Source organism: Bradyrhizobium sp. USDA 4532 (assembly GCF_024171315.1).
GTDB lineage: Bacteria > Pseudomonadota > Alphaproteobacteria > Rhizobiales > Xanthobacteraceae > Bradyrhizobium > Bradyrhizobium australafricanum.
In genome coordinates, this window is the sequence record NZ_JALJZN010000001.1 from 2,993,935 (window position 1) to 3,051,605 (window position 57,671).

At 65.0% G+C, this 57,671-nt stretch carries 48 protein-coding genes (1 of these 48 running past the window's edge); 12 read left to right on the forward strand and 36 right to left on the reverse strand.

Annotation, left to right across the window (positions count from 1 at the left end; all coding sequences use genetic code 11):
• A protein-coding gene (locus tag J2R76_RS14350; RefSeq protein ID WP_076833054.1) for an MMPL family transporter crosses the window boundary here: on the reverse strand, positions 1-300 show its beginning. 2,313 nt of this gene lie to the left of the window's left edge; 300 of the gene's 2,613 nt are visible here — the first part of the coding sequence; its start codon is at positions 298-300; its stop codon lies off the left edge, out of view.
• 449 nt (positions 301-749) lie between these two features.
• On the opposite strand from J2R76_RS14350, the gene ispH reads away from it, so the two are divergent.
• Both ispH and hpnH read left to right on the forward strand, forming a co-directional pair.
• The gene (ispH, locus tag J2R76_RS14355) at positions 750-1,676 is read left to right on the forward strand and encodes a 4-hydroxy-3-methylbut-2-enyl diphosphate reductase (RefSeq protein ID WP_076833051.1); all 927 of its coding nucleotides are present in this window, start codon (positions 750-752) and stop codon (positions 1,674-1,676) included.
• Between the two features lie 44 nt (positions 1,677-1,720).
• Positions 1,721-2,881, forward strand: coding sequence for an adenosyl-hopene transferase HpnH (gene hpnH, locus J2R76_RS14360; RefSeq protein WP_028331712.1), 1,161 nt, complete (start codon positions 1,721-1,723; stop codon positions 2,879-2,881).
• A gap of 68 nt (positions 2,882-2,949) precedes the next feature.
• On the opposite strand, the gene J2R76_RS14365 is transcribed toward hpnH, so the two are convergent.
• The 10 genes from J2R76_RS14365 to J2R76_RS14410 form a co-directional block, all read right to left on the reverse strand.
• Entirely contained in the window at positions 2,950-3,852 is a 903-nt protein-coding gene (locus J2R76_RS14365) for a Rossmann-like and DUF2520 domain-containing protein (RefSeq protein WP_076833049.1), read from the reverse strand.
• Entirely contained in the window at positions 3,849-4,691 is an 843-nt protein-coding gene (locus J2R76_RS14370; protein WP_141339507.1) for a class II aldolase/adducin family protein, read from the reverse strand. Before J2R76_RS14370 ends, J2R76_RS14365 begins: the two co-directional genes overlap by 4 nt.
• An 11-nt stretch (positions 4,692-4,702) precedes the next feature.
• Positions 4,703-6,391 (reverse strand): acyl-CoA dehydrogenase family protein, encoded by a 1,689-nt coding sequence (locus J2R76_RS14375; RefSeq protein WP_141339505.1) that lies wholly within the window; start codon positions 6,389-6,391, stop codon positions 4,703-4,705.
• The gene (locus tag J2R76_RS14380) at positions 6,388-7,032 is read right to left on the reverse strand and encodes a TetR/AcrR family transcriptional regulator (RefSeq protein ID WP_057015695.1); all 645 of its coding nucleotides are present in this window, start codon (positions 7,030-7,032) and stop codon (positions 6,388-6,390) included. Before J2R76_RS14380 ends, J2R76_RS14375 begins: the two co-directional genes overlap by 4 nt.
• 346 nt (positions 7,033-7,378) lie before the next feature.
• The gene (locus J2R76_RS14385) at positions 7,379-8,137 is read right to left on the reverse strand and encodes a phosphorylase (protein WP_076833044.1); all 759 of its coding nucleotides are present in this window, start codon (positions 8,135-8,137) and stop codon (positions 7,379-7,381) included.
• Complete coding sequence (gene shc, locus J2R76_RS14390) at positions 8,134-10,095, reverse strand: squalene--hopene cyclase (RefSeq protein WP_076833041.1); 1,962 nt, start codon at positions 10,093-10,095, stop codon at positions 8,134-8,136. The genes J2R76_RS14385 and shc overlap by 4 nt, the downstream gene beginning before the upstream one ends.
• 164 nt (positions 10,096-10,259) lie before the next feature.
• Entirely contained in the window at positions 10,260-11,510 is a 1,251-nt protein-coding gene (gene hpnE / locus J2R76_RS14395) for a hydroxysqualene dehydroxylase HpnE (RefSeq protein WP_076833038.1), read from the reverse strand.
• A complete protein-coding gene (hpnD, locus tag J2R76_RS14400; protein WP_076833035.1) occupies positions 11,510-12,346 on the reverse strand; it encodes a presqualene diphosphate synthase HpnD in 837 nt (278 codons plus the stop codon). The genes hpnE and hpnD overlap by 1 nt, the downstream gene beginning before the upstream one ends.
• On the reverse strand, positions 12,343-13,221 hold the full coding sequence (hpnC, locus tag J2R76_RS14405; protein ID WP_076833033.1) for a squalene synthase HpnC: 879 nt from the start codon (positions 13,219-13,221) through the stop codon (positions 12,343-12,345). Before hpnC ends, hpnD begins: the two co-directional genes overlap by 4 nt.
• 194 nt (positions 13,222-13,415) lie before the next feature.
• Positions 13,416-13,652 (reverse strand): hypothetical protein, encoded by a 237-nt coding sequence (locus tag J2R76_RS14410; protein WP_057015701.1) that lies wholly within the window; start codon positions 13,650-13,652, stop codon positions 13,416-13,418.
• A 406-nt stretch (positions 13,653-14,058) separates the two neighbouring features.
• Between J2R76_RS14410 and J2R76_RS14415 the strand changes: the two genes are divergently transcribed.
• On the forward strand, positions 14,059-14,562 hold the full coding sequence (locus J2R76_RS14415) for a hypothetical protein (RefSeq protein ID WP_028331723.1): 504 nt from the start codon (positions 14,059-14,061) through the stop codon (positions 14,560-14,562).
• 95 nt (positions 14,563-14,657) lie between these two features.
• Here J2R76_RS14415 and J2R76_RS14420 read toward each other — a convergent pair whose 3' ends face one another.
• The 4 genes from J2R76_RS14420 to J2R76_RS14435 form a co-directional block, all read right to left on the reverse strand.
• Positions 14,658-17,042 (reverse strand): RND family transporter, encoded by a 2,385-nt coding sequence (locus J2R76_RS14420; protein ID WP_076833031.1) that lies wholly within the window; start codon positions 17,040-17,042, stop codon positions 14,658-14,660.
• Positions 17,043-17,239: 197 nt separating this feature from the next.
• Positions 17,240-18,034: an ethanolamine ammonia-lyase subunit EutC gene (gene eutC, locus J2R76_RS14425; RefSeq protein WP_076833029.1), complete on the reverse strand. Its 795-nt coding sequence runs from the start codon at positions 18,032-18,034 to the stop codon at positions 17,240-17,242.
• Between the two features lie 4 nt (positions 18,035-18,038).
• Complete coding sequence (locus J2R76_RS14430; protein ID WP_076833026.1) at positions 18,039-19,625, reverse strand: B12-binding domain-containing radical SAM protein; 1,587 nt, start codon at positions 19,623-19,625, stop codon at positions 18,039-18,041.
• Between the two features lie 129 nt (positions 19,626-19,754).
• Positions 19,755-21,137, reverse strand: coding sequence for an ethanolamine ammonia-lyase subunit EutB (locus J2R76_RS14435; protein WP_076833024.1), 1,383 nt, complete (start codon positions 21,135-21,137; stop codon positions 19,755-19,757).
• Between the two features lie 338 nt (positions 21,138-21,475).
• On the opposite strand from J2R76_RS14435, the gene J2R76_RS14440 reads away from it, so the two are divergent.
• Positions 21,476-23,182, forward strand: coding sequence for a methyl-accepting chemotaxis protein (locus J2R76_RS14440; RefSeq protein WP_141339491.1), 1,707 nt, complete (start codon positions 21,476-21,478; stop codon positions 23,180-23,182).
• Positions 23,183-23,347: 165 nt separating this feature from the next.
• A complete protein-coding gene (locus J2R76_RS14445) occupies positions 23,348-24,850 on the forward strand; it encodes a sensor domain-containing diguanylate cyclase (RefSeq protein ID WP_076833021.1) in 1,503 nt (500 codons plus the stop codon).
• A gap of 46 nt (positions 24,851-24,896) precedes the next feature.
• Here the strand turns inward: J2R76_RS14445 and J2R76_RS14450 are convergent, their stop codons facing one another.
• The 11 genes from J2R76_RS14450 to J2R76_RS14500 all read right to left on the reverse strand — a co-directional run bounded on the left by J2R76_RS14450 (position 24,897) and on the right by J2R76_RS14500 (position 40,865).
• Positions 24,897-25,775 (reverse strand): transglutaminase family protein, encoded by an 879-nt coding sequence (locus J2R76_RS14450; RefSeq protein WP_076833019.1) that lies wholly within the window; start codon positions 25,773-25,775, stop codon positions 24,897-24,899.
• On the reverse strand, positions 25,772-28,309 hold the full coding sequence (locus tag J2R76_RS14455; RefSeq protein ID WP_253624110.1) for a circularly permuted type 2 ATP-grasp protein: 2,538 nt from the start codon (positions 28,307-28,309) through the stop codon (positions 25,772-25,774). Before J2R76_RS14455 ends, J2R76_RS14450 begins: the two co-directional genes overlap by 4 nt.
• 20 nt (positions 28,310-28,329) lie before the next feature.
• Entirely contained in the window at positions 28,330-31,587 is a 3,258-nt protein-coding gene (locus J2R76_RS14460) for a DUF2126 domain-containing protein (RefSeq protein WP_076833014.1), read from the reverse strand.
• A gap of 226 nt (positions 31,588-31,813) precedes the next feature.
• Complete coding sequence (locus J2R76_RS14465) at positions 31,814-32,317, reverse strand: GDSL-type esterase/lipase family protein (protein ID WP_076833011.1); 504 nt, start codon at positions 32,315-32,317, stop codon at positions 31,814-31,816.
• Positions 32,318-32,610: 293 nt separating this feature from the next.
• On the reverse strand, positions 32,611-34,134 hold the full coding sequence (locus J2R76_RS14470; RefSeq protein ID WP_076833008.1) for a UxaA family hydrolase: 1,524 nt from the start codon (positions 34,132-34,134) through the stop codon (positions 32,611-32,613).
• Positions 34,135-34,332: 198 nt separating this feature from the next.
• Positions 34,333-35,109, reverse strand: a complete 777-nt coding sequence (locus J2R76_RS14475) for an HpcH/HpaI aldolase/citrate lyase family protein (RefSeq protein ID WP_018270573.1) — start codon at positions 35,107-35,109, stop codon at positions 34,333-34,335.
• A gap of 40 nt (positions 35,110-35,149) precedes the next feature.
• On the reverse strand, positions 35,150-36,235 hold the full coding sequence (locus tag J2R76_RS14480) for a malate/lactate/ureidoglycolate dehydrogenase (RefSeq protein ID WP_141339481.1): 1,086 nt from the start codon (positions 36,233-36,235) through the stop codon (positions 35,150-35,152).
• A 36-nt stretch (positions 36,236-36,271) separates the two neighbouring features.
• The gene (locus tag J2R76_RS14485) at positions 36,272-37,000 is read right to left on the reverse strand and encodes an ABC transporter ATP-binding protein (protein ID WP_057015754.1); all 729 of its coding nucleotides are present in this window, start codon (positions 36,998-37,000) and stop codon (positions 36,272-36,274) included.
• Positions 37,000-38,772: an ATP-binding cassette domain-containing protein gene (locus J2R76_RS14490; RefSeq protein ID WP_141339479.1), complete on the reverse strand. Its 1,773-nt coding sequence runs from the start codon at positions 38,770-38,772 to the stop codon at positions 37,000-37,002. The genes J2R76_RS14485 and J2R76_RS14490 overlap by 1 nt, the downstream gene beginning before the upstream one ends.
• On the reverse strand, positions 38,769-39,644 hold the full coding sequence (locus J2R76_RS14495) for a branched-chain amino acid ABC transporter permease (protein ID WP_016841141.1): 876 nt from the start codon (positions 39,642-39,644) through the stop codon (positions 38,769-38,771). Before J2R76_RS14495 ends, J2R76_RS14490 begins: the two co-directional genes overlap by 4 nt.
• A 75-nt stretch (positions 39,645-39,719) precedes the next feature.
• Entirely contained in the window at positions 39,720-40,865 is a 1,146-nt protein-coding gene (locus tag J2R76_RS14500; RefSeq protein ID WP_092083322.1) for an ABC transporter substrate-binding protein, read from the reverse strand.
• Between the two features lie 289 nt (positions 40,866-41,154).
• On the opposite strand from J2R76_RS14500, the gene J2R76_RS14505 reads away from it, so the two are divergent.
• Positions 41,155-42,150: a GntR family transcriptional regulator gene (locus J2R76_RS14505; protein ID WP_092083321.1), complete on the forward strand. Its 996-nt coding sequence runs from the start codon at positions 41,155-41,157 to the stop codon at positions 42,148-42,150.
• A 25-nt stretch (positions 42,151-42,175) separates the two neighbouring features.
• Here J2R76_RS14505 and hpaR read toward each other — a convergent pair whose 3' ends face one another.
• Positions 42,176-42,709, reverse strand: coding sequence for a homoprotocatechuate degradation operon regulator HpaR (gene hpaR, locus J2R76_RS14510; RefSeq protein WP_057015717.1), 534 nt, complete (start codon positions 42,707-42,709; stop codon positions 42,176-42,178).
• Between the two features lie 110 nt (positions 42,710-42,819).
• On the opposite strand from hpaR, the gene hpaH reads away from it, so the two are divergent.
• The 6 genes from hpaH to J2R76_RS14540 all read left to right on the forward strand — a co-directional run bounded on the left by hpaH (position 42,820) and on the right by J2R76_RS14540 (position 49,266).
• The gene (hpaH, locus tag J2R76_RS14515) at positions 42,820-43,626 is read left to right on the forward strand and encodes a 2-oxo-hept-4-ene-1,7-dioate hydratase (protein ID WP_141339477.1); all 807 of its coding nucleotides are present in this window, start codon (positions 42,820-42,822) and stop codon (positions 43,624-43,626) included.
• A gap of 21 nt (positions 43,627-43,647) precedes the next feature.
• Positions 43,648-44,046, forward strand: a complete 399-nt coding sequence (locus tag J2R76_RS14520) for a 5-carboxymethyl-2-hydroxymuconate Delta-isomerase (RefSeq protein ID WP_076832987.1) — start codon at positions 43,648-43,650, stop codon at positions 44,044-44,046.
• Positions 44,039-45,583 carry a 5-carboxymethyl-2-hydroxymuconate semialdehyde dehydrogenase gene (hpaE, locus tag J2R76_RS14525; protein ID WP_057015720.1) on the forward strand — a complete coding sequence of 515 codons (1,545 nt, stop codon included), beginning with the start codon at positions 44,039-44,041 and terminating at the stop codon, positions 45,581-45,583. Before J2R76_RS14520 ends, hpaE begins: the two co-directional genes overlap by 8 nt.
• Positions 45,584-45,691: 108 nt before the next feature.
• Positions 45,692-46,675 carry a 3,4-dihydroxyphenylacetate 2,3-dioxygenase gene (gene hpaD, locus J2R76_RS14530; RefSeq protein ID WP_141339475.1) on the forward strand — a complete coding sequence of 328 codons (984 nt, stop codon included), beginning with the start codon at positions 45,692-45,694 and terminating at the stop codon, positions 46,673-46,675.
• Between the two features lie 64 nt (positions 46,676-46,739).
• Positions 46,740-47,612 (forward strand): fumarylacetoacetate hydrolase family protein, encoded by an 873-nt coding sequence (locus J2R76_RS14535; protein ID WP_141339472.1) that lies wholly within the window; start codon positions 46,740-46,742, stop codon positions 47,610-47,612.
• A gap of 25 nt (positions 47,613-47,637) precedes the next feature.
• Entirely contained in the window at positions 47,638-49,266 is a 1,629-nt protein-coding gene (locus J2R76_RS14540; RefSeq protein WP_141339470.1) for a thiamine pyrophosphate-dependent enzyme, read from the forward strand.
• A gap of 90 nt (positions 49,267-49,356) precedes the next feature.
• Here the strand turns inward: J2R76_RS14540 and J2R76_RS14545 are convergent, their stop codons facing one another.
• The 9 genes from J2R76_RS14545 to J2R76_RS14585 form a co-directional block, all read right to left on the reverse strand.
• Positions 49,357-50,571 (reverse strand): MFS transporter, encoded by a 1,215-nt coding sequence (locus tag J2R76_RS14545; protein WP_141339468.1) that lies wholly within the window; start codon positions 50,569-50,571, stop codon positions 49,357-49,359.
• Positions 50,572-50,597: 26 nt separating this feature from the next.
• Entirely contained in the window at positions 50,598-51,251 is a 654-nt protein-coding gene (alkB, locus tag J2R76_RS14550; RefSeq protein WP_057015725.1) for a DNA oxidative demethylase AlkB, read from the reverse strand.
• Between the two features lie 13 nt (positions 51,252-51,264).
• Positions 51,265-52,008: a 2OG-Fe(II) oxygenase gene (locus tag J2R76_RS14555; RefSeq protein ID WP_141339466.1), complete on the reverse strand. Its 744-nt coding sequence runs from the start codon at positions 52,006-52,008 to the stop codon at positions 51,265-51,267.
• A gap of 255 nt (positions 52,009-52,263) precedes the next feature.
• Positions 52,264-52,950, reverse strand: coding sequence for a DUF2848 domain-containing protein (locus J2R76_RS14560; RefSeq protein ID WP_141339464.1), 687 nt, complete (start codon positions 52,948-52,950; stop codon positions 52,264-52,266).
• Positions 52,943-54,292: an amidase gene (locus J2R76_RS14565; protein ID WP_141339462.1), complete on the reverse strand. Its 1,350-nt coding sequence runs from the start codon at positions 54,290-54,292 to the stop codon at positions 52,943-52,945. Before J2R76_RS14565 ends, J2R76_RS14560 begins: the two co-directional genes overlap by 8 nt.
• Before the next feature lie 92 nt (positions 54,293-54,384).
• The gene (locus J2R76_RS14570; RefSeq protein WP_057015727.1) at positions 54,385-55,104 is read right to left on the reverse strand and encodes an ABC transporter ATP-binding protein; all 720 of its coding nucleotides are present in this window, start codon (positions 55,102-55,104) and stop codon (positions 54,385-54,387) included.
• On the reverse strand, positions 55,094-55,822 hold the full coding sequence (locus tag J2R76_RS14575) for an ABC transporter ATP-binding protein (protein WP_141339460.1): 729 nt from the start codon (positions 55,820-55,822) through the stop codon (positions 55,094-55,096). Before J2R76_RS14575 ends, J2R76_RS14570 begins: the two co-directional genes overlap by 11 nt.
• A complete protein-coding gene (locus tag J2R76_RS14580; protein ID WP_141339458.1) occupies positions 55,812-56,732 on the reverse strand; it encodes a branched-chain amino acid ABC transporter permease in 921 nt (306 codons plus the stop codon). Before J2R76_RS14580 ends, J2R76_RS14575 begins: the two co-directional genes overlap by 11 nt.
• Complete coding sequence (locus J2R76_RS14585; protein ID WP_028338731.1) at positions 56,725-57,648, reverse strand: branched-chain amino acid ABC transporter permease; 924 nt, start codon at positions 57,646-57,648, stop codon at positions 56,725-56,727. The genes J2R76_RS14580 and J2R76_RS14585 overlap by 8 nt, the downstream gene beginning before the upstream one ends.
• Between the last annotated feature and the right edge of the window lie 23 nt (positions 57,649-57,671).

A 57,671-nucleotide genomic window follows, 5' to 3' on the forward strand; every position in this document is an offset into this window, starting at 1 on the left:
CTTCTTGTCGGCCTGCAGCTTCGCGGTGAGCGCCTTCGCGGCCGAGCTGGTCAGCTCCGGCGTCGCTGCCTCGACCACCGCCAGGATCAGCCGCTCGCGATCAAACGCTTCCTCGAACTGGTTGTCGCGCTTGCGCCAATCGAGATCCGGCGAGATCAGCTTGTTGATGTCGGTGTTGATCGAGAAGTTGCGGGCCGTGTAGAAGCCGGCGCCGATCGACAACAGGACAGAGATAATCACAACCGGAAGGGCAAAACGCGTACAGGTTCTAACAACGGAGACGACAATATTTGTCAGCACTTCGTTTCTTTCTATCTCGGGGAAGCATGGCCGAAAACGCCCGCTCTGTAGCGGAGTTCCCGGGACCGATCTAATGTTGTTTTGGTTATCTTCCTCGACGGGACGGCGAGGAGGTTCCAAACCACAGGAACGGCCACGAATGGCCGGTATAAACCGCATCAGTGGGCGATAAAGTGACGAACAAGTGAGGGAGACGGACGGTCGCAGGGGTCGAAATCCACACCATATTACCTCTAACGCCCCTCGTCCGTGACCACGCCCCCATCGAACCGCTACCTTTTTGCCACAAATCGCTGTATTTCCATGCGCTTGGGGCGCAGATCCCGTCCAGGAACTATGATGGCTCAGACATTGCAACTGACGTTGCGACGTCCGACCTGTGGAGTGCGTTGCCGAAAAGGCCGCAGGGCATTGAACGAGATTGGTGCAATTTGCGTAACGGACGTCAGATGGAAGTGTTTCTTGCTCAGCCGCGCGGCTTTTGCGCGGGCGTTGTGCGCGCGATCGAGATCGTCGAACGCGCGCTCGAGAAGTATGGGCCGCCGGTCTATGTCCGCCACGAGATCGTGCATAACAAACACGTCGTCGAGAGCCTGAAGAAGAAGGGCGCGATCTTCGTCGAGGACCTCTCGGAAGTGCCGGCCAAGGCGGTGACCGTCTTCAGTGCCCATGGCGTTGCTAGGAGCGTCGAGGAGGAGGCGGAAGCCCGCGATCTGCCGGTGCTCAATGCCACCTGCCCGCTCGTCACCAAGGTCCACAACCAGGGCAAGCGCTATATCTCGAAGGGCCGCGCCCTGATCCTGATCGGGCACGCCGGCCATCCCGAGGTCGAGGGAACCATGGGCCAGGTTCCGGGGCCGGTCCTGCTAGTCCAGAGTGTCCAGGACGTGGCGGAACTGAGGCTGCCGAGCGATACGCCGGTCGCCTACATCACCCAGACCACCCTGTCCGTGGACGACACCAGGGACATCATCGCGGCCCTTCAGGCAAAATTTACAGATATTCAAGGCCCGGATATCAGGGATATCTGCTATGCGACACAGAACCGCCAATCTGCGGTAAGGGACCTCAGCAAACTGGTTGACGTCATTTTGGTGGTGGGGGCCGCCAACAGTTCCAACTCGAACAGGCTTCGTGAAATCGGCACCGAGGTCGGCGTCGCGAGTTATCTCATTGCCGATGGGAGCGAACTCAATCCGGATTGGCTCAAGGATGCGAAGGCCGTCGGCATTACCGCGGGCGCTTCTGCGCCCGAAGTTTTGGTCGACGATGTGATCGAGGCTCTGCGGCGGATCGGACCGGTGTCGGTCTCGGTCGTTCCGGGCCGAGAAGAGAATATCGAATTCCGGCTGCCAGCCGAACTGACTGCGGGCTGATCTGAACCCACATCCCTTTGATAAGTGCAGAAAGAAATCGTCTAATGGCTATACCGTTCTTCAAGGAAATGCGTATCGGCGGTTATCTGATCAAGCAGAAGCTGCTTGGCCGCAAACGCTATCCGCTCGTGCTGATGCTGGAACCTTTGTTCCGTTGCAACCTCGCCTGCGTCGGCTGCGGCAAGATCGACTATCCCGATGCGATCCTCAATCGCCGCATGACGGCGCAGGAATGCTGGGATGCGGCCGATGAGTGCGGCGCGCCGATGGTGGCGATCCCCGGCGGCGAGCCGCTGATCCACAAGGAAATCGGCGAGATCGTGCGCGGCCTCGTGGCCCGCAAGAAGTTCGTCTCGCTGTGCACCAATGCGCTGCTGCTCGAGAAGAAGCTCGATCTGTTCGAGCCGTCGCCCTATTTGTTCTTCTCGGTGCATCTCGACGGCCTGAAGGATCATCACGACAAGGCGGTGTCGCAGAAGGGCGTGTTCGATCGCGCCGTCTCGGCGATCAAGGCGGCGAAGGCGCGCGGCTTCACGGTCAACGTCAATGCCACAATCTTTGATGGTCATCCGGCCGAGGAGATCGCCAAGTTCCTCGATTTCACCACCGAGCTCGGCGTCGGCGTCTCGATGTCGCCGGGTTACGCCTATGAGCGTGCGCCCGACCAGGAGCACTTCCTCAACCGCACCAAGACCAAGAAGCTGTTCCGCGACGTCTTTGCGCTCGGCAAGGGCAAGAAGTGGAATTTCATGCATTCCGGCCTGTTCCTCGACTTCCTCGCCGGCAACCAGGAATACGAGTGCACGCCCTGGGGCATGCCGGCGCGCAACATCTTCGGCTGGCAGAAGCCCTGCTATCTGCTCGGTGAAGGCTACGCCAAGACCTTCAAGGAGCTGATGGACACCACCGACTGGGACACCTACGGCACCGGCAAGTACGAGAAGTGCGCCGACTGTATGGCCCATTGCGGCTACGAGCCGACCGCGGCGACCGCCGCGATCAACAATCCGCTGAAGGCGATGTGGGTTGCGCTGCGCGGCATCAGGACATCGGGCCCGATGGCGCCCGAGATCGACATGTCGAAGCAGCGTCCGGCGCAGTACATCTTCGCCGAGCAGGTGCAGAAGAAGCTCTCGGAGATCCGCCGCGACGAGGCTGCGGCCGCCGCCGCCAAGCAGCAAGCGAAGGCCTCGACCGCCGCCTGACGCGCGATGTGAGCGAAAGCAGAAACATGAAAGCCCCGGTTCAGCGAACCGGGGCTTTTTTCTTTGGATCAGGATGCCGCATGCTCTTCCGATCTCGTGCGCAGAAGCAATCTCTCGATCTCTGCCGCCCGCGGTGCACTGAGTGTGCCGCGCTCGATCCCGAGCGGGACGTTGCGCAGGGCGAGCTCGCGATACAGCGCGCCGGAGGGAGGAAAGCGCTCATCCAGCGCCCGGAGATGCTTGAGGATCGTTCCGACGTCGCCGCGCGCCACGCAGCCGCCCATGCCGTTGGCGAGGCCACCGTCGAGAACAGCCGCGACCGTCCCCCGCAGCAGCGGCATCATCGCGCGCAACGCGTCGGCCTCGCTGGCGCCAAAGCTCTTCCAGAGCTCGACGCCCTCCTTGAGCAGCGCGATCAGGAACGGACCGACGTAATAGGCCGACGCATGATAGAGCGCCCGCGCACCGGCCGGCAGCGCGAGCGGTTCACACCCGATGCGGGTCGCAAGCAATTCCAGGTCACGCCTGAAGTCGCCCTCTGCCTCGATGCCGACGGTGCATCCGCGCAACCCCTCGAGCGCGACGTCGGGATTGGCAAACATCTGCATCGGATGAAATCCGCCGGTCGCGGCGCCTGCGGATTTCGCATGATCGAGCGCGGCCAGTTCGGTCGCGCCGCTGCAATGAACCACGCGGTGACGCGGCTCCCAGCGCAAGTCGCGGCAGACCGGCAGGATCGCGTCGTCGCTCACGGTCAGGAAAACCATGTCGCAGCGGTCGACGACCTGCTGCGCATCCGTCATCGGCCGCGCCGACGGGATGCGGGATCCGAGCCGCTGCGCGGCATCGGCACCGCGGTTGTAGAACGCCGCGACGTTCAGCCCCGCGCAGGCGAAGGCCGGCGCGAGCGTCTGCGCCACGCGGCCGGCGCCGATGAAGCCGATCCGCAACGCCGCCAGCGCCGTGCTCATTGCGCATAGCTCCCGTCGATGCGGTCGAGCCTGCGCCGTAGCGCCGGCCATTCCAGCAGGCCGTACCCGGCTTGCAGATTTTGCGCCGCTTCATTCAGCACCGGATTGGTGTCGCGCTCATTGTCCAGCGTGATCTCGGTGCCGGCAAAACAGGTCACCGTGTTGCCGATCGCCATCTCGGTCGGCGCATGCAGCGGCCGGCCACAGCCGAGCGCGTCGACCTGGATCCGGCAGGCCTGCTCCAGCCAGTAGATCGCGTTGAACGCCTGCGGAATCGTGTTGCCGCACACCAGGAGGCCATGATTGCGCAACACCAGCACATTGTTGCGACCGAGATCAGCGACGACCCGGTCGCATTCCTCCCGATCGATCGCCGGCCCCTCGAAATCGTGATAACCGATCCGACCGTGAAACCGCATCGCCGTCTGCGACAGCGGAAGCAGCCCTTCGGCAAGCGCGCTGACCGCGGTGCCAGCCCTGGTGTGGGTATGGAGAACGCAGTTCACGTCGGGCCGCGCGCGATGGATCGGGGCGTGCAGATAGAAGCCGGCCACGTTGACGTTGTAGCCGTGGTCGGGCTGCAGCAGGGTCCGGCCCTCGATGTCGATCTTGACGAGGCTCGAGGCGGTGATTTCCTTGTACAGCATGCCATAGGGATTGATCAGATACTGATCGTGATGCCCCGGGACCTGTGCACTGATGTGATTGTAGATCAGGTCGGTCATTCCGTAGAGCGCGACCAGGCGGTAGCACGCCGCAAGGTCGACGCGGGTTGCCCACTCCTCGTCTCCGACGACGGCCCTGACATCGCTGACGGCACAAACTTCGGTCTGACGCATGACTTGGACCCTCAGTGATGGATGACGGAGGCACGTTCGACGATGGCGCCAAGACCTTCCGTCGATGGAAGCCCGCCCAATACCTGCATCCCGTCCGCGCCAAGCCTGGATTTCACGAACAGTTCGGCGGTAGCGGCGTCGCCATGCTTCAGCATCTCGGCGGCCTGCAGCGCATGCGCCATGCGGGTGACGAGTGCTCTCGCATGCCCGTCGTCCGGGTATCGAGCACGCAAGCGATCGGCGAGATCGTCCGTGCTTCGGTCATAGACCGGATTGAGGCCCCTGCTCGCACGCAACTCGTCGACGAATGCGTCCCGGCAATTCGCATCGCGTTGCATGGCGCGCAAAACGTCCATGCACATCATGTTCGAGGTGCCTTCCCAGATCGAATTCAACGGCGCCTCGCGATAGAGCCGGGCCATCGGATTCTCCATGATGAAGCCGTTGCCGCCATGCACCTGCAGGCATTCATAGGTGAAGGCCGGCGCGCGCTGGCAGTTCCAGAACTTCATCACGGGTGTCGCGACCCGCGCCAGCAATCGCTCGTGTTCGCTTGTCTGCAGACCGTCGGTCGCGCGCGCGATGCGAAACGCGCCGAGCATCGCCGCCTCGCTCTCGAGCGCGAGGTCGGCGAGCACGTTGCGCTGCATCGGAAGCTCGGACATCGGCTTGCCGAACGCCGTTCGCGTTTGCGCGTGGTTGAGGGCGAGGCTCAGCGCCTGGCGCATCAGCCCGGCGGAGCCGACCGCGAAATCCAGCCGCGTCAGATGGGCATGCGAAAGGATTTCCGCGATGCCGCGGCCCTCTTCGCCAACCAGGATCGACCACGTATCGTGGTACTCGATCTCGCTCGACGCGTTCGACCGGTTACCGCACTTGTCCTTCAGACGCTGAATGTGGATGCGGTTGGCACTGCCATCGGGCAGCAGGCGCGGCACGAACAGGCAGCTGACGCCGGACTGGGTGCGCGCCAGCGTGTAGAATCCGTCGGCCACCGGCACCGAGAAGAACCATTTGTGGCCGGTGAGCGCATAGATCTCGCCATGCGCGCCGCGCTCGACAAAGCGCGCGGTGGTCTGGGTCTCACGCAGATCGGAGCCGCCCTGCTTTTCGGTCATGGCGTAACCGATGACCGCGGAGCGCTTGGCCTCGATCGGAAGCCGCCGCGGATCGTAGTCCGCCGCCAGCGTTCGCTCCCGCCACAAATTGAATTGCGGCTTGCCGGAGAACCCGGCGATCGCGGCGTACGCCATCCCGGTGGGGCAACCGACGCCGTTCTCGATCTGGTTCCAGAGATAGCTCAGCGCCGCACGCGCCAGATGGCCGTGTGGTTCGCGCGTCGACCAGGCGAGGCTATGCACCTCGCTCCGGAACGCCAGCGCCATCAATTGATGCCAGGCCGGATGAAATTCGACCCAATCATTGCGGTTGCCATACCGGTCATGGGTCAGGAGCTTCGGTTCGTGCTCGTTGGCCAGCCGTGCCGCCTCCTGCACGGATTCGCTGCCGGCATGAGCTCCGAGCGCGGAAAGCTTGTCTTTCGCCCACGGCGCGATCGTCGCGATCAGGCCACTCAGCGCGCGGTCGTCATCGAACGCATTGAAGCCGAGCGCCGGCCGCGCCTGATTGCGTACTTCATGGGTCGCAAACGGAGCGGCTTTCGCTTCAGCGACGGCAACCGGCTGGACGCGCGCGTTCATGCGGAGACTCGCGATACAGGGATGAGTTCAGGCGTGGCGTGGCGAAACAGCATGCGCGCGGAAAGCCCTGCGATCGACTGTGCGATCGCCTTCGCCGCGTCGGAATCGGGGGCCGCTTCGGGCGCAAGGGGACCGACCAGCGCCTCCATGAAGGCGCCGGTCACGCAGGATGCCGCGACGTTCGCGTCGATCTCGACGAACTCACCGCCGGCGATACCGCGCCGAACCAGCCTTGCGATCTGATCGGCCAGGGCCGCCCGGTATTTCAGGCGCGCCGCGTCGATCTCGGGTTCACAGGGTTCGGCGATCAACGCGTACGCCAGGCGGCGGCCGCGCATCGCCCGGACCGCGAAAGTGTAGATCGCGTCGACCAGGCACTGGGACGCCGAGCCTTCCGCCTCGACGATCGCGGCGACGACAGCCACCTCGCGCTCGGACACCAGGGCGAGCACCTGCGCGTACAGGTCCGCCTTGGAGTCGAAGTAGCGATACACGCTGCCTGTGGCCACGCCGGCCCGTGAGGCGATCAGGGCGATCTGGGCGTCCTTCCAGCCACTCAGCGCCACGGCCTCCCTGGCGGCATCGAGAATACGCGCTTTGGTTTCGACCAGCTGGTTGAGGCGAACGGCAGCGATTGCCATAGTGAACCTTAATTCATGAATAAAGGATCATAGTTCATTCTCGGATGAATAGCCGTAGCTGTCAAGCGTCGACCCAGCGCGGTCCGCGTAGGGCCTTCCCGGGGCGCCGGCGCGCTGCTGGCAAGTCGTCAGAGGCTGGCCGCGCGACCCCACCGGCCCGAGGGACACGGATATGCGGGGTCTCTCACCGCACAGCGCGCAAGTCCGCTGATCGCGTGGAACCGGAACAGCGTGGCATCGAGCGAAACCTTTGGGCATCAAAGCAAAAGGCCCGATCGCGATGCGACCGGGCCTGTGAGTTGAGCTTGATGCGGTGAGAAACCCGGTCCCTGCCCGGCGCAGCGGATCAGGCCGCCTTCGCTGTGATCAGAACGTCTTCTACCGGCATCAACACCTCGTTGCCGAGCAGGAAGCCGCGGCAGCTGCGCAGCGAGCGCAGCGCGCGGTTGAAGTCAATTCCGGTCGACACCAGCGCGCGCAGCGTCCGTGGATTGCGGGCGATGCCGCGCAGCACCTTGCGCAGGTCGATGTCGCCGTTCGGCTTCACCGCGGATTTCGCAAGTTCCGGTAGCGCCCGGTGCGCGGGATCGCTGATTACGCGCAATGCGGCAAACGGAATGCGGGCCTTGGCGGCATAGGCCGCCGCGATATGGCTCTCCATATCGACTGCGGCTGCGCCCGTCATCGAGCGCAGAGCGGCCTTGCAGGCCTTTGCCGCGATCACCTCTTCCACGCCGGCGAGACTGCCGCGGACGATCCTGCGGCGCTTCAGCGCGGCGCTGGCGATCATCTCTTCGTTCAGCGCGGATGCGGCCAGGAAACGGGTATCGCCCGACATCACCTCGGTCGCAACCACGACGTCGCCTGACTTGAGCGACGGATCGAGCCCGCCGGCCACGCCGAACGAAATCACGCCACGGAAGGTGCTCGGATCCAGCGTCGCTAGCAACTCACGCAGCTGCTGCGGATCGCTCGAACTGCAGATTACGATCATGCCGGGGCCTGCCGCGATGCGAGCCTCCTGCACCAATCCAGTCACAATCAATACCGGCCGAGGATCAATTCTACTGCCCACGGTCTCGGCGGCCCCCGCCTCAACAATCACATCCCGACCCCTACCACCCTGCTATTGGTGCTTCTCAAATTTCGATACCGCGCCAGCGCCCAGAGCGGAAAGAACTTCGAGTAGCCATGATATCGCAAGTAAAATACCCGCGGAAACCCCGTAGCTGTGTATCGCTGCTCGTCCCACAGCCCTTTTTCCGTCTGTGTTGCCTTTAGGTACTCCACCCCGCGCGTAACAGCGGGATTTTCGACCTCTCCGGCCGCCATCAATCCAAGCAAAGCCCATGCCGTTTGCGAGGAGGTCGAAGGCGCAACTTCATAACCCTTGTAATCCAGGCAGTAACTGACGGCGTCCTCGCCCCAGCCGCCGTCCTGATTCTGGACTGACGCCAGCCAGTCGACCGCCTTCCGAATCATCGGGTCGTTGCGATCGACCCCTGCGACATTTAGCGCCGAGAGCACCGACCAGGTGCCGTAGATGTAGTTCAGGCCCCAGCGGCCGTACCAGGAGCCCTCGGCAAGCTGGGTGCGGCGCAAATAAGCGACGCCGTCAGCCATCGCCTTGTTGCTCTCGGCGGTCTCGCCGAGCTGGCCCAGCATCGAGATGCAGCGCGCGGTGACATCCTCGGTCGGCGGATCCAACAATGCCCCATGATCGGAGAACGGGATGTTGTTGAGGTAATATTCGAGGTTGTTGACGTCGAATGCGGCCCAGCCGCCATCGCGGCTCTGCAGCCCCTCGATCCACTCGCGGCCGCGCGCGATGGACTCATCATATTCCCTGGTTCCGGTATGACGCCGCACGCGATCCATCGCCATCACGACCACCGCGGTGTCGTCGAGATCGGGATAATGGTCGTTGTTGTACTGGAACGCCCAGCCGCCCGGGCGGACGTCCGGCGCCTTGACCGCCCAATCGCCCTTCAGGTCCAGCACCTGGCGCGGCTTCAGCCAGTCGAGGCCCTGCCTGGCCTTGGCCAGGGTGTCGTCGCCGCCCGCTTCCTGCAGCGCATGACAGGCCAGCGCGGTGTCCCACACCGGCGAAACGCAGGGCTGGCAATAGGCCTCGTGTTCGCTAATCACGAGCAGCTTGTCGATGCCGCGGCGGGTGGTGGCGCGCGGCGGGAAATTCTCGTCCTTGCCGAGCGCCTCGTACATCATGACGATGTTGGCCATCGGCGGATAAATCGCGCCCATGCCGTCTTCGCCGTTCAGCCGCTCTTCGGTGAAGGCGAGCGCGGCATCGATCGCGCGCTGGCGCAGGCTCTTCGGAAACATCGGCTCGATTACCCGCAGCACGGCGTCGAGCGAGCGGAACAGATAGAACCAGCTCGCGCTCTGATGCGGCGCCTTCGGCGCCATGCGGACCGATTTCGGATCCTCCAGGAACAGTTCGTCGATGCCGACGCCCTTCGGATTCTTCGCACGCGGCTTCAGCGCGGCAAGCACCATCAGCGGCACCATGGTGGTGCGCGCCCAGTAGGAGATCTTGTTGATGTGGAACGGCGACCACATCGGCAGCAGCATGATCTCGATCGGCAGCACCGGCGTCGCGCGCCAGGTCACGACGCCATAGAGCGCGAGCAGGAATCGCGTGAACACGTTGCTGCCCGAAGCGCCGCCGCGCGAACGGATCGCCTCGCGCGCCCGCGCCATGTGCGGCGCGTCGACGGAATCGCCGATCATCTTCAGCGCGAAGTACGACTTCACGCTGGCGCTCATGTCGAACGGGCCGTCATGCACCAGCGGCCAGCCGCCATGGGCGCCCTGGACGCGGCGCAGATAGTTGCCGATCTTGGCCTCGAGCCCGGCATCGATCGGCTCGGCCAGGTAGTGACGCAGCAGGATGTACTCGGCCGGAATGGTGCTGTCGGCCTCGAGCTCGAACACCCAGTGCCCGTCGGATTGACGGTAGCCGAGCAGCGCTTCGGTTGCCTTGGAGATGCTCTTCTCCAGCGCGACCGGGTCGACTGCAACGCTGTGATCTCTCGCAAGCATTTCGCTCGATATCCTCTTCATCGCGGGCCGGCTGATCGAAAGCCGCGGCCGCTCCAGAGCATGATCCGATTGCTTCGGATCACGTTCTTGTCCTTCTGTTTGGTCGCGTTTTCTTCACGCGAACCGGTAGCCACTTCGCTCGAAAACGCGCCAACAGGTCGAATCTAACGTCTGGCCAGAACCAGATCGGCGGCGCGATCCCCCGATCGCACCGATCCCTCGATGGTTGCCGGCAACCCGGTAGCAGTCCAGTCGCCGGCAAGGAACAGGTTTTTTTGCGCCGTCGCGGGCCCCGGACGCAGGGCATTCTGTTCCGGCGTCGCCTCAAATGTGGCACGGCGCTCACGCACGATCTGCCAGGGCGGCAGGTCGCCGGAAACCCCCGAGGCCTCGCAGATGTCCTGCCAGATCGCCAGCGCGAGCTCCTCGCGCGGCATGTCGACCAGGCGGTCGCCGTTGCTGATCGTCACCGACAGCCGTTGCGGGAACGCGAACAGCCACTCCACGAGGCCGCCGACCACGCCGAGAATGGGCGCAGCGTCGCGCGGCGGATCGACGCGGAAATGCGCGTTCACGATGGCGCGGAATTTGGTCGGGGTTTTCAGGCCGGGCAGCAGCGCGGCCGCGGCCCGCGGCGGCACCGCAAGCACGACGGCGTCGTCGGCTCCCAGCGCGACCTTGTCGCCATTGCCAAAATCGAGCTCACTGATGCGATCACCCGACATGCCGAGCGCACGCAATTCGTGACTGAACTGGACGCTGTGGCCGCCCTCCTGCAGCAGCTTCACGGCCGGCTCGATCAGGACCGAGCTCAGGCCGTCGCGCGCGATCAACGGACGGCAGGCCTGCCCGCCCGCGAGCAGCGTCTCGCGCACGATCGCGCCCGCGAGCCCGGCCGAGCCCTCCGGCGGATCGACGTTCAATGCGGCGAGCAGCAGCGGCTGCACCAGGCGGTCATACAGCGTGCCCTTGCAGGGAATAGTGTTGCCGACCAGCGCACCGGTGCCGGCCCAAGCCAGCGGCGCCAAGGCGAGATAGTCGCGCAGGCTAGTGTCCGGGACGCGGCGCGCCTCGTCGAACACCCACAGCGGCAGGCGGGAATCGCCGAGGTCGAGCTGCCAGCGCCGGCCGCTGGCAAGATCGACGAACGGAAACTGCGCGCGCGCAGGCCCGACGAGACCGGCCTCGGTGCCGATCGCGCGCGCGTAGCTCAGCGCATGGCGATTGCCCGACAGCAACAGATGGTTGCCATTGTCGATGGTGAGACTGGTGGCCGCGTCGAAATAGGAGCGGCAGCGGCCGCCGGCCTGCTGCGTTGCCTCATGGACGAACACCTTGTAGCCGCCATTGGCGAGGCGCACGGCCGCGGAGAGGCCGGAAATGCCGGCACCGATGATATGAACGGTCTTTTGCATCAGATGATCGCGTAACGAAGAAGGATGCCGATCTTGGCGGCCTTGGACACACGTACCGGCGCGCGCGGCGCGGTGAAGCCGCGCGCGATCAGAAGATCGAGAATCGCGCGGTAGTATTTCGACATGATCCGCGGCGCGCGCACGGCGCGGCGCGAATTGCGCTTCATGATCTCGTCGGATTTCTGGAAATGCATCTTCGCCCGCTCGGCCAGCGGCGCGCACACCTTCGGCAGCGCGCGGTCGGCGGTGACGCGGGCCGGATCGTTATTGGTGATGCCGGCGTGCCAGAGCCATTCGCGCGGCAGATAGAGCCGGCCGAGGCCGGCATCCTCGTCGATGTCGCGCAGGATGTTGGTGAGCTGCAGCGCGCGGCCGAGGTGATAGGCGAGCTGGATGCCGTCGTCCTCGGGCAGGCCGAACACGCGCACCGACAGCCGGCCGACCGCGCTCGCGACGCGATCGCAATACAAATCGAGCGTCGCGAGATCCGGCGCGCGGATGTCCTGCGGCACGTCCATCTCCATGCCGTCGACGATCGCGACAAAATCCTCGCGCTTCAGGCCGAAGGTCTTCACCGAGGCGACATAGTCCTTCAGCCGCTCCGGCGGATGCCCCGCATAGAGCGCGTCGATATCGTCGCGCCACTGCTGCAGCGCGGCCAGCCGCTCCGGCCGCGGGCCGTCGGAATCGGCGATGTCGTCGACCTGCCGGCAGAAGCTGTAGATCTGGAACATCGCCTCGCGCTGCGCGCGCGGCAGAATGCGCATCGCGGCGTAGAACGAGCTGCCCGACGCGGTGCTTCCGTAATTTGCGTTGGCCGCCGCCTCCACGCTCATGCGCCAGCCGCCGATTTGGAGACCGCACGCCGTCCGGTCGCACGCCGCGCCGTCTCGCCGGCCACGCCGCCAAGGCTCTGCAGCAGCAGTTCGAGCGGGCTCAAATGCACGCGCTCGCTGAGCGGATCGCGCACCTTCAGCATGTTGACGATCTTGTCGGCGAACGCCTGGATCACGGAAATCTCGAGCCCCAGCCTGAAATCCTTCACCTCGGCGGCGAGCGACTTGCTCTGGTCGAGCAGCGCCTCGGTGCGCACGGCGAGCGCCTGCAGGCATTTGAGCAGGGCCGGCTGCGATTTCGCCTCGCCGAGCATCTCGACGGTCGCGCCCGCGGCGGCCAGGGCATCGCGCGGCAAATAGACACGGTTCAGGTTGCGGTAGTCCTTGCCGCAGTCCTGCAGATGGTTGTTGATCTGCAGCCCGGCGCAGAGCGCGTCCGACGCCGCCCAGGTCGAGGTATCCTCGCCGTGCACGTCGAGCATGAACCGCCCGACCGGCATTGCCGAGTACCGGCAATAATCGATCACATCGTCCCAGTTCTCGTAACGCAGCTTGGTGACGTCGAGGCGGAACGCCACCAGCACGTCGAGCGCGTGCCGCGGCGGCATGCTGCGCTCGGCGAACGCGCGGCGCAGATTGACCGCTTCCTTCTGGGTGTCGCCATTGCCAAGCAGCTCGGCCTCCATGAGGTCGAGGTAGCGCAGCTTCTCCTCGGCGGGCAGCGTGGCGTGATCGGCGATATCGTCGGCGGTGCGGACGAAATTATAGAAGGCCAGGATCAGGGCACGATGCCGCGGATGAATGATCCACGACGCGACCGGGAAATTCTCGTCGCGGTGGGTCTTTCCGGATCGCAGGTCGCTCGCGGTGGTCATGGGAAATTTGGGCTACACTGGTCATGGCACGACGCAGGCGCGAAAGGTCAGCGCATGCGGGGGATTTGCGAGCCCCATATAGGGGAATACGCCACCAAAACCAATGCTGTCCGTGACCGCCAGCATACCAAGCCCGTGGCCGGCACACATGCCGAGCACGGGCTTTGCGGCAATCCATGGGGCCCGAACCGGCCTTACTGGCCGTGGGTCTTCAGCACCTGGTCGCAGGCGGAGCTGATCTTGCTGCGGTTCTGCTGCAGGCAGGCGAGAATGGTGAAATCGCCCTGATCGATCACGGCGCGGCAGTGACGCTGCACGTCGCGCGTGCAGGCCTTCTGCTCATCGGGTGTCCCGCGCGTCTGCTGCTGGGCGAAGGCGCTGGAGGAGAGCGGGATCGACAACAGGGCAAGAGCCAAGAGAAATTTACGCATCGTATTCCTTCATTTCCGACAGCAGAAAATCTGTTCCCGAAAAGCGCTTCGGCATGGCCGGGACGGATTTTGGGGATTTGCAGACGCCACGTAACGCGGCAACGGATTGACGACAAGCACCGCTAAATGCGGCTAAATTTGCGGCGCTGTAAACCCCTACATAAGTTATTGATTCGCAATGACGATTTGTGCCATCACTTTGTCGCGTTCGGCTATTGCGGATAGCAGTTGCGCAAAGCTACATGCCGTCACGAAGCCGACGGTTTCTGATTCTGTTCGATGACAATATGGGCGCCGCGCGCCGTTTCTGTCGTTTGAACCTAACATTCTTCGGTGACACTAAACCTTCGATGCGGCGAGACGCTTTCTTGCGTAGGAAGCGTTGATTTTGATGGGAAAATTCACGATGAAACGGTTTGGTTCCAGCCTTTATGGTCAGGCTCTCAGGGCTGTGGGCGTCGGCGCCGCACTGATGCTCTCTGCCTCCGCCGTCCACGCCCAGGCCAGCGGGCCGTTTGCCGGTTTTGCCGGCTCTTGGACCGGAACGGGCACGGTGGCGCTGTCCAACGGCACGACTGAACGGATTCGTTGCAAGGCGGATTACAAGGTCGCACCCTCGGGCATGAGCCTGAAACAGTCCCTGCATTGCGCCAGCGACAGCTACAAGTTCGACCTCTCCAGCGACGTCACCAGCCAGGGCGACCGGATCTCCGGCAACTGGAGCGAGGCGAGCCGCAACATCTTCGGCAATCTGCAGGGCACCGCCGGCGGCGGGCGGATCGACGTGTTCGTCGAGGCGTCCGGCTTTGCCGCGAACCTGAACCTGCAGACCAACGGCTCCAAGCAGGTCGTGCAGATCGACTCCAAGGGCGAGATCCGCGGCGTCTCGATCACGATGACGAAGAGCTGACGCTCCCGGCCGATTGCGCCCACAAGACACAAAGGCCCGGTTCCGAACGCTTCGGAACCGGGCCTTTTTGCTGCAGCTTTTTGATCGCTCGTCGATCAGGCCTTTTCGATCGGCGCGGGCTGGCCGCCCCTGCCGCGGAGCTTTTGCGACAGGTTGATCAGGAACATCGAGGTCGGCCGCAGGATGAAGAGGTCCGCGACCAGGGCTGCGACCATCGAGAACGCGCTGAGCCAGCCGAACAGGCGCAGCGACGGCAGGTCGGAGAACACGGTGACGACGAGACCGCAGGCCAGCACCACCGTGGTCAGGATCAACGCTGGGCCGACCAGGACGGTGGCGCGCTCCACCGCAAGTTCCGGCGTGACACCCGGCTTGGTCTCGAGCCGCAGGCGATTGAGGAAGTGGATGGTGGCGCTGAGGCCGAGGCCGAACGACACCGTCAAAGCCACCACGCTGGCGAATTGCAGCCCCTCCCCGAGCAGCCACAGCACCGTGCCCGACAGCACCACCGGGAAGATGCCCGGCAGGATGCAGGAGAACATCACCACGATCGAGCGGAATGCGAGCCCGATGAAGATCGCGACCAGCAGGAATTCGATAGTGAGGCCGTGGTTGAGCTTCTCGATCATGCTGGCGCTGTTGCGTGCGGCAATCACCGACAGACCCGTGACCGCGATCTCGTAGCCGGGATGCTCGGCGCGCACCTTGTCCAGCGAATGATCGAGCTTGTTCACCACCGGAAGCAACTGGCTCGAGTCCACATCCGGGACGCGGCCCGACACCACGACAGCATCCTGATTCTTGTCGATGAACCGGCGCACCAGGTGTTCGGGGATCAGGTCGACATATTCCTTCAGCGTCGCGACATCATTGCTGCCGGCCTTTTCGGCGAGCCAGCGCCGCAAGGTCTCCAGCGACCAGACGTTGCCGACGCCGGCAGAGTCCTCGACCATTGCATGGACATCGGCAATCGTCTTCAAGGTCTCCGGCGAGTACAGCGATTGCCCCTTGGGGAATTCGATCAGCACATCGACCGGATTGGCGCCGGTCAGCTTGGCGTCGAGCCGGCTCGACGCCGCCACCGCCTGCCGCTTGTCCGGCACCTGATCGGCGAGCCGGTAGCGCGGCTCGAGATTGGCGTAGATGATGCCGAGGCCGCCGACCACGATCAGCGCAAGCAGGCTGAACAGCCCGGGACGGCCGACCATGCGCACCGCGATCCAGTAGCAGAAATTGCGCAGCGCCTGTACGCCGGCATCCGCGCTCTGGAACTTGACCGCAAAGATCTTCTCGTTGCGCACGAACAGGACGCCAAACACCGGCACCAGCGACAGCACCGCGATCAGCGCGATGATGGTCGCCGCCAGCCCGGCCTCGCCGAACTTGCGGATCAGGTCGGAATCCGAAAACTGCAGCGCGATGAAGGAAATTCCGGCCGTGCCGTGCGTCAGCACGCAGGCCGGGCCGACCACCAGCACCGCATTCTTGAACGCGGTGAACTTGTCCTGCCCGGCGATCAGCCGGTCGCGCGCCGCGAATGTCAGCTGCATCGAGTCGGAGAAGCTGATCACCATGATGAGCGGCGTCATCACGTTGAGGAACATGTTGAGATTGAAATTGGCCCAGCCGAGGCCGCCGAGCGCGAGCAGGATCGCAATCATCGGCGGGAATGCCGCCGCCACCATGAAGGATATCTTGCGGAAGAAGATGATCGCGATGATGCAACCGGCGAGGATGCCGAGGATGTTGTAGGTCAGGCCGTCGCGCTCGACCGCGTTGCGGATCTCGAGCTGCATGACCGGCACACCGGACAATTGCGCATTGAGCCCGCTGCCGCCGAGGTCGTCGGCCATAATCTTCCTGATGTCGCCGACCACCTTGCTGAGCTTGTTGCTGCCGACCACCTCGGGCTCGAGCGATAGCACGATCAGCGCGAGCGTTCCGTCCTCCGACAGCAGCTTGCCGCGGATGATCTCGTTGCTTTTGACGGTCTCGACGAATTTGTCGTAGGCCGCGCCCTCGGGCAGCTCGTTCGGGAACAACGCCGCCGGCAGCTTGCCTCGCTCCGGCGCCTGGCGCGCGGAGAACAGCGACACCAGGCCGCGCACGCCCTCGACGAGTTGCAGATCCGTGACCATGTCACGCAGCTTGCCGAGATTGTCGCGCTCGAGCAGCGTCTTGCCTTCGACCACGACGAGCACGTCGAACTCGGTCGCCGGGAAGCGCTTGGTCACCGCCTCATACTGCTTGTAGTCCTTGGATTCGGAACGGAACAGCTGCGACAGCGAGTCGTCGATCTTGATCCGGTGCACGCCGAACACGGCGCCGATCAGCAACAGAACGAGGACGATGCAGGACAGGATCGGCGCCCGCATCGGGATCAGGCCGAGACGCTCGATCCCGAACGCGATGCTGAGGCCCGACCGCGGCTCTTCGATCTTCTCGACGTGGACCTGACTTTCGGAATTCTTTTCGAGCATGCCCTGTCCAGTTCTGAAAACGGCTCAATCTGTCTAGCTTGGGTCTAGGGGCGCGAATGAGGCGGGTGAGCGCAACTGATCGGCGCTAGTCCTTGAAAACACGCGAATATTGACCGGCGCCGGTTTTACCTGCCCGACCCTTTGCTCGCAAGCGCGAGGGGCTGACCAAATCGACAGGGAACCGCCGATCCCCGCCATTAAGTATCTGATTTGTCACACCCTGGTAGCGCATTCCTCGACGATCCACCGCCGCTTTCATCTTTCAAGGCGACCCCTGTGATCTGGCGTGCCAGGCCCTCGCGCACAAGCCACGAAATCCTGAATGCGGCCTCCGCATAGCTCAGCCCGGCATGGTGGATGTTGGAGATGCAGTTGCGGTCGGCGTCGGTGAGACCGATTCGCGGCGCGAAGGTGAGATAGGCGCCGAGGCTGTCGGGAGCGGACAGGCCCGGCCGTTCGCCGATCAGCATCACCAGCATGCGCGCGCCGACGATGGCGCCGATCTCGTCACCGAGCGCGACCCGCGCCCCGGACGCTGCGATCACCGCGCCGGCCTCGATCTTGTCGGCCGCCAAGCGCGGCACGAGATGCCGGATCAATTCGACGGCATGCACATTGACCGCCGTCGGCGACAGGCCGTCGCCAATCACGATGGCGCAGGGGCATGCGGTGATGCCACACTTCTCCAGCGACCGCCGCGACGCAGAATCCAGCATGCGCCCGAGATCGGGCCGCCGCAGATAGTCGCGCCGGCTGTGCGCCTGGCTCGACACCTCAAGCGGCGTGATGCCGAGGCCGGCAAGACCGGCCGCGATCCCGCTGACATCGAAGGCGGCGTGGACGGCGTCGCGGGCGCGGGCATGGTCGAGCGTGAACGACAGCAGCGCATCGGTCGGCAGGCTGGCACCGGACCGGCCAAGGCCGACGCGCGCCGGCGTGAGCTCGCGCAGATCGGCGAGCGAAGGGGACGTGGGCGCCGGCGGTGTCGTCATGCTGTTATTCGGCGGGGACGGAAGCCTCGCGCAGCCGGATCGAGTAGTTCGAGGCGTTCTGCCGGCCGCTGGAGGCTGCACGCGCAAAGGTGATCAAATGATGCGCAACCAGTGTCGCCGAGATCAACCCCTCGATGTCGCCGCGCTTGAGCCGGCCGAGCGCAAACCTCCAGAACACGCGCTTGTAGTCGCCGAGCACGCCGACCTTCCAGAAGATGTTGCGGAGCATGATCAGGCCGCGCCGGATGTTGGCCCAGCTCTTCATCTCCGGGCTAACCGGCACCTTGATGCGATTGGCATAGGTGTAGTTGCATTGATGCAAATAGCGCGCGAACAGCTTCTTCGGCTCGTAGGCAACTTCCATGCATTTGCGCCAGGAACTGACCACGTCCTCGTAGGGCAGCAGGAACTCGACATTGGAGTCGCGGCCCTCGTCATCGATCAGGCGCCCGGCTTTTTCGAGCCGATCCCACAATGGCGTCTTCGGCAGCGCCTGCAGCAGGTTGATGGTGAGCAGCGGAATCCGCGACTCCTCGACGAAGGAGAGCAACGCGTCGCCGGTCTGGGGCTTGTCGGTATCGAGCCCCATGATGATGCCGGAGACGACCTCCATGCCGAACGAGTTGATGGTGCGCACGCCCTCGAGGATCGGAACCATCATGTTCTGATCCTTATGCATGGCCTTCAGCGCGTCGGGATCGGGCGTCTCGATGCCGACGAAGATCGTCACGAAGTAGGCTTCGCGCATCTTCTCCAGGATCTCGGGACGCTTGGCGATGTTGAGCGTCGCCTCGCAAGCGAGGCGCGTGACATATCCGGTCCGCTTCTGCCACTCGATCAGGTGCGGCAACAGCTCGCTCGCCGCCTTGCGGTTGCCGATGAAATTATCGTCGACGAAATACACGGTGTCGGTGGCACCACAGGCGCGCAGCTTGTCGAGCTCGGCGATGATCTGCTGCGGCGACTTCAGGCGCGGATTGCGGCCATAGAGCCCGGGGATGTCGCAGAACTCGCACTGATAGGGGCAGCCCGAGGAGAACTGGATGCTGCCGAGGAAATATTTCTTGGTTTCGGCGAGCTCATAGGCTGGCAGCGGGAATTCCGTCATCGGCAGCCGGTCGATGGTTTTAAGCACCACCTGCTCGTCGGGACGGCTGGTATCATGAGCCAGACGCTTGATCAGCTCATTGGTCGCATCGCCGAGCTCGCCGACGTGGAGGTAGTCGAATGAAGGATAGTAGTCCGGGCAAGCACTGACCGACGGGCCGCCGATCGCGACCACCAGGTCATGGTCATGCGCGCGATGGCAGATGTCGTTCATCTGCTGGCGCTGGATATGCATACCGCTGACGAACACGGCATCCGCCCACTCGAAATCCTCCGCCGTCGCCGGACGCAGATTCTCGTCGACGAAACGCACCGGCCAGTTCTCGGGAAGGTATGCGGCGATCAGCAGCAGGCCCTGCGGCGGCATGAACGCCTTGACGCCGTCAGTGAGGGGGTAGGCGTGCTCGAAGGTCCCAAACGACGACGTATAGCGCGGAAAAACGCAGAGGATACGTCGTACTGTCTTTATGCCCTCAGCTCTCATCAAACGACCCCGAAGCACCGGCAAATCTAACCACGGCGCGGAACGCTGGGCCAGAAATTCTTCAACATTGTGGCACTACTTAACGTCATAACGACGAGATAGTTGCTCTGCAGAATTTCGCTATCCCCCTCAGGTCAGCAGCCTGGCAGCGAGGTCGGGCAGCCGCTCCGCACCGGCCACGAGGCGGAAGTCCTGCCCGGCAAGGCCGACGCGCGCGAGCCAGTCGTCGAATTCGGGAGCCCGCTTCAAGCCGAACAAGTCGCGGACATAGAGCGCATCGTGAAACGATGTCGACTGATAGTTCAGCATGACGTCATCCGCGCCTGGCACGCCCATGATGAAGTTCACGCCGGCGGCCGCGAGCAGCGTCAGGAGATTGTCCATGTCGTCCTGATCCGCCTCGGCGTGGTTGGTGTAGCAGACGTCGATCCCGAGCGGCAGGCCGAGCAGCTTGCCGCAGAAGTGGTCCTCGAGCCCGGCGCGGATGATTTCCTTGCCGTCATAGAGGTACTCAGGACCGATGAAGCCGACCACGCTGTTGACGAGCAGTGGATCGAACGCGCGCGCCACCGCATAGGCCCGCGCCTCGCACGTCTGCTGGTCGACCTGGTGATGGGCATTGGCGGACAGCGCCGAGCCCTGCCCGGTCTCGAAATACATCACATTGTCACCGACCGTGCCGCGGCGCAGCGACAGCCCGGCTTCCCGGGCCTCCCGCAACAGCGAGAGGTCGACGCCGAAACTGCGATTGGCCGCCTCGGTGCCGGCGATCGACTGGAACACGAGATCGACCGGCAGCCCCTGCCCGATCAGTCCGAGCGTGGTCGTGACATGGGTCAGCACGCAGCCCTGCGTCGGAATCTCGAATCGCGTGATGATGTCGTCCAGGAGCCGCAGCAGGGTGCCGATGACGTTCGGGTCGTCGCTCGCCGGATTGATGCCGATGCAGGCATCGCCCGCTCCCAGCAGCAGCCCGTCGAGAATCGAGGCGGTGATGCCCTTGGGGTCGTCGAAAGGATGGTTCGGCTGCAGTCGCGTGCTCATTCGCCCGCGCAAACCGATGGTGTTGCGGAAGCGGGTCGTGACCTCGCATTTCTTCGCGACCAGGATCAGATCCTGGTTGCGCATCAGCTTCGACACCGCCGCAACCATCTCTGGCGTGATGCCGCGCGAGATCTTCTTGATCGCTTCCCCGCTGGCGGCATCCGACAGCAGCCAGTCGCGGAATCCGCCGACGGTGAGCGACGACACGGGCAGAAAGCCGGCAACGTCGTGGCTGTCGAGGATCAGGCGGGTGACTTCGTCAGCCTCATAGGGGATGACAGGCTCATCGAGGAATTGCTTGAGCGGAACATTGGCCAGCGCAAGCCGCGCTGCGATCATCTCCTCCGCGCTGTCGGCGGCGATGCCGGCCAAGCGGTCGCCTGAACGCGGCGGCGAGGCCTTGGCAAGCAGGATGCGCAGATCGTCGAATGCGTAATTGGTGGCGTCGATGGTGTGACGATAGAGCATGAGGGGTTCGTCGCGGGCTGGGGCAGCGCAATCTAGCACCTCTTTGCGAAAGGCGTGCCATCGGCTTCGCCCCGCGTGCTGGCGCCTTTGCCGGTAACGGCGGCGCAGCCTCGGCACGACTGCAAGCCGCGAGCACCCGGCAGACTCAAAGCGGCCCATAAGGCATTGGGATTATTTACAGATTTTAACGGTTGCGGCTGCACAAATCTCGCGCGTTAAGAAATTGTCCATGAAAATTTTGCATAAGCTTTAATCGGCCGAAGGTACTCCCCGGCCTCTTGGAGTGCCCCGCAATGCCCGCCCCCGTCACATCCCCCATCTCCATGTCCCGGCCTCCAATGGCATCCCGATTCTCGCTTGCTGCCAGGCTGTACTCGACGTTTGCGCTGATTGCGGCGCTGACCGCGGCCATCACCTTCCTGTCCGAATACAATGCGCGGCGTAATGCCGAGCTGACCGAGGCCGTCGACCTCGCAAGCCGTGCCGCACTCAATGTCGAGCGGGTCAATTCACTGGTCTACGCCGTGGTGATGGAATCCCGCGGCATCTACATGTCGACCGATCCGGCAGCGGTGAAGAAATACGGCGACGGGCTGCTGGCGTTCAACGAACGCATTCTCGGCGTGGTCAAGAACTGGGAAACGCTGGTGCAGGCCGACGACGCCGCCCAGTTCGCGGTGTTCAAGAAGCGCATCGAGCAGTTCATCGATTTCCGCAAGGAGCTGGTACGCCGCGGCATCGAGATCGGCGCCGCAGCCGGGCGGGAATGGGGCGACAACGACGCCAACCGCGACGTGCGCACCGCACTGAACAAGGATCTCGAGGCGCTCTCCAAGGTCTATGCCGACCGCAGCAAGAAGCTGGCGCGGGAGACCGACACCAACCGCACGATGGCGCTGGTGCTGACCGGCCTCGGCGCCGCGGCCTTGATTGTGGTGGTACTCGGCGTGCTGATCATCGCCCGCTCGGTGGCCCGGCCGCTGTCGCAGATCACCATGACGATCAAGCGCGTCGCCGAGGGCACCGACCATGTCGAAGTACCGCATGTCGGGCGCAGCGACGAGATCGGCGCACTGGCACGCGCCATCAAGGTCTTCCAGGAGGCGATGGACCGCAATCGCAGCCTCAACGCGCAGGTCGTACAGGATTCCGAGGCGCGCGACGCGCGCGGCCGGCATATCGAGACCTTCGTCGAAGCGTTCCGTGGCACGATCGGCGAGGTGCTCCGCGCGGTGCACGACAACGCCGCGACGATGCGTCAAACCGCGCAGACCATCGCAACCGTCGCGTCGGACGCCAGCGACCGCGCGGTGGCGGCGGCAGGCGCCACCGAACAGGCCTCGAGCAACGTCTCCGCGGTGGCGGGCGCAGCCGAAGAACTCTCCGCCTCGGTCGAGGAGATCGGCCGCCAGGTCAAGCAGTCGTCCGGCGCAGTCGATCAGGCCGGTGCGCGCACCGACCGCTCGATCACCGAGATCGAGGGCCTTGCCGCCACCACCCAGCGCATCGACGGGGTGCTGAGCCTGATCCAGGCGATCGCCGAGCAGACCAACCTGCTCGCCCTCAACGCCACCATCGAAGCCGCCCGCGCCGGCGATGCCGGCCGTGGCTTCGCCGTCGTCGCGCATGAGGTCAAGGCGCTGGCCGGCCAGACCGCGAAGGCAACCGCCGAGATCAGCGAGAATGTGGGCCTGATCCAGGCCTCGACCCGCAACTCCGTGGCCGCCGTGCGCGAGATCGGTCAGGCGGTGCGCGAGATCAGCAACGTCACCGCGAACATCGCGAGCGCGGTCGGCCAGCAGGACGCGGCGACGCGCGAAATCTCCGCCAATGCCCAGATGGCCGCCCAGGGCAACGAGACCCTGGTCACTAATGTCGGCTCGCTCCGCGATGACATGGACCAAACCAGCAAGGCGGCGGAATCGGTGCTCGCGGCCTCGAACGATCTGACCACAACTGCCGAGACGCTGTCGCGCGAGGTCGAGCAGTTCTTCCGCAACCTGCGCAGCGACGCGGCCGACGGCCTGCAGCGGACCGGAACCTGAGCGGCGATCTGGCGGGGCCCTGCGACAGGGCCCCGGCAATCCGGATGGTTAAGACTCTCCCAACGCACGGACACAAATTGCCTCCGCTTCGGGTCGCATTTCTCAATTTGATGCCTCCATAGAAAAGCGTCGCTGCGCGAGGGCGCGGGGAAGTGGAACCGAGCAATGAACGGGCTTTTGCCAAAGCCGAAGGCAGTGCCGACCAAACGGCTCCTTGCGCTCGGGATCGGCCTCGTTCTCTGCTTTTCGGCGATCTGCGCATCCATCCTCTGGGAGATGGCGGGCAAGGACTATCAGCATGCGAAGCAAGGTGCGACCAACCTCGTCGCCTCCATCGCCAGCGAGATCGACCGCAACATCGACCTCTACGACCTCTCGCTCCAGGCGGTCGCCGACGGCGTCAAGCTGCAGGAACTCGGCAAGATCAGCCCGGAGCTTCGCCAGGTCGTGCTGTTCGACCGCGCCGCCACGGCCAAGGATCTCGGCTCGATCCTTGTGCTGAATGCGGCGGGGGACGTCACGCTCGATTCCAGGACGTTGACGCCGCGGGCCGCAAATTTCGCCGATCGAGACTTCTTCCGGGCACATCAGACGCGAGCGGACGGCGGGCTGTTCATCAGCGCTCCGTGGATTACCTCTGACGGCGAATATCTGATCAGCCTCAGCCGCCGCATCAACAATGACGACGGTTCCTTTGCCGGCGTGGTCGCGGGCAGCATGCGGCTCAGCTATTTCCACAATCTGTTTCGCAAGCTGAATTTCGGCTTCGGCGACAGCATGGCGCTGTTCAACAGCGATGGCGTCATACTGATGCGCGCCCCGTTCGACATCAGCAAGATCGGGCAAAGCATCAAGGACTCTCTGGTCTTCAAGCAATTTCCGGCACGACAATCCGGCTCCTACATCACGAAATCGATCGTCGATCATGTCAGCCGGCTCTATGTTTTCCAGGCGGTCGGACACAATCGCCTGCTCATCGCCGAGGGTCTTGCGCTCGACGGCATCTATGCCGACTGGTGGCAGCAGCTCTGGCTGATCGGCAGCGTGGTGGCAGCGCTCTGCGGCTTCTCGATCGTGCTGATGTTCTACCTGGTGGCCGCTCTCAAACGGCGGGCCACCGCGGAAGACCGGCTCGCGCACCTCGCGAGCACGGATGCACTGACGGGCCTCGCCAATCGTCGCCGCCTCGACGATACCCTTGACGTCGAATGGCGCCGTGGCATGCGTGCAAAGGCGCCGGTCTCGCTTCTGATGATCGACGTCGATCATTTCAAGATCTACAACGACACGTACGGGCATCAGGCCGGCGACGCCGTGCTCACCACCGTGGGACGGTGCATCGCAGGCAGCGCCAAGCGTGCAACTGATCTCGGCGCCCGCTATGGCGGCGAGGAGTTTTCGGTGTTGCTGCCCGGCATCGGCAAGGCGGGCGCCCTGGAAATTGCCGAACGGATCCGCGCCAAGCTGGCGGCCGCGCGGGAATCCGAGCCTGAGTTGCCGACCGTCAGCATCGGATTGTCCTGCCTCGTCCCGGACCACGAGCGCACGTCGCGCGATCTGCTCAAGGCCGCGGACCTTGCGCTCTATCAAGCCAAGCGTGAAGGCCGCGACCGCGTCATCGTCAGCCCGATCGGGTGGGATAAATCGGGCAAGCGGCACGTCGCCTGATCGCGACCGCATTGGCGCGGTCGAACGCGCCGCCCGCCCGTCTCGCTCACTCCACCGGCAGCACGTCAACCGCAACGGCGAGCTTTTGCTTGCGCGCGCCGACGATGACGCCATCGACCGGCGAGACGTCGGCGAAGTCGCGGCCGATGGCGAGAATGATGTGGTCGCTCCCGACCATCAGATCGTTGGTCGGGTCGAACCCGACCCAGCCGAGCGCGCTGCCGCACCAGACCGAGACCCAGGCATGGGTGGCGTCGGCGCCCTGCAGCCGCGGCTGGCCCGGCGGCGGAATGGTGCGCAAATAGCCGCTGACATAGGCCGCGGGCAGGCCGAGGCCGCGCAGCCCCGCGATCATCACATGGGCAAAGTCCTGGCACACGCCGTGGCGCTTCTCGAACACGTCGCGAAGCGGTGTCGAGATCACGGTCGCCTTGGGATCGTATTTGAAGTCGTTGCGGATGCGGCGCATCAGGTCGGCCGCCCCGGTGAGGATGCCGCCGCCGGGCAAAAAGCTCGCGGAAGCGTAGGCCGTCACGGGCCGTAGCACCGGCACCAGTGCGCTGGCAAAGACGTAGCCGACCGGCGAGGCCGCATCGAGGCTCAATGCCTCGAACGCGTTGTCACGCACGTCCTCCCAGGGCGGACTGGCGGCGTCGCACGCCGGCGGCTGTCGCGCCACCGAGACCCGCGAGCGGGCATCGATGCGCAGAATGCGATGCGCGGTCTCGATCAGGACGCTTTCAGTGAGCGTGCCGAAGAAGTCGCGCCTTGCGGTGCGTTCCGCGGGCCTCGGACGGATCTCGACCGAATGCGAGATCAACTGCTGCCCGTCGCCAGTGACCGGCTCCAGCCGCAGCGAGCAGCGCGCGAAGCTGACCTGGGTCTCGTAGCTGTAGGTCGTGACGTGACGGATGTCGTAGATCACGCCAGCCCCGTGAGCTTCTCCGGCCGGCTGGCATTCGGTCCGTGCGGGAAATAATGCAGCCCGATCGCGTCGGCGAGGTTGAGCAGATGCTGCTCCAGCGCGAACAGCGTCTTGACGTCGAGGCTCGAGGCTTCAGCCGTTGTGAGCATTGCCTCGACCGCGACGGCAAGACGCTGCGGCCGCTCGATCAGGCCATGCTCCTTCAGGCTCGGCAGCGCGGCAATATGCTCGTTCAGCGCCGCGACCTGGAATGCGACCGAGCGCGGATTGTAGGGGTCGAGCACCGCCAGATCGCGCACCGGTGCGAGCAGCGGCTGCACCAGATAGCGCGAGCGATAAGTGATCTGGCAGTCGACCAGCGTGAGCAGAACGTCGAGGTCCTCGTCACCGGCTTCGTCATAGGCGAACTGACGGGCAAAGCGCGTGGTGTTGACGGCGCGCTCGGCGCGGCGGCCCATCTCGAGGAAACGCCAGCCGGCGGCGCGGTTCATGTTTTCCTGCGCGAGGCCGGCAAAGCTTGCGAGCTCCTGCAAGGTCAGCTCGGCGGCGCTGACGACGCCGTCATCGTCATGAACCTCGATGGCCAGCCGATCAGCCATCTCGGTGATGACCTGCCAGGCGTCCGGCGACAGCCGCTCGCGGAGCGAGGTCGCCGTGCGCTGCGCGGATCGCACCAGCGACAGCGCCGAGCCGAATTTCTCCTCGCTCTGCAACGCTTCGAGCGCGACCTTGGCGAGATTGGCGCGCGCGGTCTGCGAGGCCGCGCCCCAGGCGACCAGCATGCGCTGGATGCGCTCGGCCGAATGCATCGCCGGCGCCGAGCCGTTCGAATTCGCGCGCGCGGGATCGCGCAACGGCGTGCACAGCGCGCGGATCAGCCGGATGGTGGCCTCGGCGCGCTCCAGATAGCGGCCGAGCCAGAACAGATTGTCGGCGGCGCGGCTCGGCAGCACGCCGGCGATGCGGCGGATGCGGACGGTGTCGACTGCTGGCAGCAGGGTCGAGGTCTCAACCGCCTTGTCGGAAACCACCCAGACATCGGCGGACACCGCGCCATCGCCCATCGACACCGCGCGCGCATCGGCCCGATCGGCAATCCGGCAGAAGCCGCCGGGCAGCACAGTCCAGCCGCTCGGCGTCGCCGCCGCGAACACCCGCAACACGAACGGACGCGGCGCGATGCGACCGTTCTCCCATACCGGCGTGGTCGACAGCCGCACGAGCTCCTGACCGACATAATCGATGCCGCGATGGCTGATGGCATCCTTCAGGCGGTCGCGGTCCGCTGCCGACAATTCGCCCGGGAGCACCGGTCCGTTGCCGGGAAAATCCGCAACGCCGCGGCCATAGGCGCCTTCGATCGCGAACTCGTCGAGCCGCGACAGCACCTCTTCGCGGGCGGATTTCTGGCCGCACCACCAGGTCGCGATGTGCGGCATCATCAGGTCTTCAGAGAGCAGGCGCCGGCACAGATTGGGCAGGAAGCCGAGCAGCGCCCTCGCCTCCATCACGCCGGAGCCCGGCATGTTGGCGACCACGACGCCGCCCTTGCGCAGAACCTCGACAAGCCCGGGCACGCCGAGATAGGAGGACGCGTCGAGCTCGAGCGGATCGAGCATGTTGGAATCGACCCGGCGCAGCAGCACGTCGAGCCGCTTCAGCCCGGCGACGGTGCGGATGTGGACGCGATCGCCTGAGACCGCGAGATCGTCGCCCTCGACCAGCAGGAAACCGAGATAGCGCGCCAGCGTGGCGTGCTCGAAGTAGGTCTCGCTGAACGCGCCGGGCGTCAGCAGGCCGATCCGCGGCTCGTCGCGATCGGCGCTGGCGCGCAGCGAATCGCGGAACGCCTCGAAGAACGGCGCGACGCGCTCGACATTCATCGACTTGTAGAGATTGGAAAAGGCGCGCGACAGCACCAGGCGGTTTTCCAGCGCATAGCCCGCGCCCGACGGTGCCTGCGTGCGATCGCCGAGCACCCACCAGCGGCCGTCAGGCCCGCGGCCGATGTCGGCGGCATAGAGATGCAGATAGCGGCCCCCCGGCGGCTTGATGCCGCTGACCGCGCGCAGATACTCGCTGCTGCCGGCGATCGCCGCGGCAGGGATGGCGCCGTCCGCAACGAGGCGGCCTTCGCCGTAGAGGTCGGCCAGCACCATCTCCAGCAGCTGCGCGCGTTGCGCGACACCGGCGGCGAGCTGGCGCCAGTCCGCCGCGTCGATGATCAGCGGCAGATGGCTGAGCGGCCAGATCCGGTCGGAAGTGTCGCCCGGCGCGCGATAGGTGACGCCGGCTTCATGCAGATGGCGATCGGCGGAGGCGAAGCGGCGCTCGATATCGGCCGGCGACAGCGCGGCAAAGGCGTCGAAGAAGCGGGCCCAGACCGGCCGCGGCGCGCCGTTGTCTGCAATATACTCGTCGGGAATGCCGGGCAGCCGGACATAGTCGCGGGTCCACTGCGCCATCCGGCGCTGACCGGGACGGGCCCTGCTCTCCTGACTGCTGCCTGGACTATTGCCACCCGATGCGGACATTCCACTTCCCCTTGACACAATTAGTGCAGGAGCGGCGTCCGCAAGTCGAGGGTCAAGGGAAACTCAATTGTGCGTTCCTCAGGCGGCGTCTCGATCTTGCCGGGGGTATGGCCGTGCTCCTGGAAGCGCGCCAGCCGCCGCGCCTCGGCCTCGTAGGAATTGACCGGCTTGGTCTCGTAGTTGCGGCCGCCGGGATGGGCGACATGATAGACGCAGCCGCCGAACGAGCGTCCGTTCCAGGTGTCGATCAGGTCAAACGTCAGCGGCGCATGCACGGGAATGGTCGGATGCAGGCCGGAGGCCGGCTGCCAGGCCTTGAAGCGGACACCGGCGACCGCCTCGCCGGCACGGCCGGTCTCGGTCATCGGCATCCGTCTGCCGTTGCAGGTGATGACATGGCGCCCATCGACGAATCCGGTCGCCTTTACCTGCAGCCGCTCGACCGACGAATCGACATAGCGCACGGTGCCGCCGGAGGTGCCCTCCTCGCCCAGCACGTGCCATGGCTCGAGCGCCTGCCGCAGTTCGAGACCGACGCCGCCGTGATGAACGCGGCCGAAGGCGGGGAAGCGGAATTCGAGCTGTGCCTGGTACCATTCCGGCTCGACGTCGTAACCGGATTGCTTGAGCTCGGCGAGCACGCCGAGGAAATCCTCCCAGAGGAAATGCGGCAGCATGAAGCGGTCATGCAGCGCGGTGCCCCAGCGCACGAACCTGCCCTGCTGCGGCTCACGCCACAGCTTTGCGATCAGCGCGCGGATCAACAGTTGCTGCGCCAGCGACATCCGCGGGTCGGGCGGCATTTCGAGCGCGCGGAATTCGACCAGGCCGAGCCGGCCGGTCGGGCCGTCGGGCGAATACAGCTTGTCGATGCAGATCTCGGCGCGGTGGGTGTTGCCGGTGATGTCGACCAGGATATGCCGGAACAGGCGATCGACCAGCCACAGCGGCGCATCCATGCCCGGCGGCGGCACGTGCGACAGCGCAATCTCCAGCTCATAGAGCCCGTCATGCCGCGCCTCGTCGATGCGCGGCGCCTGGCTGGTCGGGCCGATGAACATCCCGGAAAACAGGTAGGACAGCGACGGATGCCGCTGCCAGTACAGCACGAGGCTCTTCAACAGATCGGGCCGGCGCAGGAACGGTGAATCCTCCGGCCTGCTGCCGCCGACCACGATGTGGTTGCCGCCGCCGGTGCCCGTGTGGCGGCCGTCGATCAGGAAACGGTTGGCCCCTAACCGCGTCTTGGCGGAGTCCTCATAGAGGCCGAGCGTGATGTCGACGGCCTCGCGCCAACTCTGCGCCGGCTGCACGTTGATCTCGATCACGCCGGGATCCGGCGTCACCTTGATCACCTCGATGCGCGGATCGAAGGGCGGCGCGTAACCCTCGACGTGGACCTGCAGCTGCAACTCTTCGGCGGCGGCTTCGATCGCTGCGATCAGGTCGAGATAATCCTCGACCTTCTCGACTGGCGGCATGAAGGCGCACAGCACGCCGTCGCGAACCTCGATCGACATCGCGGTACGCACCGGCAGCGGCTCGGGAATCTCCCTCAGCGCCTGCCGCAGCTCTTCGGAAAGCGCATCGCGCGGCGCCATCGGATCGCGCTCGACGACGTAGGGATAATCGTCCGGCGGCACATATTCGAGCGAGGCGATCGGAAGCCGCAAGCCCAGCGGCGAGTCGCCGGGCGACAGGAACAGATGGCTGCGTCGGATCTTCCAGCGCTCGCTGCGCCAGCGTGCCGGCACGCGATCACCGAGCGGGCTCCAGCGCTGGATCGGCAGCACGTAACCTTTCGGCGTGGTCAACCCCTCGTCGAACACCCGCGCCATCCGGGCGCGCTCTTCCGGATCGGTCAGCTTGGAATTCGCCGGGCTGACATTGGCCGGCAGGCCGGCCTCACGCTGCAGCCAGAAGGCGGGGTCTTCATAAGCCGGCATGGCATAGTCGGCGCCGAGACCAAGCTTGGTTGCTGTTACTTCGACGAAACGCTGGGCCTCCGCGATCTCGGCCCTGCGCGAATTCTCAATGCCGGCGATCAGCTCGGCATTCTTCCAGATCGGCTTGCCGTCCTTGCGCCAGTAGAGACCGAACGCCCAGCGCGGCAGGCTCTCGCCGGGATACCATTTGCCCTGGCCGTAATGCAGCAGGCCGCCCGGCGCGAACCGCGTGCGCAGCTTGCGGATCAATTCGTCGGCGAGCGCGCGCTTGGTCGGGCCGACCGCGGCGACATTCCACTCCGGCGATTCCAGATCGTCGACAGAAACGAAGGTCGGCTCGCCGCCCATGGTCAGGCGCACATCGTCTTTCCTCAGGTCGGCATCGACCTGCTCGCCGAGCTGGTCGAGCCGCGCCCAGGATTCATCGGAGAATGGTTTGGTGATGCGCGGCGCCTCGCCGATGCGCTTGACGCTCATCTCGAAGCCGAACTCGACATTGGCAACGCCCGCGGTGCCGGTCACCGGCGCGGCCGAACGATAGTGTGGCGTGGCGCAGACCGGGATGTGGCCCTCGCCCGTCAGCATGCCGGAGGTGACGTCGAAACCGATCCAGCCCGCCCCCGGCAGATAGACCTCGGCCCAGGCGTGCAGATCGGTGAAATCGCTCTCGACCTCGCGCGGCCCCTCGAGCGGATCGATGTCCGGCCGCAGCTGAATGAGATATCCGGAGACGAAACGCGCGGCGAGCCCGAGGTGGCGCAGCGTCTGGATCAAGAGCCACGCCGAGTCGCGGCAGGAGCCGGAGCCCGCGGCAAGCGTCTCCTCCGGCGTCTGGATGCCGGCCTCCATGCGGATGACGTAGCTGATCTTCTTCTGTAGCTGCGCGTTCAGCTCGACCAGGAAGTTGACGGTGCTGTCAGCCTGGCGCGGAATCTCCTTCAGGTAAGCCGCGAGCAGCGGCTCGGCCTCATCGGTCTCGAGATAGGGCGCGAGCTCGGTCTTGAGATCGCCGGGATATTCGAACGGAAAGCTGTTGGCAAAGGGCTCGACGAAGAAGTCGAACGGATTGACCACCGTCATGTCAGCGGTGAAATCGACCTCGACCTTGAGCTCGGTGGTCTTCTCTGGAAAGACGTAGCGCGCCAGCCAGTTGCCCTGCGGGTCTTGCTGCCAGTTCACGAAGTGATTGGCGGGCGTGACCTTGAGCGAATAGCTCGTGATCGGCATGCGCGTATGCGGCGCGGGCCGAAGCCGAATGGTCTGAGGCCCGAGATCGATCGGCCGGTCGTATTTGTAGTGCGTGACGTGATGCAGTGCGACTGATATCGACACGGACCGAGGGCTCCAGCAGCTTTTTTGAGCAGAACACTGCTGCCGGTCGACATCAAGCACTAACAACGGGCACGGGGTGCCCAAGGTAAGGGCGCGATCCGTAGCCCTGATGGAGCGAAAGCGAAATCCGGGGCCTTCATCCGCAGGAAGAGTCCCGGATTGCGCGGAGCCTGTCATCGGGCGCGCATTCGCGCGACCCGTTGGCTTCATCCGGGCTACGCGATTGCTAGCGGCCGATTGCGCCGGATACCTGCGAAGCAAGCTGCTCGGCGAGCATATGATAGCCCTCGGGGGTCAAATGCACACCATCGGGCTGATGGGGGAGTCCACCCAGCATCCCGTTAGGGAGCATGATCACCGCGATGCCACGGGCGCTGAGATGACTTTGGATATCCGCGGTCCGGTCAGGGCTGCCCTTGCGCCGGTCATTGCCGCCTGGCTGCAAAATAACCGCACGGGTCCCGTTCGGGACGGCGCGGTCGAGGCGTTGCAGCATCCCTTCCGTGGTGTCGCCGTTGATGCCGGCGTTCACGATGCGGACGCTCAATCCCTTCGCCCGCAAGATCGCTTCGAGCTGCGCGGGATAGGCCTGGTTGCGCGCCACGCCCTTGCCGTAGGTATTGCTCGCGCCAAGCGCGACTATGGTTGCGGCGTCAGCCGAAGCGGCGCCGAGGCTCAAAGCGGCGAGAAATGCAATGCATCCAACAATTCCCAACCAACGCGCGCGCATGCTTCCTCCGTCCCCTCCGTAGCCCGGATGGAGCGCAGCGTAGTCCGGGAAGCTTCATTCGCCAAGTTCGTCCACGACTACAATCGGACCCGCCTCAAATGCCTCGGCTACCTGGCGCCAATCCAGGCCCTCGCCAATCACACGGGACCGAACACGAAAGCAGGGACCCAGACCGCGTGGTCCTAATGATGAAAGACGATGGCAGACGCCTCGCACATCACTACGGCCGGTGGTTATGGGTTCCAGCTTTCGCAGGGACGACGGCGGAGTGAAAGGCTAGATCGTGGCTCAAACTACATCGTCGCGCCCAGTACCCACGGCGCGAATTCAGCGCCGCCGAAGTCAAAGCTCTCGCTCTTGGTCAGCTGGCCCGAGGCGGTCTTGAGGATGAGGTCGAAGATGCGCTGGCCGCATTCCTGCACGCTCTCCTCGCCATCGAGGATGGTGCCGCAATTGACGTCCATGTCGTCTTCCATCCGCTTGAACATCGGCGTGTTGGTGGCGAGCTTGATCGACGGTGCCGGCTTGCAGCCGAACACGCTGCCGCGGCCGGTGGTGAAGCAGACGAGGTTGGCGCCGCCCGCGACCTGCCCGGTCGCGGCGACCGGGTCGTAGCCGGGCGTGTCCATGAACACAAAGCCCTTCTTGGTGACGGGCTCGGCGTAGTTGAGGACGTCGACGAGGTTGGTGCTGCCGGCCTTGGCCATCGCGCCCAGCGACTTCTCAAGGATGGTGGTGAGACCGCCGGCCTTGTTGCCCGGGCTCGGATTGGCGTTCATTTCGGCGCCCTCACGCTGGGTGTACTCCTCCCACCAGCGCATCAGGCCGACCAGCTTCTCGCCGACCTCGCGGCTGACGGCGCGGCGAGTCAGAAGATGCTCCGCGCCATAGGTCTCGGGCGTCTCCGAGAGGATCACGGTGCCGCCGTGACGGACCAGCAAATCGCTCGCCGCGCCGAGCGCCGGATTGGCAGATACGCCGGAGTAACCATCCGAGCCACCGCATTGCAGCGCCACGGTGAGTTCGCACGCCGGCACCGCCTCGCGCTTGACCTTGTTGGCATCGGCGAGCGCCTCCTTCACGAAGGCAACGCCGGCTTCCACCGTCTTGCGGGTGCCGCCGACCTCCTGGATGTCCATCGCGCGGAGGCGGCCGGCGAGCTTCTGCTCCTGCATCAGGCCGCCGATCTGGTTCACCTCGCAGCCGAGGCCGAGCACGATGACGTTGGAGAAATTGACGTGCCGCGCATAGCCGCCGAGCGTGCGGCGGAGCAGCGCCAAGGGCTCGTCCTGGGTCATGCCGCAGCCGGTCTTGTGGGTCAGCGCGACGACGCCGTCGACATTCGGGTAATCGGCGAGCGGATTGTCGCCGGTGAACGGATTCTTCTTGAACATGTCGGCCACGATGCCGGCGACATGGGCACTGCAGTTCACCGAGGTGAGGATGCCGATATAGTTGCGGGTCGCGACGCGGCCGTCGGCGCGGCGGATGCCTTCGAACGTCGCCGGCAGATCGAAGTTCGGCACCGGCTTGACGTCGACGCCATAGGCATAGTCCTTGGCGAAATCACCCATGCCGCAGTTCTGCGTATGTACGTGCTGGCCGGGCGCGATCGGCTGGGTCGCAAAGCCGATGATCTGGCCGTAGCGCCGGATCGGCTCGCCTTGCGCGATCGGCTTGATCGCGACCTTGTGGCCCGCGGGGATCCGATCGACCGTCGTGACGCCCTCAGTCACCTCAAGCCCCGGCGGCAGGCTCGCGCGCGCGATCAGGACGCTGTCGTCGGCGTGCAGGCGGATCACTTGTGCCGAGGCCATCGGAGTTCTCCTTTGGAGTTAGTCACCTCTCCCCGTCCTTTACGGGGAGAGGTCGAATTCTCGCACAGCGACAATTCGGGTGAGGGGCGACGCACGTTGCCAATTAAAAAGACGGTGCTAGCCGGATAGAGCCCCTCACCCCAACCCTCTCCCCGCAAAAGCAGGGCGAGGGAGCAGAGCTAACATCGCGGACAGAGCTTACGCCTTGCCGCCGGACTTTTCGCGGGTCGCGTTGACCTGCATCTTGGCGTAGACCTGCATCAGGCCGACCTCGTTCGATAGCGTCACGAGCTTGAAGCCCATGTTGATCGCGCGCACCGCGCCTTCGGCGCCCGAGCAGTGGATGCCCGGATTGAGACCGCGCTTGCCGCATTCCTTGATGATCTTCTCGTAGATCTTGAGGATCTCCGGCTCATCGCGATCGAGCTTCGGCACCAGGCCGTAGGAGAAGCCGAGATCGGACGGGCCGATATAGACGCCATCGATGCCTTCGACATCGAGGATCGCTTCCATGTTCTCGACCGCGGTCTTGGTCTCCATCATCGGCAGCAGCACGATCTCGTCGTTGGCGGTCTGCTGATAGGTGCCGGCCGAGCCGTACATGCCGGCGCGGATCGGGCCGTTGGAGCGCACGCCCTTCGGCGGATATTTTGCGTAGGAGACGAGGTTCTTGGCTTCCTGCGGTGTGTTGACCATCGGGCAGATCACGCCATAGGCGCCGCCGTCCAGCACCTTGCCGATGATGCCGGGCTCATTCCAGGGTACGCGGACCATCGGAGTGACCGGATGGGCGTGCATCGACTGGAAGCACTGCACCATCGATTGATAATCCTGCACACCGTGCTGCATGTCGACGGTGACGCTGTCGAAGCCGCATTGCGCGATCACTTCGGCCGAGAATCCCGAGGGGATCGCGAGCCACGCGTTCACCACCGCTTTGCCCGATGCCCAGACTTGCTTGACCTTGTTTGCCATTGATCGCGTTTCCCTTTGCGGTTTATTGGGGGACGAGCCTTCAGCTGGTCGCCCGCTGGATAGAAACTTCGCTGACGCCGACTTCGCGCGCGGTATTCACTATCGCCGCCCACGTGTCGTCAGGCAAGGGGATGCCATTCCTGGTGCGATCGGCACGGGTTTTCCGCTCCGGATCGCCTGGAACCAGCACGGAATCCGTGCCCGCGATCGGCTTGGTGGCGCGGATGAAATCGGTGTAGCGGGTGATTTCTCCATCGAAGAAATTGCTGGTGTCGATCACCTTGGGGTCGATGTAGAACGCCATCATGCCGTTGGCGAAGCGCCGGTCCGACGACGTCGCGCCGGTGCCGGTCAGCGCGCCGCCCAGCAGTTCGCAGATGAAGGCGAGACCCGAGCCCTTGTGATCGCCGAAGGCGCGGATCGCGCCAGTTCCCTTGGTGTGGTCGCGCGGTCCGTCCGGCGTGTACGGCCCATACAGCACGTGGGGATCCTCGCTCAGCGTGCCGTCGGCATCGACGAGCGCGCCGGTCGGCAGCTTCTTGCCGCCGCGGCTTGCCACCAGGCACTTGCCCTCGGCGACAACCGAGGTCGCAAAATCGAGCACGATCGGATTCTGGCCCTGACGCGGAATGCCGACGCAATACGGCGCCGTGGACAGGCGCTTCTCGACGCCGCCGTAAGGCGCAACCAGCAGCGAGCCGGCCGCGGTCACGAAATGAATTGAAACAAGACCTTCGGCGGCGGCCATCTCGGCCCAGTCGCCGACGCGGCCGAGATGACCGGAGTTGCGCAGCGCGACCGCGGCGAGCCCCGCCTTCTTGCACTTCTCGATGCCGAGTCTGACCGCAACCGGCGTGACGGTCTGGCCATAGCCGAACTTGCCGTCGACCACCGCGAGCGATGGCGTGTCGACCACCACCTCGGGAGTCTGGTTCGGCACGATCGAGCCCATCTTCTTCCACCTGACATAAACCGGCACGCGGATCACGCCGTGGCTGTCATGACCTGTAAGATTCGCGGTCGTCAGATAGGTCGCGATGCGCTTCGCCTCTTCCGGAGAGGACTCCGAATGGGAAAACACCTCGGACACGAAGTTGATGAGGTTATCGACCTTGATGGTGACCATGAAAAACCAGCTCGCTCAGTAAAGCACGGGACGTTGTCAGGCGTGGGTTTTGGCGTGGCCGCCGAGATAGGCCGCGGCGATAGCCTCATTGCCCCACAATTCGTCGGGCTTGCCGCCCAGCACGATCCGCCCCGTTTCCAGGACAAAGCCATGATCGGCGACCGAAAGTCCCATGCGCGCATTTTGCTCGACGAGCAAGACCGTGGTGTCCTTCCTGATCTGCGAAATGATGCGGAACACCGCCTGCACGATCACAGGCGCCAGCCCGAGCGACGGTTCGTCGAGCAGCAGCAGCCGCGGCTTGGCCATCAGGCCGCGCGCCACCGCGACCATCTGCAGCTGGCCGCCGGACAGCGTCCAGCCGAGCGCGTTGGAAAAGGCGCGGATGTCCGGGAACAGATCGAACATCGCGTCGGCCTCGCGCGAGATCTGCGACGCCGGCACCTTCCGGTTCGATGCGCCGAGCATGATGTTCTCTTTCACGGTGAGGCCCGGAAACACGCGGCGGCCTTCCGGCACGTGCGAGATGCCGAGCCGGACGATCGCTTCGGGCCCGAGGCCCGCGATCGAGTGGCCGTCGAACATAATGTCGCCGGAGGCGGGCTTGGCGAGGCCTGAGATCGCGCGCAGCGTGGTCGACTTGCCGGCGCCGTTGGCGCCGAGCAGCGTGACCACCTGGCCCTGCTCCACGGCGATGGTGACGCCGCGCAGCGCCTCGATCTCGCCGTAGCGGACCACGAGATTACGGATTTCGAGCAGCGGCATCATTCGCTCCCGAGATAGGCGGAGACGACGTCGGGATGGCGCAGCACCGCCATCGACTCGCCGTCCGCGATGCGGCGTCCGAAGTTCAGCACGGTGATGTGCTGGGCCGCTTCCGACACCAGCGTCATGTCGTGATCGATGATCAGGATGGTGAGGCCCTGGGCTGCGATGCGCTTGAGCAGCTCATGCAGCTCCAGCTTCTCGGTCGAGTTGAGACCGGCCGCCGGCTCGTCGAGCAGCAGCAGCGTCGGGTTCGACGCCAGCGCCCGCGCGATCTCGATCAGGCGCTGGTGGCCGTAGGAGAAGCTCGAGATCAATTCGTTGGCGCGGTTGCCGAGCCCGACGAAGGTCAGCGCCTCCATCGCGCGCTCCGTCAGCGCGTCCTCGCCCTTCCCGATCATGGTGTTGCCGGGCCGCTCGGCGCCGATCTCGACATTCTCCAGCGCGGTCATCGAACGGAACAGGCGGATGTTCTGGAAGGTGCGTCCGAGGCCGGCCGCCGTGCGCTGATGCGGCGCCATGTTGGTGATGTCGGTGCCGTCGAGCACGATCCTGCCCGCGGTCGCCTTGTAGAGCCCGGACAGCACGTTCAGCGTCGTGGTCTTGCCGGAGCCGTTGGGCCCGATCAGCGCATGCACGCTGCCGCGCTTCACCGCGATATCGACGCCGTCGACCGCCTTGAGGCCGCCAAAGTGCTTCGAGAGCCCGGTCACTTCGAGCACGATGTCGCCGCCTGACGTCGCCGGCTTGAGCTGCAAGGCCGCCGCGGCCGGCGGCGCCTTGGTGTGCGCACGCCAGCGCGTGAATGCGTCCGACACAAAACCCCAGATGCCGTCGGGCATGAAGCGGATGATCAGGATCACGAACAGGCCGTAGATCGCCAGATAAAGTCCCGGCACGCTCTTGAGGAAGCGCAGCCATTCCGGGATCAGGATCAGGAGGCCCGTACCGATCACCGAGCCAATCGGCGAGGCCACGCCGCCGAGCAGCGACATGGTCAGGAACACGATCGATTCTGCGAACGAGAACTGGTCCGGGCTGACATAGGCGAAGCCGCCGGCGAACAGGCCACCGGCCAGACCGCCGAGCAACGCGCACAGGCCGAAGGCGTAGATCTTGGTGCGGAACACGTCGATGCCATTGACGCCCGCCGCAAGCTCGTTGTCGCGCACCGCGCGCATGGCGCGGCCGAGCTTGGTATCAGGCAGATGCCAGACCAGATAACCGACGATCGCGAGCATCGCGACGCAGAAGGCCAGGTAGCTCTGCGAGGACTGGAACAGCTCCGGCCGGCGAATGTTGGCGACGCCGTCCGGCCCGTGGGTCACGCCGATGGCATTGATCATCACCAGCGTCACGATCTGCTGGAACGAGATCGTCACCATCGCAAGGTAGTGCCCGCCGAGCCGCAGCGTCGACATGCCGAGGAACGCGCCGGCGATCAGCGTGATCGCGCAGGCGCCAACCAGGCAGAGCCAGAAGTTCAGGTGCAGGTCCGCGGTGCCGAGCCCGACCACATAGGCGCCGAAGCCGAAGAACGCGGCCTGCGCCAGGTTGATCTGGCCGCACAGGCCGAGCACGACCGACAGCCCGAACACCGCGATCGAGAAGGTCGTGGCCTGCAGCAGGATGTTGAGGATGTACCCGTCGAACCGCATGCCGGCGGCGAGCGCCACCAGCACCGCGGCGCCGATGAAATACGGCAGATGACGGATGATCAGCGGCTTCGAGCGCACGGCCGGCGCGGGGATCATGTTGTCGGTGGCGCTCATGCTTTCTCCGCGACGCGTTCGCCGAAGATGCCCTGCGGCCGGAACACCAGGAAAGCGATCAGCACCAGGAAGGCAAAGCCGTCTTTGTACGGCACTGAAATATAGGCGGCACCGAACGTCTCGATGACACCGAGCGCGAGGCCGCCGACGATGGCGCCGGCGACGTCACCGAAGCCACCGATGATGGTCGCGGCAAACGCCTTCAGCGCAATCGTCGAGCCCATCTGGATCGAGACGAACAGCACCGGCGCCACCAGGATGCCGGCGAGACCGCCGAGCACGGCCGAATAGATGAAGGTGATCATGATCATGGTGGAAACGGAAATGCCGAGCAGCGAGGCCATTTCCTTATCCTGCGAGGTCGCCTGCAACTTCTTGCCGAGCAGCGTCTTCTCGAAGAACCAAAAATTGAACAGCACCAGAAGGATCGTGACGCCGATGATCAGAAGATACTGGCTGTCGAGATAGACCGGGCCGAGCTGGATGCCGGGCGTATCGAACCAGCCCTGCAGCACCTGCGGCTGCGGGCCGTAGATCGCAAGCACCGAGTTCGACAGCAGGATCGAGGCGCCGATGGTGGCGATGATCACGGGCAGATAGGTGCGATTGCGCAGCGGATAATAGACGCCGAGATTGAAGATGACGCCGAACAACGCCATGCCGGCGAGCGCGATCAGGAACGACAGCCAGTAAGGCCAGCCGAGATCGACCGAGAACACCACCATCAGATAGGCGGCGACCATCGAGAACTCGCCTTGCGCGAAGTTCACCACGTTGGTGGCACGGAAGATCAGCACGAAACCGAGCGCGACCAGCGCGTAGACCGCGCCGATGCCGATGCCGGTAAAGAGCAGTTGGAGGACGAGATCCATGACGAGCGCTCGATCTGAGAATTGTGTCGCGGGCGAACGGCCTCTCCGAGGTGGCCCGGAGAGGCCGAACCGCTATCAATCGTTGAAGTCGATATGCTTGTCGTAGACGATCTTGCCCTTGTCGTTCTTCACGACATTGTAGCCGTGCAGACCGTCGCCGTTCTTGTCGAAATTGTACTCGCCCTCGGCGCCGGCGAACTTCTGCGTCGCGAGAATGGCGTCGCGGATCTTGTTCGGATCGGTCGAGCCGGCCTTGTTGATCGCCGCCGACAGGATGGTGATCGCATCGTACGGCCAGGCGCTCTGGTTGTCGGGCGCGGTCTTGTAGGCATCGCGATAGGCCTTGCCGAACGCCTTCGCCGCATCGCTTGAATCCTCGGCGAAGTCGGCGACGCCGTAGGTGTTGAACAGCGCGGGGCCGGCGAGCTTGGTCGAGGAGACCGCCACCACCGAGGGCGAGCCGACCCAGGGAATGTTGACGCCGAGCTGGCGCAGCTGCCGGGCAAAGATGCCGAGATCGTTCTCGAAGGTGAAGTAGGTGCCGAGCACGTCAGCGCCGGACTGCTTCACGGCCAGTACGACCGGGGTGAAGTCCTGACTCTGATTGGCATAGCCCTGGTCGAGCACCGGTGGCGCGCCGAGCTTGGTCAGCGCTTCCGAGAGCGCCTTGCCGCCCGCCGTGCCGAAGGCGTCGGTCGAATGCACGATCGCCCATTTCTTCTTTCCGAGCGTATTGACGCCGAAGTCGGCGATCACGCGGCCGGAATAATTGTCGTTCGGACGGAAGCGGAACAGCCAGGGATTGCCGGAATGGGTGAGGTCGGGATTGGTGCCGCCGATCATCACGGGCTTGCCGACCTTGATCACGTCGGGCGCCATCGCCTGCACCTGGGTCGAGCGGATCGAGCCGAGGAAGGCGACGATGTCGGATTGCGCGGCGAGCTTGGAGAATGCCAGCACGATGCCCGGATTGGTGGTCTGATCGTCCTCGATGACGAGTTCGACCTGCTTGCCGAGCACGCCGCCGGCCTTGTTGACCGCGGCCAGCGCCAGCTTGGCGCCGTTCTGGGCCCACAGCCCCTGCTCCGCCGCGGGTCCGGTCACCGGCACGCACATGCCGATCTTGATCGTCGCACCCTGCGCCCAAGCGCTGCGCATCAGCGCGGGTGCGGCGAGACCTGCCGCCAAGCTGGCGGAAAACTCACGTCTCGTCAGTTTCATTCCATCCTCCCTGTGATGCGCCGAACTTGCTGTCGGCTGCGTTGAGACGAGCTGACGCGTCGATCTGTTGGCCCGTCCGCAGCCATCAAACGGCGCGACGAGCAAACGTGAGCACCGCTGCAGCGCGCAAGCCGTGCAACGGCGACCATCAATCTGGCGTTTGACCCAGCTAAACATGATTGCACATTGCACGCAATAGTCAAAAGTTCGCTGGCAGAGGTGCGTAAATGCCTGCTACGAGCGACCATGACGCGATCACGTGATAGTGTGGCCAGCGGGCAGCCATCCCATGTCGATTCCACGAGCGAAATCGCAAACCAGACGAAAACAGCCGGCCTACGCGCTGATCAAGAGCGCATTGGCAAAGCACATCCGCGCTGGTGACGTGCCACCTGGCACGGTTCTTTCCGAATCGGCGATCGCGACCTTGTTCGGCTCCAGCCGCTCTCCGGTGCGGCAGGCTTTCGAACAGCTCGAGCATATCGGCCTGGTGCGGCGGTTCGACGGTCGCGGCGTCATCGCCGGCAAGCGCAAGGTCGACCCTCGGCGCGTCCCGATCACACCGGAAATGTTTGGGCTGACCGACGGCCCCGTCGATGCCGTGCGCAGCGACGCCTGGGATACGCTCTACTACAAGCTCGAACGTGAGATCATTTACCGGTCGCTGTTCGGACGCTTCCGCGTCAGCGAGCTCGCATTGGCGCGGCATTTCCGGGTGGGGCGCACGGTGGCGCGCAACCTGCTGCTGCGCGCGCAGGCGATCGGCATCCTCGAGAAGGGCGCCAAGGCGCACTGGTACGTGGTGCCGTTGGACGAGGACCGCCTCCGCGACATCTTCGAGGTGCGCGCAACGCTCGAGCCGCTGCTCCTCAAATCCGCGACGGCGACAATTCCTGCCGCCCTGCTCGACCGTATGGCGGAGCGGCTGCGCGAGGGGATCCAGCACCGCGACCGCGTCGGCGTCGGCGAACTCGATGAGATCGAAGGCGACCTCCATATCCGCTGCCTGGGTTACGGCGCCAATCGCGAGATGATCGAAGCCCTCAAGCGCACCCACTGCGCTTTCGTGATCGGCAAGCACATTCAGGTCGCCCTGACCGCGCCGCAGATCGATTCCTTCATGGACGAGCATCTGGTGATCATCGAGGCCTTGCGCACGCGTGACGGCGACGCGGCGGCAGCCATCTTGCGCCGCCATATCGAATGGTCCCACTCGAAGGTCGCGGGCTGGATTGCCGAATTCCGCGCCATCAACGTGATTTCGCGCGTGCCCTACATGGCCTGAGCGCGAATGCCGCGCATGATCGAAGCTACTCGTCAGCCTCGACCTCGGCGTCATCGGACGAGCCCATTCCGGCCAGGCTCGCTTCGAGCGCGCCCAGCATCTCCTGCAATTCGGCAAGCTTGCGCGCCCCGAAGCGCCGGGTGATCTCGGCATAGATCGTCTCCGACGTCGGCGCCACCGCCTCGATCAGCTTCAACCCCTTGGCGGAGATCGAAACCACCGCGCGCCGCGCGTCGTTCTCCGCTGCCTTGCGCTCGATCAACGCGCGGCCCTCGAGATCGCGAAGGATTCGCGACAGGCTCGGGCCGAGCAGAAACGCCATGCGGGCGAGTTCGGTGACCTCGATCTCGTCGACCGCGGTGAGCGCGCGCAGGATCCGCCATTGCTGCTCGGTCAACCCGTGATTGCGCAGCGACGGACGGAATTGCCGCATCACCGCCTCGCGGGCGCGAAGCAGCGACATCGGCAGCGAGCGCGAGAACTCGCGCATCGGGGTCCGTCGCGCCGCCACGTCCTCGCCCTGCCCCGGCCGAATGTCGTTCGAATTTTTGCGCGCCATTACCTAATCCTGCGCAACGAAATTTTGCGTTGCAACATGCCTTGATTCAGTTTGCGGGAATTCACTTAACATGTTAATCATCTCCCGACATCCACTTTTGTGTAGCACGCATGGCCCTCTCCAAGGACGATATCCGCGCTGCCGCCGAACGGCTCGACGGCGCGGAAAAGACCCGCAAGCAAATCCGCCAGCTCTCGCTGGAATACCCCCGCATCACCCTCGAAGACGCCTACGCGATTCAGAAGGCCTGGGTCGAGATGAAGGTGGCGCAGGGCCGCGTCGTCAAGGGCCACAAGATCGGCCTGACCTCGAAGGCGATGCAGAGCGCGCTCAATATCGACGAGCCCGATTCCGGAATCCTGCTCGACGACATGTTCTTCGCCGATGGCGGCCTGGTCCCGACCGACCGCTTCATCGCCACCCGCGTCGAGGCCGAGCTTGCCTTCGTGATGAAGCATCGCCTGACCGGGCCGAACTGCACACTGTTCGATGTGCTGAACGCAACCGATTTCGTGGTACCGGCGCTGGAGATCCTGGATACCAGGGTCGAGCGCGTCGATCCCGAGACCAAGGCGACCCGCAAGATCTTCGACACCATCGCCGACAACGCCGCCAATGCCGGCATCGTGCTCGGCGGCCGGCCGATCCGCCCGCTGGACGCCGACCTGCGCTGGATCGGCGCGCTGTGCTTCCGAAATGGCCAGCTCGAGGAAACCGGCCTGGCCGCCGGCGTGTTGAATCATCCGGCGACCGCGGTGGCGTGGCTCGCCAACAAGATCGCGCCGAACGGGCTGGCGTTGGAAGCCGGCCAGGTCGTGCTGGCGGGCTCCTTCATCCGTCCGATCGAGACCCGCAAGGGCGACACCATCCAGGCCGACTACGGACCGTATGGTTCCGTAAGCTGCTACTTCGCCTGACGCCTTCAGCAGGAGCGCTGCATGCCGCATTTCACGCTTGAATACTCTGCCAATCTCGACGATCTGGTCGACATGGGCGCGACGGTCGAACTGGTCCGCAAGGCCGCGGTCGAGACCGGCATCTTCCCGCTCGGCGGCATCCGCGTCCGTGCCGTCAGATGCGAGCACTACGCGATCGCCGACGGCCGCAAGAATTACGGTTTCCTCGACATGGTGCTGCGGCTCGGCGAAGGCCGCGATCTCGCCACCCGCAAGAAGGCCGGCGAGTACATCTTCAAGGCGCTATCGGCTCATCTCGATCCGGTCTTCGCCAACAGCAAATTCGCGTTGTCGTTCGACATGCAGATCAACGACAAGGAAACCAGCTGGAAACGCAACAACATCCACGACGCACTGAAGGTGGAGACGGTCAATGGATAAAGCGACAGCGAAATCGCCAGCCGACGTGTTCCAGGCCAACCGCGATCGCGCCGGCCCGCTGCTTGCAAGCTTGAAAGCCGAAGGCATCGGCCATGTGATCGACGGCAAGATCGTGCCGGCGGCCTCCGGCCAGACCTTCGAGACGAGATCGCCGATCGACGGCACGGTGCTGGCGACGGTCGCACGCGGCAATGCCGAGGATATCGACCGTGCCGCAACCGCGGCGTCCAAGGCCTTCAAGGCCTGGCGCGACATGCCGGCGGCGCAGCGCCGCAAGCTGCTGCATCGCGTCGCCGATGCGATCGAAGCGCGCGCCGACGACATCGCCGTGCTCGAATGCATCGACACCGGCCAGGCGCACCGCTTCATGGCCAAGGCCGCGATCCGCGCTGCGGAGAATTTCCGCTTCTTCGCCGACAAATGCGGCGAGGCCCGCGACGGTCTCAACACGCCTTCGGACGAGCACTGGAACATCTCGACCCGCGTGCCGATCGGCCCGGTCGGCGTGATCACGCCGTGGAATACGCCGTTCATGCTCTCGACCTGGAAGATCGCGCCGGCGCTCGCGGCCGGCTGCACCGTGGTGCACAAGCCGGCGGAATGGTCGCCCGTCACCGCCGATCTGCTGGTCAAACTCGCAAAACAGGCCGGCATCCCCGACGGCGTGCTCAACACCGTGCATGGTTTCGGCGAAGAGGCCGGCAAGGCGCTGACCGAGCACCCCGCCATCAAGGCGATCGGCTTCGTCGGCGAGAGCGCGACGGGCTCAGCGATCATGGCGCAGGGCGCGCCGACCTTGAAGCGGGTGCATTTCGAGCTCGGCGGCAAGAACCCGGTGATCGTATTCGATGATGCCGATCTCGATCGCGCGCTCGATGCCGTCGTGTTCATGATCTACTCGCTCAATGGCGAGCGCTGCACGTCGTCGAGCCGGCTGCTGGTTCAGGAGAGCGTCGCCGGCAAGTTCATCGAGAAGCTGACCCAACGCGTAAAGGCGCTCAAGGTTGGCCACCCCCTCGATCCCGCCACCGAGATCGGGCCGCTGATCCATGAGCGGCATCTCGCCAAGGTGTGTAGCTATTTCGACGTCGCCAAGAAGGACGGCGCCACGATCGCGGTCGGCGGCAAGCCGCATGACGGTCCTGGCGGCGGCCACTATGTGCAGCCGACGCTGGTGACCGGCGCGAACGCAAAAATGCGCGTCGCGCAGGAGGAGGTGTTCGGCCCGTTCCTGACCGTGATCCCGTTCAAGGACGAAGCTGACGCCATCGAGATCGCCAACGGCGTGCAGTACGGCCTGACCGGCTATGTCTGGACCGGCGACATGGGCCGCGCGCTGCGCGTGGCGGATGCGCTGGAAGCCGGCATGATCTGGCTCAATTCGGAGAACGTCCGCCATCTGCCGACCCCGTTCGGCGGCATGAAGTCGTCAGGCATCGGCCGCGACGGCGGCGACTACTCGTTCGACTTCTACATGGAAACCAAGCACGTCTCGCTCGCGCGCGGGACGCACAAGATTCAGAAACTGGGAATTTAGCCAGCCGTCGTTCCGGGGCGATGCGCAGCATCGAACCCGGAACCTCGAGATTCCGGGTTCTCGCTTCGCGAGCCCCGGAATGACGAACAAGATTGAGGGGAAACGCCGATGCCCGTTCCAACGCACGTTTTCGATCCGCCGTTCAACATCATCCGCTGCAGCCACGCCGTGCTCGACGTCACGGACCTCGACAAGAGCGCCGCCTTCTACGAGAAGACCGTCGGCCTCCACATCGAGGACCGCGACGACAAGTCGGTGTATCTGCGCGCCAGCGAGGAGCACCAGCATCACTCGGTGGTGCTGCGCAAGGCGCCGAAGGCGGCCTGCAACCGGCTTGGCTTCAAGGTCGGCAACGACGGCGACCTCGACAAGGCCGCCGCCTTATTCTCCGAGAACGGCATCGCCTACGCTTTCGTCGACCAGCCGTTCCAGGGCCGCACCCTGCAATTCACCGATCCGTTCGGCTTCCAGATCGAGCTTTACGCCACGATGGAGAAGCGCCCGCATCTCTTGCGGCGCTACGATCTCTACAAGGGCTGCCATCCGCAGCGGCTCGACCATTTCAACGTGTTCGCCGCCGAGGTGCAGGACACCGTCGATTTCTACGCCCGGCTCGGCTTCCGCCTCACCGAATATGCCGAGGAGGACGGCGACAACGGCCGCATCGCAGCCGCCTGGATGCACCGCAAGGGCAATGTCCACGACTTCGCCATCACCAACGGCCGTGGCCCCCGCCTGCACCACATCGCCTATTGGGTACCGACCGCGATGAACATCGTGCATCTCTGCGACGTGATGGCCTCCTCCGGCTACCTCAAGAACATCGAGCGCGGCCCTGGCCGGCACGGCATCTCCAACGCCTTCTTCCTGTACATCCGCGATCCCGACGGCCACCGCATCGAGCTCTACACCAGCGATTATTTCACCGGCGATCACGACCATGAGCCGCTGCGCTGGTCGCTGCGCGATCCGCGCCGCCAGACGCTGTGGGGCGCGCCGGCGCCGCGCTCCTGGTTCGAGGAAGGCTCGACCTTCGCCGGCCAAGCGGTGCGCGAGCCGCGCTTCGTCGCCGACGTGCTGGTCGCGGACTAGTGCGCGCCTTCCTCCTCACGTCGTCCCTGCTTTCGCAGGGACGACACCAATTATGGGACTACTAATGCCCTCTCCTCGCCTCGCCACCTATTCCTTCAACGGCGCCACCAGCTATGGCGTCGTCACCGACACCGGCATCGTCGACCTCTCGTCGCGCTTCGCCAAGGACTATCCGACGCTGCGCGAGGCGATCGCCGCCGGCGCGCTGAGCAGGCTCGTGGAGGACGCCGCCAGGCGCGCGCCCGACCACGCGCTCGACGCAGTCGACTGGCAGCCGCCGATCCCGGCGCCGGAAAAGATCATCTGCATCGGCGTCAACTACCCGGACCGCAATGCCGAATACAAGGACGGCTCGGACGCGCCGAAATACCCGAGCATGTTCCTGCGGGTGCCGCGCTCCTTCGTCGGCCACAACACGCCGGTGGTGCGGCCGCGCATCTCGCCGCAGCTCGACTATGAGGGCGAGCTGGTGCTGGTGATCGGCAAGGCCGGCCGGCACATTGCGGAGAGCGCCGCGCTCGATCACATCGCCGCGATCACGCTCTGCAACGAAGGCACCATCCGCGACTGGGTGCGGCACGCCAAGTTCAACGTCACCCAGGGCAAGAACTTCGATTCCACCGGCAGCCTCGGCCCGTGGATCGTGCCCTACACCGGTGAAGCGCAGATCGCCGATATCCGTCTGACCACGCGGGTGAACGGCGAGACCCGCCAGGACGACCGCACCTCGCGCTTGATCTTCGGCTTCCGCTACCTCATCAACTACATCTCGACCTTCACGACGCTGGTTCCCGGCGACATCGTCGTCACGGGCACCCCGACCGGTGCAGGTGCGCGGTTCGATCCGCCGCGCTATCTGAAGCCCGGCGATGTCGTCGAGGTCGAGGCCGAAGGCGTCGGCATCCTGCGCAACAGCGTCGTCGACGAAGCCACCTAACCTCACCAGCAAAGTGGACAGTGCCATGACCTCAACATCCGGCGGCGAAGCGATCGTCAACGGCCTCGTCGCCCACGGCGTCGACACCGTGTTCGGCCTGCCCGGCGCGCAGATCTATGGCCTGTTCGATGCCTTCCACCAGGCCCAGCTCAAGGTGATCGGCGCCCGGCATGAGCAGGCCTGCGGCTACATGGCGTTCGGCTATGCGCGCTCCAGCGGCAAGCCCGGCGTGTTCAGCGTGGTGCCCGGCCCGGGCGTGCTCAACGCCTCGGCGGCGCTGCTCACCGCATTCGGCTGCAACGAGCCGGTGCTGTGCCTGACCGGTCAGGTGCCGACGCAGTTCCTCGGCAAGGGCCGCGGCCATCTGCACGAGATGCCGGACCAGCTCGCGACGCTGCGCACCTTCGTGAAATGGGCCGACCGGATCGAATACCCTGATAACGCCCCCGCGCTGGTGTCGCGCGCGTTCCAGGAGATGCTGTCGGGCCGGCGCGGCCCGGCCTCGCTGGAGATGCCGTGGGACGTGTTCACACAGCGCACCCAGGTCGCGCCCGTCAAGCCGTTCGATCCGTTGCCGGCGCCGCAGCCCGATGCGGACCGCATCAAGGCGGCCGCCGACCTGATCGCCGGCAGCAAGGCGCCGATGATCTTCGTCGGCAGCGGCGCCATCGAGGCGCGCGAGGAGATCCTCGAATTGGCCGAGATGATCGACGCGCCTGTCGTCGCCTTCCGCAGCGGCCGCGGCATCGTCTCCAACGCGCATGAACTCGGGCTCACCATGGCTTCGGCCTACAAGCTCTGGCCGAAGACCGACCTGATGATCGGCATCGGCACGCGCCTCGAGCTGCCGACGATGTCGCGCTGGCCCTACCAGCCCGCCGGACTGAAATGCGTGCGCATCGACATCGATCCGGTCGAGCTGCGGCGCTGGCCGGCCGATGCCGGCGTGATCGCGGACGCCAAGGCCGGCACCGCCGATCTCGCCGCCGCTGTGCGCAAGGTGGGCTACCGCAGGACCTCCGGCCGCCGCGCCGCGATCCGCGAGGCGACGGCCGCGACCGAGCAGGAGATCCAGCGCATCCGGCCGCAGATGGCCTATCTGAAGATCCTGCGCGAGGTGCTGCCGGCGAGCGCCATTGTCACCGACGAGCTGTCGCAGGTCGGTTTCGCCTCCTGGTACGGCTTTCCGATCTACGAGCCGCGGACCTTCGTCACCTCGGGCTATCAGGGCACGCTCGGCTCGGGTTTCCCGACCGCGCTTGGCGCCAAGGTCGCCAATCCGGACAAGCCGGTGGTCGCGATCACCGGCGACGGCGGCTTCATGTTCGGCGTGCAGGAGCTTGCCACCGCCGTGCAGTTCAAGATCGCCGTGGTGACGCTGGTGTTCAACAACAACGCCTATGGCAATGTCCGCCGCGACCAGCGCGAGCGCTTCGACGGCCGCGTCGTCGCCTCCGACCTGGTGAATCCGGATTTCGTGAAGCTTGCAGAATCCTTCGGCGTCGGCGCCGCGCGGGTCACCTCGCCGGATCACTTCCGCCCCGTGCTGGAGAAGGCGCTGGCCGACGGCGGGCCTTACGTGATCTCGGTGGAAGTGCCGACGGATTCGGAAGTCTCGCCCTGGGCGCTCATCCATCCGGCGCGGAATAACTAAGCCAAACGCTCGTCATTCCGGGGCGATGCGCAGCATCGAACCCGGAATCTCGAGATTCCGGGTTCGTTTCGCGCCACGGGAATGACGACGCTAAGCGCTCTTCACCCCGTGTTGCAGCCGTGACGCGGCGATCACGAGCAGGCCGGCGCCGGCGACCGACCAGCAGGCGACCGGCGCCCAATGCACCAGCGGCGCATAGTCCGGCATCTTCTGCAGGCCGCCCGCGACCGCCGCCATCCGCGCAAAGGTCGCAAGCGCCAGCGCCGAGAACACGAGGCCGGTGACCTTGCCTTCCGCGCCGGTCTCCCCGATCGCGAGCGCCGCGGACACCGCGCTCATCAGCATGCAGCCCCAAGCGGCCCCCGCCATGAATTGGGCCACGATCAGGACGTTGAGACTGCCGGCGATCTCGGCGGCGATGATCGCAAAGGCACCGAGCAGTCCCGCCGCGCCCATCACGATCAGGCCGCCGCGATGCTTGACGACGATGCTTGCCGGAAACATCGCGATGTTGAAGCCGATCCAGAATACCGGCATCAGCCATTGCAGCTCGTCCGCCTTGGCAAAGCGCAAATAGAACGGCGCGCTGTTGATGTTGAAGTGCAGCTGGTAGCCGAGCGACAGCAGCACCATCGATCCGATCAGGAACATCGGCACCGCCCCGAGCCGCTTCGCCGGGGGCGCCAGCCGCGCCGGCTGCGCCTCTGCCGCGATGCGGCGCTCGACGCCTGAGAAGGCGAGCGCGGTCAGTAGCAGCACCGCGCCTGACAGCACGAACGGCAGCCGTGCATCCTGGTTGCGCAGCACGACGCCAAGATAGGGCGAGACCGCGCCCGCGATGCCATAACCCAGCATCGCCAGCGCCGCGAGGAACGGCACCGAGGGTTGCGCGCGATACTTGCCGAGCAGCGTCAGCGGCGGCGCCCGCAAGGCCGACGACGTCACGCCCCAGATCACGATCAGCACGATCAGCCAGACCCTCGCGCCCGGCCCGGTGCCGGCGACGTAAGGCAATGCGACGAAGGCGGCGCAGGAGATCGCGGCAAGGATACCGACAAACAAGCCAAGGCGGCCGACCAGGCTCGAGATCCTGTCGGCGGCCATGCCCATCGCCGTGTCGGTGACGGTGAAGATGCCTTGATCCATCATTAGGATCAGGATCACGGTCGACGGCGCGATGCCGACATCGGCGCACAGCTTCGGCAGATAGATCAGATAAGTGGTCCAGCCCAGCGTGAAGACGAGCTGCAGCACGGCGAGATAGACGCCGGTACGGTTGACGGCGCGGTCGGCCTTGGTGGTCATCCGCCAAGTCTAGACCACCCGGCGGTTCAGCGCACCTTGCGGAAGGTCAAATTGATGCGCTGGCGGCCGAGCACGCTGTGCTCGCCATCTGCGAGCGGTGCCACGCCGTGATAAAATAGCCGTGACGAGCCGCCCCACACCGCAACGTCGCCATGTTCGAGTCGATAGCGGCGCGGCGTGTCGCTGCGCTGCAGGCCGCCGAACAGGAAGATCGCCGGCAGCCCGAGCGAGATCGACACGATCGGTGCGCGGTAGTCGAGCTCGTCCTTGTCCTGATGCAGCGACAGTTTTGCGCCGGGGACGTAGCGATTGATCAGGCAGGCCTCAGGCGCGAAGCCGTTGAAGCCGGCTTCATCAGCGGCGTCGGCGGCGAGCCTGCGCAACACCTCCGGCATTTCAGGCCAGGGTTGTCCCGAGACGGGATCGATCGGATCATAGCGATAGCCGCTGGGATCGGAGACCCAGCCGACGCTGCCGCAATTGGTCATCGCGACCGACATGCGGTGGCCGCCCGGCGTGATCAGATGCCGGAACGGCGCCTGCTTGACGATGGCACGCAAGGCCGGGATCAGCTCGGCCTCGAACGGCCGGACAAAGCCGCGCAACAGCACCGCGCCATCCGCGATCGTCTCGCGCGATGGCCGGGCATCGCCAATGGTCTCGAACAGATCGGTGGCCACGCCTCTCTCGCACTCACTTCGCGTCGTGGAAGATCACACCAACGGTGTGGCGATGGCCGGAGCGAATCCTGCTGACGCCATGGCGCAGATTGACACGATACGGTCCGCGCGTCCCCTGCACCGGTCGATGATGCACGGCAAAGGCCACCGCATCGCCCTTGGTGAGCGGCACCACCTCGGGCCGCGACTGCATCCGCGGCCGCTGCTCGGTCAGCACGAATTCGCCACCCGTAAAATCGCGCCCGGGCTGCGACAGCAGGATCGCGACCTGGATCGGGAACACGTGCTCGCCATAGAGATCCTGGTGCAGGCAGTTGTAGTCGCCCTCGCCATATTGCAGCAGCAGCGGCGTCGGCCGCGTCTGTCCGGCGTCATGGCAACGCTTCAGGAACGCCGCATGCGACGGAGGATATCGGATATCGATCCCCATCGTCTCGTTCCAGCGATTGGCTGTCGCGGTCAGCCGCGTATAGAGCGCCGGCCGCAGCTCCGCGATCAGGTCCGGCAGCGGATAGGAGAAATACTTGTACTCGCCGCGGCCGAAGCCGTGACGGCCCATCACGATCCGGCTGCGGAACTGGCTGTCGTCGGGATACAGCGCGGCGATGTCATCGCATTCCTCAGGCGTCAGCAGGCCGTTGAGGACGGCGCATCCCTGATCGTCGAGGTCGGTCTTGATCTGGTCCCAGTCGAGCCCGTCGACGCGGGCCGGGATGCCGGTGGATGGGCGGGTAATGGTTTTGGCTGTTGCTGTCATGGGACGGAATCTGGCCCCTGATTGCGGCCCGCGCCACCCGATTTCCGGTCGAAAGATGCAGAGAACGTCACCACAATTACGGTGTCGTCCCGGCGAAAGCCGGGACCCATAACCACCGTCGTCAGTTGTTGAGATCGGTGGGGCCACAGCCTGCCAACCACAACACTCTGTGGTTATGGATCCCGGCTTTCGCCGGGACGACGCACGTGGAGAAAGCGTCGGTCATCTCCCTCACAACAACAACGCGGCGAGCAATCAGCCCCTCACCGGCAGCGTCACCACATCGTAGCCGTGGCTGATCTTCCGCTTCAGCACCGGGTCTTCCAGCTCGAACTCGAACCGGCTGGCCGGGCGGATGCCGCCCTTGGCCGCGAAGGTGCCGCCGAACATGGCGCAGCCGTCGGGCAGCGCACCTTGGTCGAAGCCGCGCGCGATCAGGTCCCTCACCGGCAGCATGTGATCGAGCGTGCCTTCCTGGTAGAGCACGCGCTGGCCGCCGATCACCGCCCACGAGCGCAGCACCAACTGGTCCCAGTGGCCGATGACGTCCTCGAGTTCCCACAGCTCCGATGCCATCGGCTTGTCGCACATCTGCTTCGACACGGTGACGCTGTAGCTCTCGACCTTGCGGTCGGTGTGGTCGGAGCCGCAGCCGACGAAAATGCGGCCCTGCCAGCCGATCAGCACGAACTCGACCTCGCCGCTCGAGTCCTCTCCGCAGACTTCGATGGCATCGGCGAAGGTGAGCCGGCGCGCCGAGCAGCGGTAGTAGATCGGCGTGGTCGCGGGCCGCGCGATGCCGAGCGCCTCGAGCTCGGCGATGTGCTTGTCGCGCGCCACCGGATCGCGGCCGGTCCAGCCGGCGATCACGGCCTGCCTGATTTCCAGTGTGAGCGGAGTGGCGACGCCCTTGTCGTCGACATTGAAGGTGAGATCAAACACGGATCACGGTCTCCATTCCGGCAGCGAGCTCGAAAATGCGCCGATCCGAACCGCCCGCGGCGGCGAGCATCAGGCCGACCGGCGCCTCGCCCTCGTGATGCGCGGGCAGCGAGATCGCGCAGCCGTCGAGCACATTGATCAGCGTGCAATTGCGCAACGCGCGCAAATTCTCGGTGGCGAACGCCTTGTCGTCGGCGAGGCTGGCGATCGTAGGCGGCAGGTTCGCCGTGGTCGGCAGCACCATCGCATCATAGGGCGCGATCCGCTTCTCGGTACGGGCGATGAAGGAGCGGCGTGCGTTGAGCAGATCGATATAGTCGGCGGCCGGAAAGCCCTCGCCGCGCTGGATGCGCACGGCGACGCGCGGATCGTAGATGTCGCCCTTGCTGGCCAGCAGGAAGCGATGCCAGGCATAGCTTTCGGCGGCGGCAAAGCCGCCCTTGGCGTTCATGACGCCGACATCGAGCAATTCGGGCACCTCGATCCGCTCGATCAAGGCGCCTGCGCGCGACAACGCCGCGAGCGCGCGCTCGAAGGTTTTCGCGACGGCCTCGTCGAGGTCGTCGAGAGCGACCGTGGTCGGCACCGCGAGCCGCATGCCTTTCACCGGGCGCGGCGAGACCGGCGTCACCGGCTGATCCGCCAGCACCGCGTCGAGCGCGGCGCAGCAGGCCACCGAATTGGCCAGCGGGCCGTAGCTGTCGAGCGTGAACGACAGCGGCACGCCGCCATCGAGCGGAATCCGACTTTGCGTCGGCTTGTAGCCGACGATGCCGTTGAAGGCGGCGGGAATCCGGCAGGAGCCGCCGGTATCGGTACCGAGCGCGCCGAACGCCATGCCGTCCGCGATCGAGACCGCCGCCCCCGAGGACGAGCCGCCCGGCACGTGGCCGGCGCTCCGGTTCCAGGCGCTCTTCGGCGTGCCGTAATGCGGATTGATGCCGATGCCGGAATAGGCGAACTCGGTCATGTTGGTGCGGCCGATCACGATGAAGCCGGCGCGCTTGAGCCGCGCCACGACAGGTGCATCGGCATCCGCCGGCGCGGAATCCTCCAGCGCGCGCGAGCCCGCCCGCGTCACCTGCCCCTTGATGTCGAACAGGTCCTTGATCGAAACCGGAATGCCGGCAAATGGCGACGGCGCGGCATTGGCCTTGCGCAGCCGGTCCATGGCGTCGGCGGCCTCCAGCGCGGCGTCGCGGTCGACATGGATGAAGGTGCGTTGGCCCTCGCCTGAGGGATCAGCGATTTTGGCGATGCACTGCTCGACGAGCTTGCGGGCAGAGGTCGCGCCGCCGGCGAGATCGGCGGCCAGGGAGGCGAGTGTCGGATTCTTGGGCATGGCTTTCACTTCACGGCTTGCACTTCATGGCTTGCAGTTGATTGTCGCGCGAACCGAAGCCGATTTCCAGCCCGCCAGCGCCTCACCTCGCATCACTTCAGCCCGAAATAGGCGCGGTGCAGCTCTTCATTGCCGCTCATCTCGGCAACCGTGCCGGAGAAGCGGATCCGCCCGCCTTCCAGCACGAATACGCGGGTGGCAATCTCGAGAAAACCGATATTTTGCTCCGCGATCAAGAGTGCCAGTCCGCGGCCCTGCAGGCTCGACAAGGCGCGCAGCACCTCCTTGACGAACAGCGGCGACAGCCCGGCCGAGGGCTCGTCCATCACCAGCAGCTTCGGCTCGGCCGACAGCGCCTTGGCGATGCCGAGCATCTTTCGCTGACCGCCGGACAGGCTGGACGCGGGATCGCGGCGCTTGTCGCGCAGCACCGGGAACAGGCCGTACAGTTCGTCGACCCGCGCCCCCGGATTGGCATGGCCCAGCGCCTGCGCGCCGACGCGGATATTTTCCTCGATCGACAGGTCGGGAAACACCGCAAGCTCCGACATGTAGGTCATGCCGCGCTTCATGCGATCCGACGAGCGCATCCTGGTGATGTCCTCGCCGCCGAGCTTGATGTGGCCGCTGCGGGCCTCGATCAGGCCGACCAGCGACTTCAGGAACGTGGTCTTGCCCGCGCCGTTGGCGCCGAGCAGCAGCACGGTCTCGCCGGGGCGGACGTCGAGATCGACGCCCCACAGCACCTGCATGGTGCCGTAGCCGGCATCGACGCCCCTCGTGTCCAGAAGCGACACCGCATCAGTGGGCATGCTCGCCTCCCAAAAATACCTCGATCACCTGCGGCTCGCGTACCGCGGTCGCCAGCGTGCCCTCGAAGATCTCCTTGCCCGCATTGAGCACGATGACGCGGTCGGTGATCTGCTCGATGAAGCCCATCAGATGCTCGACCACGATGATCGCCATGCCGGTTGCGGCCAAGGCCTTGATGCGGCCGGCGATCCAGTCGAGCTCCGCCGGGTTGAGGCCGGCCGCGAGTTCGTCGAGCAGCAGCAGCCGCGGCCGCGTGGCGAGCGCACGGGTCAGATCGAGCATCTTCTGCTGCGCGCTGTTGAGATCGGCGGCCGGACGGTCGGCGACCTCCTTCAGCCTGAAATCCTCGAGCAGTTCGGCAATCGACGGCGCACCGGTTGCGCCGCCATAGGCCAGCGCCACCTGGATGTTCTCGCGTACCGTGAGCGACAGGAACGGCTTCGGTACCTGGAAGGTGCGGTTGATGCCGCGGTGAACGAGCTTGTGCGAGGCGACGCCGCCGGCGGACACGCTGTCGAACACGACCTCGCCGCCGTCTGGCGCATAGAGACCGGAGATCACATTGATCGCCGTGGTCTTGCCGGAGCCGTTCGGGCCGACCAGCCCGAGGATCTCGCCGGGCACGACGTGGAAGCTGAGGCCATCGAGCGCGTGGAAGCCGCCAAAGCGCTTCACCAGCTTCGAGACCTTGAGGATCGGGGTTTTCTCAGGGGACATGCCACCCCCTGCGGGTTGCCAGCGACACCAGTCCAGAGGGCAGGAACAGCACCAGGCCCATGATCAGGAGACCATAGATCAGCTGGAAATATTGCGGCGTGGTGAAGCCGATCAGATTGTAGATGCCGTAGAGAATCAGCACGCCGACGATCGGTCCGGTGATGGTGGCAACGCCGCCGAACAGCGCGAACACGATCGCGAAGATGCTGAACTCGCCGGAGAACACGTTGTCCGGATAGAACACCGAGACGTACCAGGCATAGATGCCGCCGGCGAGGCCGGCGACCAGCGCCGAGGCGAGCCAGGCAATCACCCGCATCTTCACGATATTGACGCCGGCCATCGAGGCCGACACCGCATCCTCGCGCACGGCCTGCAGCGCCAGCCCGAACGGCGAGTTCTTCAGATAGACCACCGCACCGACCGTCAGCGCCATCACGACGACCGCGGCATAGTACGCATGGGTCGGGTTGAACGTGCCGGTGAGCGACACGCCGTAGGGACCCTTGGTGATCCCCTCCAGCGCCGGGTTGGCGACGAAGTGCAGCACCGCGAGCGAGGCCGCGAGATTGGCGATCGCGAAATACGCACCCGACAGCCGCAGCAGCGGTGTCAGCAACAGGCCGAGCGCCACCGCCACGACGCCGCCGACCAGCACCGCCAGCGGCGCCGGTGTATCCAGATGCATCACCATGATGGCGAAGCCATAGGCGCCGGCGCCGAAGAAGCCGACATAGCCGAACGGCAGATAGCCGGTGAAGCCATAGATGATGTTCACGCCTTGCGCGAGGATCAGGAAGATCACGAAGTTGAACAGCAGCAGATGGTTTTGATACACGCCGGGCAGCAGTGCGAACACCACCACCAGCGGCGCCAGGATGAACAGCAGGTGTTTCGAGGCGTTATGCAACGCGCACCCGCCTTCCGAGCAGACCGCTCGGACGCAACAACAGGATCACGATCAACAACACATAGGGCAGCAAGTCGGCCCAGGAACTGAGATAGGTCTGCACCAGCATGTAGCAGAGACCGTAGACGACACCGCCGAGCGCGGTGCCGAGCGGATTGCCGAGCGAACCCAGCACGACGATCGCAAACGACGTCACGGTCGCGTCGGCGCCGAACGCCGGCGTCACCGAGCCGAACATGAAGGGCGCGAACACGCCGGCGACCGCCGCGATGCCGAGCCCGATGCCGAACGCCGCCGCCGAGACGCGATCGACGTCGATGCCGGTCGCCAAGGCCTCGTCGCGCCGTGACATCACCGCGCGGGTCAGGGTACCGAGCCTTGTGTGGTAGAGATAGAGGTAGACCAGCGCGATCGCGATCAGACTGGTGATGGCCGCGATCACCCACGGCGCGGGAAAGCCCTGGCCGAAGATCTGGATCGGCCCTGCGCCGCCCGCCTTGCCGCCGAACCATTTCACCTTGATGGTCGTGAAGACGGTGCCGAGCAGCCGGCTCTGGATCGAGCGCTCGCTGGTGCCGGCGAAGATCGTGGTGACGGCCTCGATCACCTGCGACAGGCCGAAGAACAGGATGATCGACAGCATTTCCGGATTGGCCGAGCCCTGCAGCCGCGGCACCAGCACCCAGTATAGCAGCACGCCCACCAGCACGAACACTACGAAGGCCAGGGGCACCGCGAACAGCGGGTCGATGCCGGCGATGCCGACCACGCCGAGCGCGATGAAGGCGCCCAGCATCAGGATGTCGCCATGCGCAAGGTTGACGATGCGCATGACGCCGAACACGAGATTGAGACCGATGCCGACCAGGCTGAAATACAGCCCGAACAGCACGCCGGCAACGAGCGCATAGGTCATGCTACCGCTCGCCGCCGACGGTT

Excerpts from the sequence above, each read along its gene's own strand:
- hpaD (WP_141339475.1), top strand. The coding sequence starts at position 45,692 with ATGCCCGTTCCAACGCACGTTTTCGATCCGCCGTTCAACATCATCCGC.
- J2R76_RS14565 (WP_141339462.1), bottom strand. The coding sequence starts at position 54,292 with ATGCCCAAGAATCCGACACTCGCCTCCCTGGCCGCCGATCTCGCCGGC.
- J2R76_RS14505 (WP_092083321.1), top strand. The coding sequence starts at position 41,155 with ATGTCGATTCCACGAGCGAAATCGCAAACCAGACGAAAACAGCCGGCC.
- J2R76_RS14455 (WP_253624110.1), bottom strand. The coding sequence starts at position 28,309 with ATGTCCGCATCGGGTGGCAATAGTCCAGGCAGCAGTCAGGAGAGCAGG.
- J2R76_RS14475 (WP_018270573.1), bottom strand. The coding sequence starts at position 35,109 with ATGGCAAACAAGGTCAAGCAAGTCTGGGCATCGGGCAAAGCGGTGGTG.
- ispH (WP_076833051.1), top strand. The coding sequence starts at position 750 with ATGGAAGTGTTTCTTGCTCAGCCGCGCGGCTTTTGCGCGGGCGTTGTG.
- eutC (WP_076833029.1), bottom strand. The coding sequence starts at position 18,034 with ATGACGACACCGCCGGCGCCCACGTCCCCTTCGCTCGCCGATCTGCGC.
- J2R76_RS14365 (WP_076833049.1), bottom strand. The coding sequence starts at position 3,852 with ATGAGCACGGCGCTGGCGGCGTTGCGGATCGGCTTCATCGGCGCCGGC.
- J2R76_RS14540 (WP_141339470.1), top strand. The coding sequence starts at position 47,638 with ATGACCTCAACATCCGGCGGCGAAGCGATCGTCAACGGCCTCGTCGCC.
- J2R76_RS14485 (WP_057015754.1), bottom strand. The coding sequence starts at position 37,000 with ATGCCGCTGCTCGAAATCCGTAATCTCGTGGTCCGCTACGGCGAGATC.
- J2R76_RS14430 (WP_076833026.1), bottom strand. The coding sequence starts at position 19,625 with ATGAGAGCTGAGGGCATAAAGACAGTACGACGTATCCTCTGCGTTTTT.
- hpnC (WP_076833033.1), bottom strand. The coding sequence starts at position 13,221 with ATGACCACCGCGAGCGACCTGCGATCCGGAAAGACCCACCGCGACGAG.
- J2R76_RS14575 (WP_141339460.1), bottom strand. The coding sequence starts at position 55,822 with ATGTCCCCTGAGAAAACCCCGATCCTCAAGGTCTCGAAGCTGGTGAAG.
- J2R76_RS14570 (WP_057015727.1), bottom strand. The coding sequence starts at position 55,104 with ATGCCCACTGATGCGGTGTCGCTTCTGGACACGAGGGGCGTCGATGCC.
- J2R76_RS14410 (WP_057015701.1), bottom strand. The coding sequence starts at position 13,652 with ATGCGTAAATTTCTCTTGGCTCTTGCCCTGTTGTCGATCCCGCTCTCC.
- J2R76_RS14420 (WP_076833031.1), bottom strand. The coding sequence starts at position 17,042 with ATGCTCGAAAAGAATTCCGAAAGTCAGGTCCACGTCGAGAAGATCGAA.
- hpaH (WP_141339477.1), top strand. The coding sequence starts at position 42,820 with ATGGCCCTCTCCAAGGACGATATCCGCGCTGCCGCCGAACGGCTCGAC.
- J2R76_RS14585 (WP_028338731.1), bottom strand. The coding sequence starts at position 57,648 with ATGACCTATGCGCTCGTTGCCGGCGTGCTGTTCGGGCTGTATTTCAGC.
- J2R76_RS14500 (WP_092083322.1), bottom strand. The coding sequence starts at position 40,865 with ATGAAACTGACGAGACGTGAGTTTTCCGCCAGCTTGGCGGCAGGTCTC.
- J2R76_RS14370 (WP_141339507.1), bottom strand. The coding sequence starts at position 4,691 with ATGCGTCAGACCGAAGTTTGTGCCGTCAGCGATGTCAGGGCCGTCGTC.
- hpaE (WP_057015720.1), top strand. The coding sequence starts at position 44,039 with ATGGATAAAGCGACAGCGAAATCGCCAGCCGACGTGTTCCAGGCCAAC.
- hpnH (WP_028331712.1), top strand. The coding sequence starts at position 1,721 with ATGGCTATACCGTTCTTCAAGGAAATGCGTATCGGCGGTTATCTGATC.
- hpaR (WP_057015717.1), bottom strand. The coding sequence starts at position 42,709 with ATGGCGCGCAAAAATTCGAACGACATTCGGCCGGGGCAGGGCGAGGAC.
- J2R76_RS14555 (WP_141339466.1), bottom strand. The coding sequence starts at position 52,008 with ATGACAGCAACAGCCAAAACCATTACCCGCCCATCCACCGGCATCCCG.
- J2R76_RS14470 (WP_076833008.1), bottom strand. The coding sequence starts at position 34,134 with ATGGCCTCGGCACAAGTGATCCGCCTGCACGCCGACGACAGCGTCCTG.
- J2R76_RS14465 (WP_076833011.1), bottom strand. The coding sequence starts at position 32,317 with ATGCGCGCGCGTTGGTTGGGAATTGTTGGATGCATTGCATTTCTCGCC.
- J2R76_RS14380 (WP_057015695.1), bottom strand. The coding sequence starts at position 7,032 with ATGGCAATCGCTGCCGTTCGCCTCAACCAGCTGGTCGAAACCAAAGCG.
- J2R76_RS14435 (WP_076833024.1), bottom strand. The coding sequence starts at position 21,137 with ATGCTCTATCGTCACACCATCGACGCCACCAATTACGCATTCGACGAT.
- J2R76_RS14440 (WP_141339491.1), top strand. The coding sequence starts at position 21,476 with ATGGCATCCCGATTCTCGCTTGCTGCCAGGCTGTACTCGACGTTTGCG.
- shc (WP_076833041.1), bottom strand. The coding sequence starts at position 10,095 with ATGCTTGCGAGAGATCACAGCGTTGCAGTCGACCCGGTCGCGCTGGAG.
- J2R76_RS14480 (WP_141339481.1), bottom strand. The coding sequence starts at position 36,235 with ATGGTCACCATCAAGGTCGATAACCTCATCAACTTCGTGTCCGAGGTG.
- J2R76_RS14375 (WP_141339505.1), bottom strand. The coding sequence starts at position 6,391 with ATGAACGCGCGCGTCCAGCCGGTTGCCGTCGCTGAAGCGAAAGCCGCT.
- J2R76_RS14415 (WP_028331723.1), top strand. The coding sequence starts at position 14,059 with ATGAAACGGTTTGGTTCCAGCCTTTATGGTCAGGCTCTCAGGGCTGTG.
- J2R76_RS14445 (WP_076833021.1), top strand. The coding sequence starts at position 23,348 with ATGAACGGGCTTTTGCCAAAGCCGAAGGCAGTGCCGACCAAACGGCTC.
- J2R76_RS14545 (WP_141339468.1), bottom strand. The coding sequence starts at position 50,571 with ATGACCACCAAGGCCGACCGCGCCGTCAACCGTACCGGCGTCTATCTC.
- hpnE (WP_076833038.1), bottom strand. The coding sequence starts at position 11,510 with ATGCAAAAGACCGTTCATATCATCGGTGCCGGCATTTCCGGCCTCTCC.
- J2R76_RS14520 (WP_076832987.1), top strand. The coding sequence starts at position 43,648 with ATGCCGCATTTCACGCTTGAATACTCTGCCAATCTCGACGATCTGGTC.
- J2R76_RS14490 (WP_141339479.1), bottom strand. The coding sequence starts at position 38,772 with ATGAGCGCCACCGACAACATGATCCCCGCGCCGGCCGTGCGCTCGAAG.
- J2R76_RS14495 (WP_016841141.1), bottom strand. The coding sequence starts at position 39,644 with ATGGATCTCGTCCTCCAACTGCTCTTTACCGGCATCGGCATCGGCGCG.
- hpnD (WP_076833035.1), bottom strand. The coding sequence starts at position 12,346 with ATGAGCGTGGAGGCGGCGGCCAACGCAAATTACGGAAGCACCGCGTCG.
- J2R76_RS14535 (WP_141339472.1), top strand. The coding sequence starts at position 46,740 with ATGCCCTCTCCTCGCCTCGCCACCTATTCCTTCAACGGCGCCACCAGC.